Origin of the sequence: Aquabacterium sp. A7-Y (assembly GCF_026153205.1) — a bacterium.
Lineage (GTDB): Bacteria > Pseudomonadota > Gammaproteobacteria > Burkholderiales > Burkholderiaceae_C > Caldimonas.
This window is the reverse complement of sequence record NZ_JAPFBW010000016.1, coordinates 56,100-113,770: the sequence shown is the minus strand read 5'-3', so window position 1 is coordinate 113,770 and position 57,671 is coordinate 56,100. Positions and strand designations below refer to the sequence as shown.

The following is a 57,671-nucleotide window of genomic DNA, read 5'->3' as shown; positions in this document are numbered from 1 at the left end:
GAGGATCAGGTCGGCGAGCTCTGGGTGCGAGGCCCGACCGTGGCTGGCGGCTACTGGGGGCAGGAGCTCGCCACGCGGGCGACTTTCGCGGCCCGCGACAGCGAGGGGCGCGACAACTGGCTGCGCACCGGCGATCTGGGTTTTGTGCACGGCGGCCAGCTCTACCTCAGCAGCCGGCTGAAGGACCTGGTGATCCTGCGCGGGCGCAACTTCTATCCCCAGGACATTGAGCTCGAGATCGAGTCGCGCGTCGCCGGTGTGCGGCCGGGGCGGGTGGCGGTCTTCGCCGCCGAGCTGGCCGACAGCGAAACGATCGCTGTCGCCGCCGAAACCGCGCGACTGCGTCCCGGCGAGGGCGATCACGCCAGCGTCATCGAGTCGATCCGGCAAGCCGTCGCCGAGGCCTTCGGCGAGCCGGTCGGGGCCGTCGCGCTGCTCAAGCCCGGAACGCTGCCGAAGACCTCGAGCGGCAAGCTGCGGCGCTCGGCCTGCCGGGATGGCTGGCACACCCAGACGCTGGAGACGTTCGCGGTCTACCGTGCGGATCTCGGCGCCGCGGCGCATGCGCCCGCCGCACTCGGTACCGACACCGAACGACGTCTCGCCTCGCTGTGGGGCGAGCTGCTCGATCTCGACCAGGTGATGGTCCACGACAATTTTTTCGCGCTTGGCGGCCAGTCGCTTTTGATGACCCAGCTGGCCGCCCGCCTGCGAACCGACTTCGGCGTGGCGCTGCCGCTGGCTTCGTGTTTCACCGCGGCCACGCTGGGAGAGCTGGCCCGCCGCATCGACGAGGCGCCCCGCATTCCGGCAACGACCGGCCTGCAGGCGCGTCCCGGGGAGACGCAGGACCGGACACTGCCTTTGTCGTATGCGCAGCGCCGGCTGTGGTTCCTGCAGTCGCTCGAGCCCGACAGCGCCTTCTACCATGTGGCGGTCGGCCTGGCCTTCTCGGCCCCGGTCGATCCGGCCCGCCTGCAAGCCGCGCTCGACACGCTGGTGCGGCGCCACGAAGCGCTGCGCACGGTGCTGGTGGACGAGGCTGAAGGACCGCGCCAGAAGGTGCTGGCCGCCATGGCGGTGCCGCTGATGCAGCGCAAGGGTGGCGACGAGCGTGTCCGGCAGCAGCAGGTGAACGCGGTGCTGTCGGTGCCGTTCGACCTGGCGCGCGGGCCGCTGCTGCGTGCCCTGCTGCTCGACGCCGACGGCCACGAGCCAAAGCTCGTGCTCGCGATGCACCACATCGCGGTCGACGGCGCGGCCCTCAAGCCGCTGCTGGCCGAGCTGGCCCTCAGCTACGCGGGCGCCGAGCTGCCGCCCGTGCCGCTGCAATACGGCGACTTCGCCCTGTGGCAGCAGGCCGAGCTGGCGCCCCGCTTGCCCGCGCTGATCGAGGCCTGGCAGGCGCAACTGCTCGATGCCCCGGTGCTCACCACCCTGACGCCCGACCAGCCGCGCCCGCCGGAGCAGTCGCACCGCGGCGCCTGCCTGAGGCTGCAGCTGCCGGTGTCGCTCCTCGAGGCCCTGGAGCAGTGGGCCCGGGGCGAGCGCGCGACCCTCTTCATGGCGCTGTTCGCGGCTTATGCCGCGACGCTCGCCGAAGCCAGCGGCCAGACCGATCTGGTGATCGGCACCGACATTGCCAACCGGCACGAACCGGGCAGCGAAGGCATCGTCGGATTTTTCGTCAACCAGTTGCCGGTGCGCTGCCGGGTCCCCGCTGCTCCCGGCCCCGGCCCCTGGCTGACGGGAGTCCGCGACACGCTGCTGGCCGCCTACGCGCTGCAGGACCTGCCCTTCGACCAGCTGGTCGAAGCGGTGCGGCCGCCGCGCAGCCTGGCCCATGCGCCGGTGTTCCAGACCAAGTTCGTGTTCCAGGACGCCCCGCCGGTCCACCAGCTCGCGCCCGGGCTGTCGATGACCCCCTTCGACATTCCGCGCGAGACGGCCGAGCTCGATCTGCTGTTCGATCTGTCGCGCGAAGCGCGAGGCGTGGCGGTGCGCATCGAGTACGCCACCGACCTGTACCGGCCCGACACCGTGGCCCGCTTCGCGTCGCGTTTCGTCGCCCGCCTGGAAGCCTGGGCGGCGAAGACCGAGCTGCCGCAGCCCGCCCGCAAGGCCCTCGTGCGCCGTGCCGCACGGGCCGTCGATCCCACGGAGCAGACCCGATGAGCGACACCTCCCTGTCCCCCGAACGACGCCCGCGGATCGGTGCGGTACGCCGACAGGCGCTCGCGCCGAGCGCCGACACGCTGGTGCGTTTCACGCCGCCGGCCGAGGGCCGGTCGCTGCCGCTGCTGTGCGAGCCGGTCCTGCCCGGTGTCGACCTCGCGGCCTGGGCCGCGGGTCGCCGCGAGGAGGTCGAACGCCTGCTGCTGCAGCACGGCGCGCTGCTGTGGCGTGGTTTTGCGGTCGATGGCGTGGCGGGTTTCCACGACGCCGTCGGTGCCCTGTCCGAGGGCGCACTGCAATACCAGTTCCGCGCCTCGCCGCGCACGCAGGTCGACGACACCCGGCATGTCTACACCTCGACGGACTATCCGGCCGACGAGAGCATCTTTCCGCACAACGAACACTCCTACTCGCCGGTGTTCCCGCGCAAGATCTTTTTCTACTGCGACGTGGCCCCGGGGGAGGGCGGCGAAACGCCGATCGGCGACACCCGCACGGTGCTGCAGCGCGTTCCGCACGACATCCGCGAGCGTTTCACGCGCGAGCGCATTCTGTACGTGCGCAACTACGGCGACGGCTTCGGCCTGCCCTGGCAGACCGTGTTCCAGACCGACGACCGGGGGACGGTGGAGGCGTACTGCCGCCAGCAAGGCATTCGTGTCGAGTGGAAGAGCGGCGACCGCCTGCGCACGCGCCAGATCGGCCCGGCCGTCGTGCGTCACCCGCAGACCGGCGAAGCCGTGTGGTTCAACCACGGCACCTTCTTCCACGCGACCACGCTGCCGGCCAGCGCGCGGGACGCCCTGCTGGCCGAGTTCGGCCCCGAGGACCTGCCGCAGAACACCTTCTATGGCGATGGCACGCCGATCGAGCCCGAGGTGGTCGAGCTGCTGCGCAGCATCTACCTGGAGGCGATGGTCAGCTTCCCGTGGCAACGCGGCGACGTGCTGATGCTCGACAACATCCTGGCGCTGCATGGGCGCCACCCTTTCCGCGGCCCGCGCCGCATCTTGACTGCCATGGCCGAGCCGATGCGCGCCGCTGACCTCGCGCTCGCTGCAGCGCCGACGGAGCAGGCATGACCCAGACCGCAGGCTTTCGCCTTTCAGTCCAGCAACTCTCGGCGTGGCAGAGCCAGTCCGCCGACCTCTGCGGTGCACGCGGGGTGTTCGCGATGCCGCGGGGTGCCACCCCGGGCGATGTGCGCGCCGCACTGAGCGCCATCGCCGCCCGCCACGAAGTGCTGCGCACCCGTCTCGACAGCGTGGCCGGCGTGCCGCTGCAGTTCATCGAGGACCGCCCCGCGCTGCACTGGGAAGAGCGGGTCGGGCCGCTACCCGCTTCCCTCACATCGCAACGCCACCCGCGTGGCGCCGCACTGGCCGCCACCTGGTGGGTCGGCGAACGGGACTGCAGCCTGTGTTTGTCGGTCGACGGCCTGCACGGCGACGCCCGCACGCTGCAGCGGGTCGCCCAGGAACTGCTGGACCGGCTGAACGGCCGCCGCGCCGACGCGGAGGTGGTGCAGTACGCCGACTACGCCCAGTGGCAGCACGAGCTGGTCCAGGCCGAGCCTGCGGCGGCCGCCTTCTGGCAGGCGCGCCGGCCGCTGCCGCTCGGCCGCCTGCCCCTGGAGCAGCCGGCCTCGGGCGTCTTCGAGCCCCGCACGTTGAGGCTGCCGAGCTTCGCCGGGCTGCATGAAGCGCAAGCCTTTGCGGCCTGGGCCTTGCTGCTGGCACGCCATCTCGACCAGCCCACCCTGAACATCGGCATCGTGGATGCCGGGCGCAGCGACGAGTTGACCGACGCCTGCGGGCCCTATGCCCGCGTGCTGCCGCTCGCGCTGCCCTACGATGCCGAACAGCCCTGGGCGCCGTGGTGCCAGACGCTCGGGCAGGCGCGCATCGAGGCGCTCGCTCAGGCCGAGGGACTGCCGGTGTTCGAGGGCGAGATCGCGCTGCAGTACCGTGTGGCCGAGGCCACCGAGGAGGCCGGCCTGCTGGCCGTCGAGGCGCCGTTCCGGCTGCGCCTCGACCTTCACCTCGGCGCCGCGGGCGCGCAGCCCGCCCTCAGCTACGACGCGGCCCGCTTCGCCCCGGAGGCGGTCGAAGCCCTGGCCGCTCAGCTGTCGACGCTGCTGCTCAGTGTGCCGGCCGCCTCGGAGTCGCTCGGCCGCATCTCCTTGCTGCCCTCCAGCGCCAGCCACGCTTCAAAGGGCCCCAGCCCGGGCCTCGACGCCACGCACGACCTCACCCTGCATGCCCTGATCGAGCGCCAGGCCGCGCAGACCCCGGACCGCCCGGCGCTGGCCTGCGGGGACAAGATGCTCGACTACGCCGAGCTGAACCGGCGCGCCGACGCACTCGCCGCCCACCTGCTGGCCGCCGGTGCCGGGCCCGACCGCATCGTCGGTGTCTGCCTGCCGCGTTCGGTCGATCTCGTCGTCACCTTGCTCGGCGTGCTGAAGTCCGGTGCCGCCTACCTGCCGCTCGACCCGGGCTACCCGGTGGAACGGCTGGCCTACATGGCCAGCGACAGCGGCGCCTGCTGTGTCGTTGGCGACGCCGGCACGGCCGGGCGGCTGGCATGGCAGGTGCCGGTGGTGCGCATCGACACGCCGGCCGCACCCGCAGCAGCGCTGCAGGCCCGCAGGCCGCACCCCGACCAGCTCGCCTACCTGATCTACACCTCCGGCTCCACCGGGCGGCCCAAGGGCGTGGCCATCACCCACCGCAACGCCTGTCACTCCACACTGGCGCGCCACCACTGGTACGAACGCCCGGTGTCGGCCTACCTGATGCTGTCGTCGGTCGCTTTCGACAGCTCGGTGGCCGGCATCTTCTGGACCCTCACGCAGGGCGGTCTGCTGGTGCTGCCGGAGGACGAGGCGCACCGCGACGTCGGCGCCCTGGCGCGCCTGGTCGAGCAGCACCGCGTCTCGCACCTGCTCGCGCTGCCCTCCTTGCATGCGCAGCTGCTGGATGCCGAGCCCGGCCGGCTGAGCTCGCTGACCGACGTGATCGTCGCCGGCGAAGCCTGCCCGGCGTCGCTGGTGCAGGCCCACCATCGGGCCTTGCCGGGCGCCGCCTTGTTCAACGAATACGGGCCCACCGAAGTCAGCGTGTGGAGTGTCGCCCACCGCACCCGCGACGGCGAAGACCCGGTGCCCATCGGCACACCCATCCCCTTCGTCGAGGCCTGGGTGCTCGACGCGGCGTTGCAGCCGCTGCCGGCCGGCGTGCAGGGCGAGCTCTACCTGGCGGGGCCTGCCGTGGCGCGCGGCTACCTGGGGCGCGCCGGCCTGACGGCCGAGCGTTTCGTGCCGCATCCCTACGCCGAGGGGCAGCGCCTGTATCGCACCGGCGACCGGGTGCGCCAGAACGCCTTCGGCCAGATCGAGTTCCTGGGCCGGACCGACCAGCAGGTCAAGGTCCGCGGTTTTCGCATCGAGCTGGGCGAGATCGAGGCCCGGCTCGCCGAGCACCCCGCGGTGCGCGAGGCGGTGGCCATCGTTCGCGAGGACAGCCCCGGCGAACGGCGGGTGGTCGCCTATGTCGTGCCGGCCGGCGCCGCACCGCAGGCCGACAGCTTGCGCCAGCACCTGCTGCGTTCGCTGCCCGAGCACCTGCTGCCCAGCGCCTATGTGAGCCTGGCGGCCTTCCCGCAAACGCCCAACGGCAAGCTCGACCGGGCTGCGCTGCCGGCGCCGGAACGCGCCCAAGGGGCCGCTTTCGTGGCTCCGCGCAACGTGACCGAACAGCTGGTCGCGGCCATCTGGGCCGACCTGCTGAGCGTCGAAGGGATCGGCGTGCACGACAACTTCTTCGAGTTGGGCGGTCACTCCCTCGTGGCGACCCAGGTCGTGACGCGGCTGCGCCGCTGCTTCGGCATCGAGCTGCCGGTGCGCGAGCTGTTTGCCGCGCCGACGGTCGAAGGCCTGTCCCTCGCGGTGGAGCGCCAGCGCGGCCGCAGTGCGCCGTCCTTGCCGGCGCCGATCGAGCCGCTCGCCAGCCGCCAGGCGCTGCCCCTGTCCTTTGCTCAGCAGCGCCTGTGGTTCCTCGCGCAGCTCGACCCCGAGGACAGCGCCTACCACATCCCCGGTGTGCTGAAGATGGCCGGGCGCCTCGACGTCGAGGCCTGGGCCATCGCGTTCGAAGCGCTGCAGGCCCGCCACGAGGTGCTGCGCACCCGTTTTCCGGCCGGCGCCGACGGCCGGCCCCAGGCGGTCGTCGACCCGGCACCGACAGCGCGACTCGAAACGATCGACCTGTCTGGCGCGGCCGATCCCGAGGCCGAAGCCCAGACGCGCGCCCTGCGAATCGCGGCGATGCCCTTCCAGCTCGACCGAGGGCCGCTGCTGCGCGCCGTGCTGCTCCGGCTGGCGCCCGAGCAGCATCACCTGGTGCTGGTGATGCACCACATCGTCTCCGACGGCTGGTCCACCGAAAGGCTGCTGCAGGACTGGAGCGAGCTGTACCTGTCGACGCTGGACCCGCAGGTCAAGCCGCCATCGCCCCTGCCGCTGCAATACGCCGATTACGCCAGCTGGCAGCGCCGCCAGCTTTCCGAAGACGTGCTGGCAGGCGAACTGGCGCACTGGCGTGAGGTGCTCGGCGACGAGCAGCCCCTGCTGGCACTGCCGACCGACCGGCCCCGGCCCGCGGTGCTGTCCGGCCGCGGCGACCGTGTGCTGGTGCGGCTGCCGTGCTCGCTGGCCGACCGCGCGAAGGCGCATGCGCAACGCCGCAACGCCAGCCTGTTCATGCTGCTGGAAGCCGCCTTCGCGACGCTGCTGGCCCGCCATGCAGGGCAGGACGACATCCGCGTCGGCACCCCGGTCGCAGGGCGCGACCGCCTGGAGCTCGAGCCCCTGGTCGGCCTGTTCGTCAACACCGTCGTGCTGCGGCACCGCCTGACGCCGAGCACCGATCTGAACCAGCTGCTCGACGCCACCCGCGAGCGTGTGCTCGACGCCAGCCAGCACCAGCAGCTGCCGTTCGAGCGCCTGGTCGATGCCCTGGTGCCCGACCGCGACCTCAGCCACGCGCCCCTGTTCCAGGCCATGTTCGACATGCAGACCGAGCGTTATGCGGCCCTGTCCCGCCTGCCCGGCCTGGAGGTCGAGCTGCAGGCGGTGGAGCTGCCGACCAGCAAGTTCGACCTGTCGCTGAACTGCCGCGACAGCGGCGACGGCATCGAGTGCTGTTTCGAATACAGCACCGACCTGTTCGAACGCGCCAGCGTGGAACGCCTGGCCCAGCACTACCGGGTGCTGATCGAGGCCGCGTTGAGCGCCCCCGAACGCCCCCTGGCCGACCTGCCGCTGCTGGGCGCCGACACACAAGCCCTGCTGTGCCGGGCGCCCACCCGCGAGTTGCCGGTGGCGCAAGGTTTCGCCGCGCTGTTCGAGGCCGTGGTGCAAGGGCAGCCGCACGCCCTGGCGGTCTGCGACGGCCTCCACTCCCTGCGTTACGCCGAGCTGGCTCAGCGGGCGCGCCGCCTCGCCGCCGCGCTGCAGCACGCCGGAGCTCGGCAGGACCGGCTGGTCGCCATCCTGTTGCCGCGTTCGGTCGACTACCTCCTCGGCATCGTCGCGAGCCAGCTGGCCGGCGCCGCCTGGCTGCCGCTCGACACGAGCTTGCCGAGCGCGCGCCTGGCCCAGATGGTGTCGCTGGCGGCGCCCGCGGTGCTGGTGGCCGAGGCCGGCTGCCCGATCGCGGCGCAGCTGTGTGCCGCGCTGGAGCAGGCGCCGCACCGGGTGACGCCGGATGCCGAGGTCGAGCAGGCGCTGCTGCCGGTGGCGCCGCATCCGCAGCAGCTCGCCTACGTGATCTACACCTCCGGGTCCACCGGCACGCCGAAGGGCGCCATGGTGCCGGCCGGCGCGATGCTCAACCACCTGCTCGGCAAGATCGAGCAGCTGGCGCTGACGCCGGCCGACCGTATCGCGCAGACCGCGTCGCCGTGTTTCGACATCTCGGTGTGGCAGTTCCTCACCGCGCTGCTGTGCGGGGCGCGGGTGCAGATCGTGCCGGACGCCGTGGCACGGGATCCGGCCGCCTTGCTGCGCCTGGTCAACACCGAGGGGCTGACCGTGCTCGAGAGTGTTCCTTCGCTGATGCGCGGCATGCTGCTCGACAGCTCGGCCCCTGCTCAGCTGCCGGCGCTGCGCTGCCTGCTGCCCACCGGCGAAGCCTTGCCGCCCGAACTCGCCCGCCAATGGTTCGAGCGTTATCCCGGTGTGCCGCTGCTCAATGCCTACGGGCCGGCCGAGTGCGCCGACGACGTCGCGATGCACCGGCTCGACGTCGCGCCACCGGCCGGTCTCGCCCATCTGCCGATCGGCACCCCGACGGTCAACCTGAGGCTCTATGTCGTGAACGACGCGCTGCAGCTGCAGCCGCCGGGCACGACGGGTGAACTGGCGATCGGCGGCGCCGGCGTCGGGCGCGGCTACCTGGGGGATGCCGCACTGACCGCCGAGCGTTTCGTGCCCGATCCCTTCGGGCCGCCCGGCAGCCGCCTGTACCGTTCGGGCGACCTCGCGCGCCAGGCGGGTGACGGCGTGCTCAGTTTCGTCGGCCGGCGCGACCACCAGCTCAAGATCCGCGGCTATCGGGTCGAGCCCGGTGAAATCGAGGCACGCCTGCTGCAGCACGAGCAGGTCCGGGCGGCCGCCGTGCTGGCCGCGGGCGAGCCGCCGCGCCTGGTGGCCTACCTGGCCGGGCAGGCCCCCGATGGCGAGGCCGACCACCTGCGTCACTTCCTGGCGGAGCAACTGCCTGACTTCATGGTGCCGGCGGCTTTCGTCTGGCTGCCCGAACTGCCCCTGAACGCCAACGGCAAGCTCGACCGGGCGCGCCTGCCCGCGCCCGATTTCGCCCAGGCCAGCCGCCCACAGGCGGCACCGCGCAACGCCATCGAACAGACGCTGGCCCGCATCTGGGCCCAGGTGCTGGGCCTGCCCGAGGTCGGCATCACCGACAACTTCTTCGCGCTCGGCGGCGACTCCATCCTGAGCATCCAGGTGGTGACTCAGGCGCGTGAAGCCGGGCTCAAGTTGACGGCTCGGGCGATCTTCCAGCACCAGACCGTGGAGGCCCTGGCGGCGGCCGCCGAACCGGCCCGGCCCCTCGCGGAGCGGGCGGCGCCCACCGGCGAGGTGCCGCTGACGCCGGTCCAGCATGCCTTCTTCGAGCTGGCGCCGCCCAACCCGCACCATTGGAACCAGTCGGTGCTGCTGACGCCGAGCCATGCACTGGAGGCCGAGCGGGTGGCCGCCGCGCTGCAGGCGCTGGTCGCTCACCACGACGCGCTGCGCCTGCGCTTCCGGCGCGAAGAGGGCCTCTGGATGCAGCGTCACGCCGACGTCGAGGACGCGACGCTGCTCGTCACCCGCCAGGTGCAGGACGCCGCGGCCTGCCGGCAGACCTGCGACGAGGTGCAGGCCAGCCTGGACATCGAACACGGCCCGCTGCTGCGCGCCGCCCTGATCCAGCTGCCCGGCGGTGAGCAGCGCCTGCTGTTCGCCGTGCACCACCTGGTCATCGACGGCCTGTCGTGGCGCACGCTGCTTGCCGACTTCGCCACTGCGCTCAAGGCCTGGCCGCAGCCTGCGGCCCTGCCGCGCCGCGGCGCGTCCTTCCAGGACTGGGCGGTGCAGCTGCTGCAGCGCACCCGCAGCGGCGAGTTCGATGCCCAACTGCCGTTCTGGCGTCAACAGCAGGCACCCGCCCTGCCGGTCGAACAGCCGCAGGGCAGTCGGCTGGAACGAGACATCGAGACCGTGCACGTCGCGCTCGACCGCCCGGCCACCGAGCGTTTGCTGCAGAGCGGCCGGCAGCGTGCCACGCCGGATGATTTCCTGCTGACCGCGCTGGCCAGTGTGCTGTTGCGCTGGAGCGCGACCGATGCGCTCCTCGTCGAACAGGAAAGCCACGGGCGGCCCGACGACCTGGAGGTCGGCCGCACGGTCGGCTGGTTCACGTCCGCCTACCCGCTGCGGCTGGCGCCGGACCTGCAGGCGCCGCCCCTGGCGCAGTTGAAGCAGGTCAAGCAGGCCTTGCGCGACGTGCCGGAGCGCGGCGTCGGCTTCGGCGCGCTGCGTTACCTCAAACGCGCCTTGCCGGCGGTGCGGCCCTCGGTGGCGTTCAACTACCTGGGCCAGCTCGACGCCAGCGTCGATGGCCAGGGGTTCACCCGGCTGGAGACCGACAGCGGCCGGCTCTACGACCCCCGCACCCCACGGCATCAGGAGTTCGACCTCAACGCCTATGTGCTCGACGGCCGGCTCCAGCTCGACTGGGGCTACAGCTGCCAGCGTTATGCCCGCAGCACCGTCGAAACACTGGCGGCGCGTTTCATCGAGCAGCTCACCGAGCTGCTGCAACTCGCCGAGACCGACGCTGGCGAGCTGCTGACCCCGCAGGACTTTCCGGAGGCCGCGCTCGATGCGGCCTCGCTCGACCAATTGCTGGAAGGAATGGAGTGAGCTCCTTGACGCTGTCCACCTCGCCGTCCCCCCGGTCGCCTCGTCGCAAGGCCGACATCACCGGCATCTACCCGCTGACGACGCAGCAGCAGGGCCTGCTGTTTCATGCCCGGGAGCACGGCGAGTCGGGCGACGACCCGTACTTCAGCCTGGACGTGCTGGAGCTGCAGGGGGATCTCGAGCTGGCGGCGTTCGAGCAGGCCTGGCGCGACGTGCAGGCTCGCCACGCGATCTTGCGCAGCGACTTCCGCTGGGAGGAGGTGCGCACGCCGGTGCAGATCGTCTACCGCGAGCGGCCGCTGAACCTGACGGTGCTGGACTGGCGCAGCGAGCTGCCGGACGCGGCGGCCCTGGACGCGAAGCTGGCCGAGTTGCGCGCGGCGCAGCGTGCCCAGGGCTACGACTTCAAGCAGGCCGCCGACCTGCAGCTGACGCTGGTGCAGGCGGGCCCGCAACGCTGGCTGCTGCTCTGGGCCTACCACCACGTCGCACTGGACGGCTGGAGTTATGCGCTGGTGCTGCGCGACCTGCTGCTCTGCTATCGCGAGCGCCGCGAGGGCCGCGAGCCGGCCCTCGGGCCGGCGCGTCCCTTCAGCGACTACGTCGCCTGGCTGAAGCAGCAGGACGTCGCCGCCGCGGAGGACTTCTGGCGTGCCGAGCTGGCGGACTTCGACGGCCCCACGCCCGTGCCGCTGCCCCGCCCGGCCGAGGCGCCGGCATCGCGCTGGGCCGAGTTCGCGCTGCCGGTGGCCGATGCCGCCGCGCTGAATGCCTTCGTGCAGCGTGAACGCCTGACGCTCAACACCGTCTGCCAGGGCGCCTGGGCCTTGCTGCTGAGCCGCTACAGCGGGCAGCGCCAGGTCTGTTTCGGCGTCACCGTCTCGGGACGGTCGCCCGATCTGGTGCAGGCCGACGAGATCGCCGGCGTCTTCATCAACACCTTGCCGCTGCGGGTGCGCGCCGACGGCGGGGCGCGGGTGGGCGAGTGGCTGCGTGAACTGCAGGCCCGCAACGCCGGGCTGCGCCAGCATGAGCACCTGCCGCTGGCGCGGGTGCAGGCTTTGGCTGGCCGGGGCGGGCAGGCGCTGTTCGAGTCGCTGCTGGTGGTCGAGAACTTTCCGGTCGACGCCGCCCTCGGCAAGGGGCAAGGCGGTCTGCGCGCCCGGCCCTACAGCGCGGCGCGGGCCGAGGGCCAGGCGGTCGCCACCGGCGGGCGCAACAACTATCCCTTGACGCTGGTGTTCGTGCCGGGCGACACCCCGCACTTCGTGTTTGCCTACGACCGTTCGCGCCTGTGCGAGCAGGCGCTGGGCGCGCTCGCGCGCCAGCTGCTGAGGCTGCTGCAGACGATGCTCGCCGATGCCTCGGCACCGCTGGACAGCCTGGTGCTGCGGGCAGGCACACCGGTTCCGCCGGCCGACCTCCACACCGAGCCTGCCCCCGCTTACCTGTCGCTGCCGGAGCAGGTGAGTCGCTGGGCACAACGACAGCCCGACGCCCTGGCCCTGCACGGTGAAGACGCCGTCCTGAGCTACGGGGAACTCGAGGCACGCGCCACGCAACTCGCCCGCGGCCTGGTCGCCGAGGGCGTCGGCGTGGAAAGCCGTGTCGCGATCCTTGCGCCGCGCGGCGCGGCCTATGTCGTCGCACTGCTGGCCGTGTTCAAGGCGGGGGGCTGCTACGTGCCGCTGGATCCGGCCCAGCCGCCCGCACGACTGCGCGAGCTGGTCGAAGCCAGCGAGGCCCGGCTGCTGCTCGCGGTCGATGTCGAGCTGGGCCGGCAGATCGCCGGCACCCACCCGGTGCACGGCGTGGCTGCCTTGCAGGGGGGCGACGCCCCCTTGCCGCCGGCGCCACCGGCCGGACAGGCGGCCTATCTCATCTACACCTCGGGCTCCACCGGCACGCCCAAGGGCGCGCTGCTGACGCACGGCGGGCTGGCGCAGTACGCCGCCGGGCTGCAGACCCGTCTGAAGGCAGCGCCCGGCACCCGCTTTGCGATGGTCTCGACCATCGCCGCCGACCTCGGCCACACCGCCTTGTTCGGGGCCCTCGCCAGTGGCGGCTCGCTGCACCTGCTGCCCGGTCCCTTGGCCTTCGACGCCGACGGCTTCGCGGCCTGGATGGACGAGCACCGCATCGACGTCCTCAAGATCGTGCCCAGCCACCTGGCCGGCCTGCTCGCAGCCGCTGTGCCGGTGCTGCCGCGCCAGGTGCTGGTGCTCGGCGGCGAGGCGGCGGCGCCGTCGCTGCTGGGCCGGGTGCGCGAGCTGGCGCCGGCGCTGCGGGTCATGAACCACTATGGCCCGACCGAAACCACGGTCGGTGTGTTGAGCTTCGAGGCCGCGCCCGGGGCGGCCCCGGCCGAGCTGCCGCTGGGCCGGGCCTTGCCCGGCTGCCGGCTGCAGGTGCTCGACCTCGCCTTGCAGCCGGTGCCGCCGGGCGTGCCCGGCGAGCTCTACATCGGCGGCGCGAGCCTGGCGCGCGGCTACGTCGGCCGGGCCGACCTGACCGCCGATCGTTTCGTGCCCGATCCGCAGCAGCCCCGCGAACGCCTCTATCGCAGCGGCGACCGGGTCTGCCAGGCGGCGGACGGCTCGCTGCGTTTCCTTGGCCGCATCGACGAGCAGATCAAGATCCGCGGCTGGCGTGTCGAGCCGAACGAGTTGGCCGTCACGCTGCGCTCCCTGGCGGGCGTGCAGGACGCCGCGGTGGTGGTGCGGGACGGCCGCCTGCTGGCCTATGTGACGCCGCAGACGCTCGAGCCGGCGGCGCTGCTCGACGCCCTGTCGCAGCGCCTGCCCGAGGCGCTCCTGCCCGCCGCCCTGACGGCCTTGCCGGCCCTGCCGCTGACGCCCAACGGCAAGCTCGACCGGCGCGCTCTGCCGGAACCCGCAGCCCCCCAGACGGGCCCGGTCGTTCAGGCGCCGCGCACGCCGGCCGAAACGGTGCTGGTCGAGGTGTGGGCCAGCGTGCTGGGCCGGCCGGAGATCGGCATCCACGACAACTTCTTCGACCTCGGCGGCGACTCGATCCTCAATGTGCAGATCATCGCCGCGGCGCGCCGGCGCGGCCTCAAGCTCACGCCCAAGCAGGTGTTCGAGCACCCGACCATCGCGCAACTCGCGGCCGTCGCCCAGGCCCTCCAGCCCGCGTCGCAGGCCGCAAGCCCGGCCGCCACGGCGGAGCCGGCGCCCCTGACGCCCATCCAGCAGTGGTTCTTCTCGATCGAGCAGCCCGAGCCGCGCCACTGGAACCAGGCCGTGCGGCTCGACCTCACCCGCAGGCTGGTACCGGCCCTCGTCGAGCGCGCGCTGCAGCACCTGGTCGAGCGCCACGCCGCGCTGCGGCTGCGCTTCACCCCTGGCGCGCAAGGCTGGCGCCAGGCCCCGGCCGCGCGCGAGACGGCCTCCCTGCTGGAGCCGCTCGACCTGGCGGGCCTGCCGGGTGAGGAAGCCGAGCGGCGTTTCAGCGACGCCGAGGACCGGCTGCAGCGCGGCCTGTGTCACCTGTCGGGCCCCTTGCTGCGCGCCGTGCATGCGGATCTCGGGCCGGAGCAGCCGCAGCGGCTGCTGGTGGCGGCGCACCACCTGGGCATCGACAGCGTCTCCTGGCGTTTGCTGCTGTCCGAACTGCAGGTCGTCTACGAACAGCTCGAAGCCGGACAAGCACCGGCGCTGCCGCCGGTGCCCGCCGATTACCTCGGCTGGGCGCGTCGCCTGGCGACGCAGGCGAGTTCGCGCAACGCCGAGGTGGCGCACTGGCGCGCGGTCTTCGAGGGCCTGCCGCAGGCGCCGGAGGCGAGCGCCCCCAACACCTACGGCAGCGCGCGGTGTCACCGCATCGAGCTCTCCGCGGAGGCCACGGCCGACCTGCTCGGCCGGGTCCGTGGCGCCTGCCGCTGCAGCGTCGAGGAGCTGCTGCTGGCCGCGCTGGCCGGGTCCTTGTGCGAGTGGCAGGGCAGCGACGCGGTGGCGGTCGAGCTCGAAGGTCACGGCCGCGAGCCGCTGTTCGACGATCTCGATGTGTCGCACACGGTGGGCTGGTTCACCTGCCGCTACCCGGTGCGCCTTGCACCGGGGGCGGGCGGCCCTGTCAGGGCGCTCGCGACCGTCAAGGAGCAGTTGCGGCGTGTGCCCGGCAAGGGTCTCGGTTGGGGTCTGCTGCGCCACCCGGCGGCCGGCGCAGCGGGGCCGCTGGCCGATCTGCCGTCGGCCTGGATCTGCTTCAACTACCTGGGCCAGCTCGATGCCGGGCAGGGCGGGGCCTGGCTGAGACTCGCCGGGCAGCAGCCGTCCGGCACCCGCAGTCCCGCCAACCGTCGCAGCCACCTGCTCGACATCGATGCCGACGTGCACGGCGGGCGCCTGCGCTTGGCCTTCACCTGGTGCCCGGCGGTGCATGCGGCAGCCGAGATCGAAACGCTGGCCGCGCAGGTCGAGCAGCGGCTGATGGCCCTGGCGCGGCAGGACGCGCCGTGCGCGGCCGCCCCGAGCGACTTCCCGCTGGCCCGGCTGCCGGCGGCGCAGCTGCAGTCCGTGCTGACCCGCTGGCCGGCGGCTCAGGACGTCTATCCGCTCGCGCCGCTGCAGGCCGGCCTGCTGTTCCACGCCCTGGGCGCAGGCGGGCAGGGCGTCTACCTGAACCAGCTGCACTGCGAGTTCCGGACACCGCTCGACGCGGACGGCCTGCGGCAGGCCTGGCGCGACCTTGTCGCGACGCACGACATCCTGCGCACGGCCTTCGTCTGGGAGGGCCTGCAGGAGCCGCACCAGGTGGTGCTGCCCGCGGCCGAGCTGCCGCTGCGCGAGCTGGACTGGCGCGGCGACGACGAGCGGCCGGATCTGCAGGCCTTCCTGCAGCAGGACCTGGCAGAAGGGTTTGCGCTCGACCGCCCCCCGCTGATGCGGGTGACGCTGATCCACACCCACGCAGGCTCCCATCTCGTCTGGACCCGCCACCACCTGCTGCTCGACGGCTGGTCGAGCGCGCGGCTGCTGGCCGAGGTGTTCGAGCGCTACGAGGCCGGCCGGCAAGCCCGGGCTCCGGCGCTGCAAGCCTCGCTCGCCTACCGTGAACACATCGCCTGGCTGGCGCGACGCGACTGCGCCGCCAGCGAGCGCTTCTGGCAGGCGCAGCTGGCCGGGCTGGAGCGGCCGACCCTGTTGCAGCCGGCGGCCGGCCGGCCGCTCGGGCAGGGCGGCGGCATGGGCCGCAGCGGTCATGCGCTGGTGGCCCCGGCCAGCGAGGCCCTGGCGGCGCTCGCTCGGCGCCACCAGGTGACGCTCAACACGCTGGTGCAAGCGGCATGGGCTGCGGTGCTGTCGCGCCACTGCGCGAGCCGCGATGTCGTGTTCGGCATTACCGTGGCCGGCCGGCCGGTCGACCTGGCGGGGGCCGACACCATGCTGGGTCTGTTCATCAACACAGTGCCCTTGCGGGTGACGCTGCCCGCCGGGCTGGGGCTGGCGACCTGGTGGCAGCGGCTGCAGGCGACCAACCTCGACCTGCGCGAACACGAGCAGGCCCAGCTCGCGGACATCCAGCGGCAGTGCGGACTGGGGCCGCACATGCCCTTGTTCGACACGCTGCTGGTGTTCGAGAACTACCCGGTGGACGGCGCCACACGACAGCGCCTGGGCGAGACCCTGGGCCTGCAGGGCCTGCACGCGCGCGAGACGCTGAGCCTGCCGCTGACCCTGGTCGTCTACCCCGGCGAGAGCCTGCAGTTCGAATTCGCCTGGCGCGAGGACTGCTTCGATGCGCCCGCCGTCGCGGCCCTGGCGGAGCAGCTGATCGAGGTCTTGCACGCCTTCACGCGCGATGCCTCGGCGCCGCTCGGCGAGCTGTGCCTGATGAGCCCCGAGCAGCGCGACACCTCGCTGGCGCAAGTGCGGGCGGCCTGCCGGCCCTGCGCGGTGCACGACACCCTGGCGACCCGCTTCGAGCGTCAGGCCCGCGCCACACCGGACGCACCGGCGGTGCGCTTCGGCGGCACCACACTGAGCTACGCCGAGCTCAACCGGCGCGCCAACCGCCTGGCGCACACGCTGGTGGCACAAGGTGTCGGGCCCGAGCAGGCGGTGGCGCTGTGCCTGCAGCGTTCGTCCGAGCTGGTGGTGGCGATCCTCGCCGTCTTGAAGGCCGGCGCTTGTTATGTGCCGCTCGACCCGGCCGCGCCCGCGGAGCGCCAGCGTCAGATCATCGAGGACAGTGCAGCGCGCTGGCTGTTGCACGACGGCCCGGCCGGCTTGCCGGCGCTGCCGGCCGGCGTGCTCGCCCACGACCTGCGCAGCCTGCCTACGGCGATGGAGGAGCAGGACCTGCCGCCACGCGCGATGCCGCAGCAGCTGGCTTATGTCATCTACACCTCCGGCTCGACCGGGAGGCCGAAAGGCGTCGCGGTCACGCACACGAACGTGCTGCGCCTGTTCGACGTCACCCAGCCGCAGTTCGGTTTCGGGGCCCGGGACGTCTGGAGCCTGTTCCATTCCTGCGCCTTCGACTTCTCGGTCTGGGAACTGTGGGGCGCCTTGCTCTACGGCGGCCGACTGCTGGTGGTGCCGCTGGAGGTGGCGCGCGACCAGGAGGCCCTGGTCGCGCTGCTGCACCGGGAAGGCGTCAGCGTGCTGAACCAGACGCCGTCGGCCTTCTACCGGCTCAGCGAGACGCTGCTCGCCCCGGCGGCGCCGCGGCTGGCACTGCGGCTCGTGATCTTCGGCGGCGAGGCGCTCGAGATGCGGCGCCTGGCGCCCTGGTTCGACCGTTTCGGCGACCGCCAGCCGCAACTCGTCAACATGTACGGCATCACCGAGACCACCGTGCACGTGACGCTGCGCCCCTTGTGCGCCACCGACGTGGGCCGCGGCAGTGTCATCGGCCGCCCGCTCGACGACCTGCGCCTCCATGTGCTCGACGACGCCATGGTGCCGGTGCCCCCCGGCGTGGCGGGCGAGCTGTATGTGGGGGGCGCCGGGCTCGCCCGGGGCTACCTGGGCCGCCCGGACCTGAGTGCCGAACGTTTCCTGCCCGATCCCTACGCAGGCGAGCCGGGCGCCCGGCTGTACCGCAGCGGCGACCTGGCGCGCCGCGGTCTCGACGGCGAGATCGAGTACCTCGGCCGGGCCGACCAGCAGGTCAAGATTCGCGGCTTCCGCATCGAGCTCGGCGACATCGAGGCCGCGCTGCTTTGCCACCCCGGTGTGCGCGACGCGGCCGTGCTGGCACAGCCCGACGGGCAGGGCGTCGACCAGCTGGTCGCCTGGGTGGTGGGCGAGGTCGCCCACGATCACGAGGCCTTGCGCCGGCATGCCGCAGAGCGCCTGCCCGGCTACATGGTGCCGGCGCGTTTCGCCGCCGTGGCCTCGCTGCCGCTGACGGTCAACGGCAAGCTCGATCGCAAGGCGCTGCTCGCGACCGACGCGGCACCGGTGCCCCGTGCCCACACGGCACCGCGCAATGACATCGAGCGCGCCTTGGCCGCGGTCTGGTGCGAGTTGCTCCAGCTCGATCGCGTCGGCATCGAGGACGACTTTTTCGCGCTGGGCGGGCATTCGCTGCTTGCCACCCAGGCGGTCGCCCGCATGCGCGGGGTCACCGGCGCGGCCCTCGGCATCGCCGATCTTTATCAAGGACCGACCATCGCGCAGCTGGCTGCGCAGGTGGCGGCGATTAGCGCGGGCGAGCCCGCAGCCGATCCTCTCGCGGCGATGACACAGCTGCTCGACGAACTGGAACAGGAGACCCCTTGAAGCCGCACCCGACCGTCTCCCACGACCCTTCGGCGCTGCGGCAGATCGCCGAGCGTCTCGCGCAGCTGCCGCCCGCCAAACGCCAGGCCTTCCGGCAGGCGCTGCGCGAGCGCGGCCTCTCGCCCTGGCAACTGCCCATCGTGCGCCGCCCGGCCCAAGAGGCAGCGCCCCTGTCGTTCGCGCAGCAGCGGCTGTGGTTTCTGGACCAGCTGGAAGGCCCGAACCCGGTCTACAACATCTGCACCGCACTGCACCTGAGCGGCCAGCTCGATCGCCACGCCCTGCAGGCCGCCTTCGAGGCGCTGGTGCAGCGCCATGCCGCGCTGCGCACCGCGGTGGTGACGCGCGACGGCGTGGCGCAGCAGGACGTGCTGCCGACCGTGGCGCTGCCCTGGCAATGGGTCGACCTGAGCGGCTGCGACCCCGAGCAGCGCGAGGCGGAAGTGCAGCGCCTGGGCGCCGAGATGGCGGGCCTGCGCTTCGACCTGTCGCAAGCCCCGCTCTTGAAGGTGGCCCTGGCCCGCACCGGTGAGCACGAGCACCGGCTGTGGCTGACGCTGCACCACATCGTCGCCGACGGCTGGTCGATCGACGTGCTGGTGGCCGAGCTGAGCGCGCTGTACCGAGAGCGTGTCGGGGGCGCGCCGGCGGCGCTGCCGGCCCTGCCCGTCGACCCTGCCGACCATGCGGCGTGGCAGCGCGAGGCGCTCGACGCCGAGGCGCTGGCCGCGCAGCTGGCCTACTGGAAGGAGCAGCTCGGCGACGACCATCCGCTGTTGGCCCTGCCCGCCGATCGGCCCCGCCCCGCACAGCAGAGCTACCGTGGCGCGGAGCTGACGCGCCCGCTGCCGCCCGCGCTGTCGGACGCCGTGCAAGCCCTGGCGCGCCGCCGCGGCAAGACGCTGTTTTGCGTGCTGCTGGCCGCCTTCCAGACCCTGCTGTGGCGCTACACCGGCCAGCGCGAGATCCGCGTCGGCACCCCGGTCGCGAACCGCGAAAGAGACGAGACGCAAGGGCTGGTCGGCCTGTTCGCCAACACGCTGGTGTTGCCGGCGCAGCTCCACGGCCAGCTCCGCTTCGAGGACCTGGTGGACGATCAGGCCCGGCGGGTGGTGACGGCCCAGGCCCACCAGGACCTGCCTTTCGAACAACTCGTCGATGCGCTGCAGCTGACACGCGAGCTCTCGCATGCGCCGCTGTTCCAGGCCATGCTGTTGGTGCACACGCGGCGCGGCGGCTTCGAGATGCCCGGGCTCGCCGTCAGCCCGGCCACCACGCCGCGCGACACCGCCAAGTTCGACCTGACGCTCGAGATCACCGACACCGGGCAGGGCCTGGAGGCCTGTTTCGTCTACGCGCGCGACCTGTTCGACGCGAGCACGGTGGAGCGTCTGGCCGGGCACTTCGAGCGCCTGCTGCAGGGCATCGTCGAGACACCCCAGGCCCGGCTCGATCAACTGCCGATGCTGGGCGACGACGAGCTGCGCCAGCTGCTCGCCACCGGCCGTCCGGCGCCGCAAGCGCTGCCCGGCGACGTCGGGGTGCACCGGTTGTTCGAGCGGCAGGTGCTGGCCACGCCCGAGGCCCCTGCCTTGTTTTTTGGCGAGCGGGTGCTGAGCTACCGCGAACTGAACCGGCGCGCCAACGCACTGGCCCATCGGCTGCACCGGCTGGGCGTCGGGCCCGACACGGTGGTCGGGGTCTGCCTGCCGAGGTCGATCGAGATGGTGGTCGCCCTGTTCGGCGTGATGAAGGCCGGCGGCGCCTACCTGCCGCTGGACCCGGACTACCCGGCCGAGCGCCTGGACTACATGTGCCAGGACGCGCGGCTGGCGCTGCTGCTGACGACGTCGGACACGGCCTGGAGACCGCAGGCGGTGCAGGTACTGGTGCTCGACACCGAGCCGGGGCTGGCGACGGCCGGCCTCGACCAGCCGCCGCGGGTCGATCTGGCGCCCGCCCACCTGGCCTATCTGATCTACACCTCCGGCTCCACCGGGCGCCCCAAGGGCGCGGGGGTGCCGCACCAGGGGCTGCTGAACCGGCTGGCCTGGATGCAGGCCGAGTACCGGCTCGACCGGCGCGACCGGGTGCTGCAGAAGACCCCGTTCAGCTTCGACGTGTCGGTCTGGGAGTTTTTCTGGCCGCTGATGACCGGCGCCGCGCTGGTGGTGGCGCAGCCGGGCGAACACCGCGACAGCGAGCGCCTGGCGGCGCTGATCCGCCAGCGGGGCGTGACGACACTGCACTTCGTGCCCTCGATGTTGAACGCCTTCCTGGACGACCCCGGCGCCGCGGCTTGCGACTCCATCGTGCGGGTGATCTGCAGCGGCGAGGCCTTGCCGTTCGAGCTGCAGCAGCGCTTTTTCGCCACCCTGCCGTCGGCCGAGCTGCACAACCTCTACGGGCCGACCGAGGCGTCGATCGACGTGAGCCACTGGGCCTGCCGGCGCGACAGCCGCGACACCGCGGTGCCGATCGGGCGGCCGATCTGGAACACCGCGCTGCACGTGCTCGACGCGGCGCTCAACCCGGTGCCGGTCGGTGTGGCCGGTGAGCTCTACCTCGGCGGCATCGGCTTGGCGCGCGGTTATCTTGGCAAGCCGGCGCTGACGGCCGAGCGTTTCATTCCGGACCCCTTCAGCGACACGCCGGGGGCGCGGCTCTACAAGACCGGCGACCTCGCGCGGCTGCGGCCCGACGGAGCCGTCGACTACCTGGGTCGCATCGATCACCAGGTCAAGATCCGCGGCTTCCGCATCGAGCTGGGCGAGATCGAGGCCCGACTGCTGGCGCATGCCGGCGTGGCACAAGCCGTGGTGGTCGCCCGCGAGGACCGGCCCGGCGACAAGCGCTTGGTGGCGTACTGGGTGGCCGCGGCGGCGGACCCGGCGGACGAGCCGGCGCTGCGCGCTTTCCTGGGCGAGGCGCTGCCCGAGCACATGCTGCCGTCGGCCTTCGTCCGGCTCGACGCCATGCCGCTGTCGCCCAACGGCAAGCTCGACCGGCGTGCCCTGCCGGCGCCCGACTTCGAGGCCGGCGTCGAACACGTGGCCCCCCGCAGCGTGGCCGAAAGCGTGCTGGCCTCGGTGTGGCAGGAGGTGCTGGGGCTGCCGCGCGTGGGGGTGCAGGACAACTTCTTCCGCATCGGCGGCGACTCCATCCTCAGCCTGCAAGTCGTCGCGAAGGCACGCCAGCGGGGCTGGAAGCTGTCCCCGAAACAGCTGTTCGAGCACCAGACCGTGGCCGAGGCCGCTGCCGTGGCGCAGCCGCTCGCCGCTTCGGCGGCACCCGCCGAGGGTCTCGAAGATCCCCAGGGCCTGCTGCCGCTGACCCCCATCCAGCACTGGTTCTTCGAGAGCGGCTTGCGGACTCCCTCGCACTGGAACCAGGCGGTGCTGTTGCAGCTGCGCCGCCCCATCGAGCCCGAGGTGCTGCAGCGGGGCCTGCAGCTGCTGGTCGAGCGTCATGCCGCGTTGCGCACGCGGTTTGTCCGCGACGCCGCCGGGGCCTGGCATCAGCAGGTGGCCGAAGGCGACAGCGCCGACTTCTTCGAGCGGGTCGACGTGAGCGAGGTACCGTCCGAGCGGCTCGCGTCGACCCTCGAAGCCCACGGCACGGCCCTGCAAGCGCGGCTGGATATCGAGCGCGGTCCCTTGCTGCGCGCCGCCTGGTTCGCTTGCGGCAGCGCCGAGGCGCCGCGCCTGCTGGTGGCGATCCACCACCTGGCCGTGGACGGCGTGTCGTGGCGGGTGCTGCTCGACGAGCTGCAAACCGTTTGCGCACAGCTGGCCCAGGGCGAGCCGCCGACGCTGCCCCCGGTGGGCAGCTCCTACGCGCTCTGGGCGCGCCGCCTGCAGGGCGACGCCGCCTCGCCCCGCACCCGCGACGAGCTGGCGTACTGGTCACAGCTCGGCGATGCCGGCGCCTTGCCGCAACGCGGCGACCTGGCTGACGCCACGGTCGGCGAGGCGCGCCGCGTGCGCGCGACGCTGGACGCCACGCGCACGGCGGCGCTGCTGTCCGACGTGCCGGCCCGGCTGCGCGCCGGCATCGAGGAGGTGATGCTGACCGCGCTGGCCTTGACCTTGTGCGCCTGGAGCGGCCATGCTGCGGTGCTGGTCGAGCTGGAGGGCCACGGACGCGAAGACCTGTTCGACGAGCTCGACCTCTCGCGCACGGTGGGCTGGTTCACCAGCCGTTTTCCGGTGCGCCTCGCGCCGGGCGGCAGCGGCGGCCTGGCCGCACTCAAGCAGGTGAAGGAGCAGCTGCGCGGGCGGCCGCGCAAGGGGGTGGGCTACGGCGTGCTGCGCCACCTGGGCGACCCGGCGACGCGCGAGCGCCTCGCCGGGCTCGCGCAGCCGCAGGTCTGCTTCAACTATCTGGGCCGCTTCGACCGGGTCTTCCACGAGACCTCGCCGTTCACGCTGGCAGCGGAGTCCCCCGGCGCCACCCGCCATCCGGGCGAGCGGCGCACCCATGCACTGGACATCGACGGCCAGGTGCTCGACGGCGTGCTGAGCCTGGAGTGGACCTACAGCCCCTCGCTGCACGACGCGCGCGAGATCGAAGGCCTGGCGGCGGACTTCGTGCAGCGCCTCGCGGCCCTCGTGGATGCGTTGCAGGCCAGCGAAGCCGGCGTCACGCCGAGCGACTTCCCGCTGGCCCGCCTGTCGCAAGCCGAGCTCGATGCGCTGCCCGTGGCCTGGCGCGACGTCGTCGACGTCTACCCGCTGGCGCCGATGCAGCACGGCCTGCTGCTGCACACGCTGCTCAACCCCGGCGCGGGCATGTACCTGATGCAGGACCGCTATCGGCTCTCGGGCGAGCTGGACCCGGGCGCCTTCCAGCGTGCCTGGCAGCGGGTGGTGCAGCGCCATGCGGCGCTGCGCACCGCGTTCTTCTGGCGCAACGAGGACCGCCCCTTGCAACTGGTGTACCGGGAAGCGCCGCCCGTGGTGAGCTGCCTCGACTGGAGCGGGCTGCCCGAGTCCGTGCAGCGCGAGCAGCTCGACACGCTGCTGGCCGACGAACTGCGTCAGGGTTTTGACCTCGGCGAGCCGCGGCTGATCCGTTTCCGGCTGATCCGCCTCGGCGGCGACCGGTGGTACTTCACGCAGAGCTACCACCACATCGTGCTGGATGCCTGGTGCTTCTCCTTGCTGATGGTGGACTTTTTCGCCCACTACCAGGCCGAGTGCGAGGGCCGCGAGGCGCAGCTGCCGCAGCCGCGTGCGTATGCCGACTTCATCGCCTGGCTCGAGGCGCAAGACCCGTCTGCGGCACGCGACTACTGGCGCCGCACCCTGGAGGGTGTGGACGAGCTGACCCCGCTGATGATCGACAAGGCCACCGAGCGCCGCGAGCACGGCGGTGTCGAGGACCGGCAGGTACAGCTCGACGAGGCCGAGACCGCCGCGCTGCAGTCCGAAGCCCAGCGCCACCGGCTCACCGTCAACACCTACACCCAGGGTGCGTGGGCCTTGTTGCTGGCCTGGTACGCCGGCCGCCGCGAGGTGGTGTTCGGCACCACGGTGGCCGGGCGGCCGACCGAGCTGGAGGGGATCGAATCCAGCGTCGGCCTCTTCATCAACACCTTGCCCTTGCGCCTGCCGGTGCCGGCGGGGCAGCGCGTGACCGACTGGCTGCACGAGGTCTTGCGCCGCAATGTCGAGATGCGCCACCACGAACACCTGCCGCTGCCCGAAGTGCAGGCCTTGAGCCCGCTGGGGCGCGGCAAGTCGCTGTTCGACAGCCTGTTCGTGTTCGAGAACGCGCCGGTCGACCGCTCGCTCGACGAATGGAAGCTGCGCTGGCGCGTGGACGAGAAGACCGCCCGTACCCACACCAACTACCCGCTCACGGTGGTGGTGATTCCGGGCGAACGGCTGACCCTGCAACTCACCTATGACCGGCAGTTGTTCGAGCGCGAGGCGGTCGATCGCATGCTGGCCCATTTCAAGGGCTTGCTGCTGACGCTGCTGCGCCATCCCGGGTCTCGCCTCGCCGAGCTGCCTCGGCTGGGCGAGGCCGAGCGGCTGCAGCTGGCCGGGTGGAACGACAGCGGCGACGGCGATGGCATCCCCGAGCACTACGGCGAACTGTTCGAACGCCAGGCCGCCGCGACGCCGGACGCCATCGCGGCCCGCTGCGGGGACGCGGCCGTCGACTATGCCGAGCTGAACCGCCGGGCCAACCGGATCGCGCACCGCCTGATCGCGATGGGCATCGGGCCGGACGACGTGGTGGCGCTGTACGACCGCCGCGGCATCGACCTGCTGGCCTGCATCGTCGCGGTGTTCAAGGCGGGGGCAGCCTACCTGCCGCTCGATCCGGACCACCCGCCCGCACGCCTGGCGCAGGTGCTGCGCCTGAGCCGGGCGGCGGCGGTCTGGAGCGGTGCGGGCGACACGGCGCGGCTGGACACCGCGTTGCGGGACCTCGGTGCGGAAGCGCCGCCGCGCGTCGTGATGCCCGGCGGCGGGCCGGCGGACGAGAGCCATCCCGTGCCGCGCGGCCGGGGCGACAACCTGGCCTACATCATCTACACCTCCGGCTCAACCGGCGTGCCCAAGGGCGCCATGGTGCACCGCCGCGGCATGCTCAACACCCTGCTGCAGAAGCATGTGCAGCTGGGGCTGACGCGCGACGACGTGGTGGCGCAGACCGCCTCGGCCTGTTTCGACATCTCGGTGTGGCAGTTCCTCAGCGGCCTGCTGTGCGGCGCGACCGTCGAGATCGTGCCGGACGACGTGGTGCAGGACCCGGCTGCCTTGAGGGCGCGCCTGGTGCAGCGCCGGGTCACCGTGCTCGAATGCGTGCCGGCGATGCTGCGCGCGCTGTTGGCCGAGCCGGACGATCCCGGCCTGCCGCTGGCCCTGCGGTGGCTGCTGCCGACCGGAGAAGCCCTGCCGCCCGAGCTGGCGCGGCACTGGCTGCAGCGTTTCCCGCAGGTGCCCTTGCTCAACGTCTACGGCCCGGCGGAATGCGCCGACGATGTGGCGCTGCACGCCTTGCACGAGGTGCAGGAGGCGAGCGGCGCGCAGCTGCCCATCGGCCGGCCGGTGCGCCACCTGCGGCTGCACGTGGTCAACCGCGACCTCGAGCCGCTGCCGCCCGGCGTGCCGGGCGAGCTCTGCATCGCGGGCGTCGGGGTGGGCCGGGGCTATCTGCACGATCCGGTCCGCACCGCGACGGCCTTCGTGCCCAACCCCTTTGCCGAGGTCCCGGGCGAACGCCTCTACCGCAGCGGCGACCTGGTGCGCCAGCGGCCCGACGGGGTCTGTGAATACCTGGGGCGGCTGGACCACCAGGTCAAGCTGCGCGGCTTCCGCATCGAGCTCGGCGAGATCGAAGCCCGGCTGCGCGCCGTGGCCGGCGTCGAGCAGGCCGTGGCCCTGGTCCGCGAGGACCGCCCGGGCGACCAGCGCCTGGTGGCCTACGTGGTGCCCGGCACGCTGGAGCCGGCGGAGCTGAAGGCGGCGCTGACCGAGAGCCTGCCGGCCTACATGGTGCCGGCGGCCATCGTCGCCCTGGACCGCCTGCCGCACAACGCCAACGGCAAGATCGACCGTCGTTCGCTGCCGGCACCGGAGTGGCACGGCGAGGCGCTCGAAGACGAGCGCCCGGCCACCGCCTTGCAGCAACGCCTGGCGTCGATCTGGGCCGAGGTGTTGGGCCTGCCCGAGGTCGGCGTGACGCGCGACTTCTTCGCCCTGGGCGGCCATTCGCTGCTGGCCACGCAGCTGGTGTCGCGGGTGCGGCGCCAGCTCGGGGTCGAGCTGCCCTTGCGCGCGGTCTTCGATGCGCCCACCGTGGCGGCCTTGGCCGAGACCATCGAACGCTGCGACACACCCGACGAGGCCGCACCGCTGGTAGCGGCTGCGGGCCGCGGCGACACGGTGCCGCTGTCCTTCGGCCAGCAGCGCTTGTGGTTCCTGGCCCAGCTGGAGGAGGGCGCCAGCGCGGTTTACAACATGCCCGTGGTGCTCAAGCTGCAGGGGGCGCTCGACGTGCCGGCCATGGAGGCCGCGCTGTACGCCATCCAGGCGCGTCATGAGGTGCTGCGCAGCGTGATCGTCGAGCACGAGGGGCAGGCGCAGCAGCGGGTGCTGGCGCCCCAGCCGGTGTCGCTGGCGGTCGACAGCCTGAGCGATCTGCCGCCGGCCGACCGTGAGGCGGCCGCCCGCGAGCGCGCCGCTGCCGAGGCGGCCCGGCCGTTCGTGCTGGACCAGGAGCTGCCGTGGCGTGCCCGGCTGCTGCGCCTCGACAAGGAAGTGCACTGGCTGCTGCTGACGCTGCACCACATCGCCGGCGACGGCTGGTCGCTCGGGCTGTGGATGCAGGAGCTGGCGGCGGGCTACGCGGCGGCCTGCGCGGGCCGGCCGCCGGTGGCCGAGCCGCTGCCGCTGCAGTACGCCGACTACGCCTTGTGGCAACGGCAGTGGCTGGCCGGCCCGGTGCGCCAGCGCCAGCTGGACTACTGGCGCGAGGCGCTGGGCGACCCGAACGTGGTGCTGGAGCTGCCGAGCGACCGCAGCCGCCCGCCGCTGGCCAGCCACCGCGGGGCCAGCCTCGACTTCGAGCTGGAGCCGGCCCTGGTCGCCAGGCTGCGGCAGGTCGGCCAGCGCCATGGCACCACCTTGTTCGCCAGCCTGCTGGCCGGGTTTGCCGTGCTGTTGCACCGCTACAGCGGGCAGCGCGACCTGCGCATCGGCACGCCGGTGGCGAACCGGCACCGGCTCGAAACCGAAGGTTTGATCGGACTGTTCGTCAACACGCTGGTGATGCGTTGCCGTGTCGAGCCCGAGCTCGACTTCGGCAGCTTGCTGCGGCAGGTCCGGGAAACCACCCTGGGGGCCCAGGCCCACCAGGACCTGCCGTTCGAGCAGCTGGTGGAGGCCTTGCTGCCCGAGCGCGACCTGAGCCGCTCGCCGCTGTTCCAGGTGATGTTCATTCTGAATCCTGCACCCGCCGCACAACAGACCTTGCCGGGCTTGACCGTGGAAGCCCTGGCGGCCGAGCACCGCACCGCGAAGTTCGACCTCAGCCTGATTGCCAACGAGCGCGAGGACGGCGGCGTGTCGGCCAGCTTCGAGTACAGCACCGACCTGTTCGACCCGGGCACGGTGGAGCGGCTGGCGCGCCACCTGCGGACGCTGCTGCAGGTCGCCGCCACGTCGGCGGCGCCGGTGGCCGACTGGCCGCTGCTCGATGCCCGCGAACGCCGGCAGCTGCTGCACGACTGGAACGGCGTGGAGGATCTGCGCACGCCGCTGTGTGTCGCCGCGGCCTTCGAAGCCCAGGCGCGCCAGCGGCCGACGGCCCCGGCGCTGATCTGCGGCGACGAGGTGCTCAGTTATGCCGAGCTCGACCGCCGCGCCGAAACGCTCGCGCAACAGCTGCGCAGCGCCGGCGTCGGTGCCGACACCTTGGTCGGCATCTGCCTGCAGCGCTCGGCCTGGTTGCCGGTGGCCTTGCTCGCCGTGCTGAAGGCCGGTGGCGCCTACCTGCCGCTCGACCCGGCCTATCCTGCCGAGCGGCTGGCGTGGATGCTGCAGGACGCGAAGCCGGCCCTGCTGCTGACGCACACCGCGCTGCGAGCGGTGCTGCCGCCGACCGAGGCGGCGCTGCTGTGCCTCGACGCGCCGCAGCCGCTGCCGCAGGCGGTGGGGGGCCGCGTAGCCTTGCCCGACCACCTGGCCTACACCATCTACACCTCGGGCTCCACTGGCCGCCCGAAGGGTGTGCAGGTGACGCGCGCGGGGCTGGGCAATCTGCTGCGCTCCATGCAGCGGCAGCTCGACTTCGGCGCCGACGAGACCCTGCTGGCGGTGACCTCGCTGTCCTTCGACATCGCCGCGCTGGAGCTGTACCTGCCGCTGGTTTACGGTGGCACGGTGCTGCTGGCCGACACCGCGCAGGCCGCCGACGCCGGTGAGCTGATGCGTCTGCTGCGCGAGCACCCGGTGACGACGATGCAGGCCACGCCCGCCACCTGGCGCCTGCTGCTCGATGCCGGCTGGCAGGGCGCGCCCCAGGGGCTGCGCCTGCTGTGCGGGGGCGAAGCGATGCCCGCCGACCTGGCCGGGGCGCTGGTGAGCCGCTGCGACGCGCTGTGGAACGTCTACGGTCCCACCGAAACCACCGTCTGGTCGACCCTGCAAGGGGTCGGCGAGACCACCGCCGGCATGCCGCCGATCGGCCGGCCGCTGGACAACACCGAGCTCTGCATCCTCGACGCTCGCATGGAGCCGGTGCCGCTCGGCGCGGTGGGTGAGCTGTACATCGGCGGCATCGGCCTGGCGCGGGGTTACCACGGGCGCGGCGACCTGAGCGCCGAGCGTTTCGTGCCGCACCCCTTCGTCGAGGGGCGCCGCCTCTACCGCACCGGCGACCTGGCGCGCTGGCGCGCCGACGGCACGGTGCTGTGCCTGGGCCGTGCCGACCGGCAGGTCAAGCTGCGCGGCTTCCGCATCGAGCTGGACGAGATCGAGTCGGCCCTGTCCAGCCTGCCCGGCGTGCGGCAGGCGGCGGTGACGGTGGTCGGCGAGGCCGACAAGCAGCTGGTGGCTTATGTGGTGCCCGAGGCCCCCCAGTCGGTCGACGCCGCCGGGCTGCGGCTGGCCTTGTCGTCGCGTCTGCCGGGCTACATGGTGCCGGGGCGATGGGTGCTGCTCGATGCCTTGCCGCTGACGCCCAACGGCAAGGTCGATCGCAAGGCCCTGCCGGTCCCGCTCGGGGCAGGGGCCGGCGCCGGCACCTATGTGGCGCCGGGCACGCCGATGGAAGCGCTGATCGCCAGCACCTGGGAGGAACACCTGGGGGTCGAGGCGGTCGGCACGGGCGACAACTTCTTCGAGCTCGGCGGGCATTCGCTGCTGGCCGTGCGCGTGATGCAGCGGCTGCGGCAGCTGCTCGAGCGCGAGGTGCCGCTGACGCTGCTGTTCCAGGCCCCGACGGTTGCGGCACTGGCCGCCGCGCTGCAGCGGCAGGGGCCGGCGACGCCAGGTGGCTCACCGTTGATCGCCCTGCGTCGCGAGGGCGAGCTGCCGCCGCTGTTCTGCGTGCATCCGGCCGGCGGCCACGTGGCGGCCTACCTGCCGCTCGTGAAGGCGCTCGGGCCGCAACAGCCGGTCTACGGTCTGCAGTCGCGCGCCTTGTTCGACCCGTCCTGGCGCGACCCCTCGATCGCCGCGATGGCACGCGACTACGTCGCCGCGATCCGCCAGGTGCAGGCCCACGGCCCGTACCGCCTGCTCGGGTGGTCGATGGGCGGCATGATTGCCCAGGCGATGGCCGCTGAGCTGGAACGCGAGGGCGAGACCGTGGCCTTCGTCGCCCTGCTCGACACGACGCTCTACACCGACGTCACGCTGGCCGAGCGGCACGACCTGGCCGACGAGTACCTCGACCAGTTCGAGGGCCTGCTGCGGGGTGGCCTGGCGGCCGACACGCGAGCGGCCTTGTATCGCGAGCTGATCGCGCTCGAGCCGGCCGACCAGCTGGCTCACCTGGCGCGATGGGCCGAGGCCGGGCAGCGCCTCGAGATCGACCGCCTGGACGAAATCCGACTTCAGGTGCAGGTCCGCGACAGCGCCAACCGTTTGATGCGTGAGAATCGCGTCCAACCGGTCCATGCGCCCTTGTACCTCTGGTGCGCGCAGCAGACGCTGGACCGTCACGCCGCCGTCAATGCCGACTGGGCCGCCCATACCCGCGGGGGCCTGCATCGCTTTTCAGTCCCGGGCGACCACTGGGAGGTGGTCGCGTCGTCCGCCGTGCACCGAGGCCTGGCGGCACTGCTGCGGGGCGAGCCGGTCCCGGCCTGAACCCGCCACGATTCAACACCCTGCTCATGCCAATGAAAACACAACACAGCCTCCAGCTTTCTCTCGTGACACTCGCGTGCCTGGCCTTCTTCCAGAGCCACGCAGGCGCCCAGACCGCGGCGACGCCGCCCGCAGCCGCGACCCCGGACGCCCAAGCCTTGCCGGGCGTGAAGGTTGTCGGCGACCGTGACATCGGCCTGCGCGCCGAGCGCGCCTCCTCGACCACCAAGGGCAGCACCCCGCTGATGCAGACGCCGATGTCGGTGCAGGTGGTGCCGCAGGCGCTGGTCGAGGACCGCCAGGCCAATACGCTGCGCGAAGCCCTGGAGACCGTGAGCGGCGTCTTCGCAGGCAGCACCTCGGTGCACGAGGACATCATCGTGCGCGGCTTCCCGGTCTACGACTCCTACCGCAACGGCGTCAAGACGCGGCGCTTCGGGCCGACCGAGCTGGCCAACGCCGAACGCGTGGAGGTGCTCAAGGGCCCGTCTTCGACGCAATTCGGGCGGGGCGACATCAGTGGCATGTTCAACGTGGTGACCAAAAAGCCGCAGGCCGACACCTATGTCTCGCTGCAGCAGCAGATCGGCAGCGAGGACTTCCTGCAGACCCACCTCGACGCCACCGGCGCGCTGAACCCCGACAAGACGCTGCTGTACCGCTTCAACGCGGTGTACGAGGATGCCGGCTCGTTCCGCGACTTCATCGACACCAAACGCTACTTCATCGCGCCCACCTTGAGCTGGCGGCCGAACGCCGATGTGCAGTTCAATCTGGAACTGGAACACGCGAACCACGACAGCCCGATCGACCGCGGCATCGTGGCGGTGGGCGAGCGTCCGGCCGACGTGCCGCGCAGCCGCAACCTGGGCGAGTCCTTCACCGGCCACGAGAACCGCTCGACCCTGCTGTCGCTCGACGGGTCGCAGAAGCTGGACGCCACCTGGACCCTGCGGCAGAACCTGATGCTGGAGCATGCCCGGGGCGAGGGGCTGGAGTACCAGCACGAGCTGGTCGACGGCGAACGCACGATCGGCCGCATCCCGCGCCGCATCCAGCAGCGCGACGTCGATACGCAGTTCGTCTCGCTGGAGCTCGCCGGCACACCGCAGTGGGGCGGCCTGGGGCACGACTTTGTCGTCGGCGTGGACCATGCGCGCAGCAAGGGGCGCTTCGACTTCTGGGAAGGCGAGCTCGATCCGACGATCCCGGGCTTCCTGCTCGACATCCACCAGCCGGCCTATACCGGGATCGTGCCCGAGACGCCCGTCCATGGCCTCGACGTCACCAACCGCAGCAGGGCCTGGGGTGTCTACGCGCAGGACCAGATCCGCCTCACGCCGGAATGGCAGCTTTTGCTGGGCGGCCGCTACGACAACGCCAGGCAGACGTCCGATGACCACCTGGCGGGCAGCGTCTCTAAGGCGCACGACAAACGCTTCAGCCCGCGGGTCGGCATCGTCTTCTCGCCGGCCGCGTGGTGGTCGCTTTACGGCAGCTACACGGAGTCGCTGAGCGACGCGAACGCCGGCACCCTGGCGTCGGGTGCGGCGCTCGATCCCATCGTCGGCAAGCAGTACGAGATCGGCTTCAAGGCCGAGACGCTCGACAAGCGACTGTTCACCACCGTGGCGCTCTACCAGCTGACCAAGCAGAACATCGTGGTGCCGGACGCGCAGAACCCCGGCTACGCGGTGCAGCTGGGCGAAGCGCGCAGCCGCGGGCTCGAATGGGACATGGGCGGCCGCGTGACGCCGCACCTCAACCTCACTGCCTCCTATGCCTACACCCAGACCGAGGTCACCCGCGATGCGGCGGGGCCCGAATCGACCGAGGGCAACCGCCTTTATGGGGTGCCGCGCCATGCGGTGAAGCTGTTTGCGCGCTGGGACCAGCAGGCGGGGGGAAGCGCCGGGCTGAGCCTGGGCGCCGGCATGGTCGCCCTGAGTGAGCAGGAGGTCGACGCGCAGAACAGCGCGCGGATTCCGGGCTACGCACGCTTCGACCTGATGGCCGCCTACAAGTGGCGAAACAGCGGCTTGCGCTGGACGGCGCAGCTGAACCTCCTGAACGCCGACGACAAGACCTACTACCTGCCCAGCGGCAGCCGCCACGAAATCGCCTTCGGGCGGCCGCGCACCGTGCTGGCGTCGCTGCGAGCGGAGTACTGATGGGCGGCGTCGTCTCCTTGCTGCGGGCGTCGCGCTGGAAGCTTGCGGCGGCCGGGCTGGCCGGGGCCGCCAGCGGCCTCGGCATCGCTGCGCTGATCGCCCTGATCAACACCGCTCTGGCCTTGCCGCGGGCCGAACAGGCGCAACTTCTGCCCGGCTTCGTCGCGCTGTGCCTGGGCGTGTTCGTCGCCCGCACCGCGAGCGAGGCGGCGCTGGTGCGGCTCAGCCAGCAACTGATCGCGGCACTGCGCAGCCAGCTGTCGCGCCAGATCCTGGCGTCGCCGCTGCGTGAACTGGAACGACATGGCGCGCACCGCCTGCTGGCGGCCTTGACCGAGGACGTGCAGAAGATCGCCGCGCTGCTGACCCGTCTGCCCACCTTCTGCATCAACCTGGCGGTGGCGCTGGGCTGTTTCGCCTACCTGGGCTGGTTGTCGTGGCCCTTGATGCTGGGGGCGCTGGCCTGCATCGGCCTCGGCATCGGCGTGTTCCTGGTGGCGCAGCTGCGGGCCCAGGGGGCGCTGGAGCGTTCGCGCCAGGCCGGCGACGAGCTGTACAAGCACTTCACCACCGTCACCCAGGGCAGCAAGGAGCTGCAGATGCACCGGGGTCGGCGCCTGGCCTTCCTGAGCCGCTGGCTGGACCGTGCAGCGGCACGGCTGCAGCGCAACTTCGTGAGAGGCATGACCACTTACGCGGTGGCCGAGAGCCTCGGTTTGCTGATGTTTTTCGTTTTCATCGGCCTGCTGCTGTTCCTGCCGGCCGATTACACGACACAAGACCCGGCCGTGCTCAGCGGTTACGCGCTCACCTTTCTCTACCTGATCACCCCGGTGGAGGTGCTGGTCAACCTGGCGCCGGACTTCGGGCAGTTCCGGGTGGCGATGAAACAGCTGGCGCACTTGCAGCTGGCGCTCGCGCCGAGCCAGGACGAAGCCGCCGGGCGGGACCTGTGGGGACCCTTGAGCTCGATCGAGCTGAGCGGGGTGACCCACGGCTACCGCAGCGAACACGAGGACGGGCATTTCACGCTGGGCCCGCTCGAGCTGGACCTGGTGCCTGGCGAAATCGTGTTCATCACCGGCGGCAACGGCAGTGGCAAGACGACACTCGCCAAGCTGCTGGTGGGGCTGTACGCGCCGGACAGCGGTGAGGTCAAGGTCAATGGGGCCCGGGTGTCGAGCGGGCCCGAGCGCGAGGCCTACCGGCAGCTGTTCTCGTGCGTGTTCGCCGACTTCTACCTGTTCGAGGAATTGCTGGGGCTGGCCGATCCTCACCTGGAGTCGCGCGCACGCGAGCTGCTGAAGCAACTCCGGCTCGATCACAAGGTGTCGCTGGAAGGGGGGCGGTTCTCGACGGTGGCGCTCTCGCAGGGCCAGCGCAAGCGGCTCGCGCTGCTGGCGGCGGTGCTCGAAGACCGCCCCGTGTGCCTGTTCGACGAATGGGCGGCGGACCAGGACCCGGTGTTCAAACGCGTGTTCTACGAACACATCCTGCCCGACCTCAAGGCGCAGGGAAGGGCGGTGGTGGCGATCACGCACGACGACGCCTACTTCCACCTGGCCGACCGGCACGTCAAGCTGGAGTCGGGGCGCATCGTGTCGATCGGCACGCCGTCCCGTGCCAGTGCCAAAGTCGAGTTGAAGGGACTGAAGGCAGCCGGCGCGGCAGATGTGGCCTGCCGGGAGGCGCAGGCGTGAGCTTCGCCGGGAGGCAAGGGGCCGGTCAGGAGCCGGCGCTGTCTGCAGGAGCGTCGGTCTTCCAGGTCCGCGGCGCAGCGGGTGCCGTGCCCTGGGACACCTCCGCCGCGCGCAGCTTGTGGCCCTGCACGGTGACGCGCTGACCGACTGCGGGCGCCTGCTTCTGCGTGACGGTGCGCAAGCTGCCGTCGTCCATGCGGACCCTGACCTTGTACACCGTGACGCTGCGCGCGCGCTTCTCGATCTCATGGCCGGCAAAGCCGCCGCCCACGGCGCCGACCACGGTCATGGCTTTGCGTCCGTTGCCCTTGCCGACCTGATTGCCGAGCAGACCGCCGACCACACCACCGGTCACGGCACCGAGGCCCGTGCCTTCGCCCTTGTGCTGCACGGCCTGGACCGACTCGATCACGCCGCAGTTGCGACAGACGTCGGCCACCGGCGGTTGATCGCGCGTCTCGATATAGCGCTTGTTGCCGCCCGCGTCCTCAGCCCGTGCCTGTTTGGGCGCCGTCGCATCGTTTTTGGCCGGCGCCGGCGGCGGGTCGGCCACGGCTTGTTCCGCTTGAGGAGACGGCGTCCTGCGCTCGAGCACCAAGGCGGAGGCCAGGCCGGCGATGGTGAGCAGTGCCACCCCACCGGCCACCCATACGGCGCGCGGCAAGGCTTTCAGGCCTTGCGGGTGGGCAGACATCGAGGGCCCGGCGTCGAGAGCTGGGGGGGTGTTCATGGAGGGAGGTCCTTTCCTGGTTGTCGGGGTCGTCGCTGCGCTGCGGACGACCCCCGCGCATTCAACGCGCGAACGGCCTGCCGGACGTCGACGAAGGGCGACGACATGTCACTGAGTGTCAGTCTCCCGGCCTTGCACTCACGCCGAGCAACCAAGATTGCGACTGCTGACGTTCGACCTCGAAACGAAAAAAAGGGGTTCCCTCCGGTCCCTGGCTTTCGCTGCTTTGCCTGGATGGCGCAGGGATGGACGATGAGATCGTGAGCAGGCGGACGTGGCAGAAAGTCCCTCCGATCCCACAATTCGAAGACAATTCGAGAACCTTTTCTTCGGTCTGTGCCGCAAGCCTTATGTTCCACCGCCCCGTCGCGTTCTGGTTGGGAACGCTGCTGATCACTGCTGGTGTGCTTTCACACGTCCCGATGTTTCTCATGGGGCGGTACACGGGGTGGCAGATGGTCGGCATGGAAATGACGGTCGAAATGTGGATCGGCATGGCGCTGATCCCGCTCGGGCTGCTCCTGGCCTGGCGGGGACTGTTGTCTCCTGTGAAGGCGGTGCCCGGAGGTGGCGGAGAGGTGCCGCATTTTCATATTGCCGACGGCGTGTCGCTCAATCGCGAGCACTGGAAGCTCGTGGTCGTCCTGGTCATCACGCTGGCCATCGACGTGATGAAACCCGCAACGCTCGGTTTCGTGATGCCCGGAATGGGCCGTGAGTACGAGATTGTTCGCTCCCAGGCCAGTCTGCTGGCCTTGTTCGCGCTCACCGGGACCACCGTGGGTTCCGTGGTCTGGGGCCGCATTGCCGACCGGGTGGGCCGGCGGGCGGCCATCCTGCTGTCGGCGCTGATGTTCATCGGAACCGCCATCTGCGGCGCCATGCCCGCGTTCGAATGGAACCTGGTGATGTGTTTCCTGATGGGCGCGTCCGCCGGCGGGCTGCTGCCCATCACCTTCACCCTGATGGCGGAGACAGTCCCGGCGCGGCACAGGGGCTGGCTGCTGGTGGCGCTGGGCGGCATCGGCACCTCCGCGGGCTACCTGCTGGCCTCCGGTGCCGCGGCTTTGCTGGAACCCCTGTTCAGCTGGCGTGTGCTGTGGCTGCTGGGCCTTCCGACCGGTGCGGTGATCATCTTCCTCAACCGGTACATCCCGGAGTCGCCGCGTTTCCTCTCGGCGATGGGCCGCAACGCGGCCGCCGTGGCGGTGCTGGCCCGTTTCGCCGGTCACCGGCGCGGCGTCGAGAAAGACGACGAAACACATCCGCCGGCGGAACCGATCGACGAGAGCCATCCGGTGGCGACGGTGCGCCAGCTGCTGCAGGGCCGGCATGCACGCATCACCCTCGCACTGCTCGCCTGCGGCACGGGATGGGGCCTGGTCAACTTCGGGTTCCTGCTCTGGCTACCCTCGAACCTGAAGGAACTGGGGGTGGACCCGGCCGCAGCCAGCGCTCTGCTCGCCAAGTCGGCCGTCTACGGACTGCCCGCCATCGCAGTCGTCATCTGGCTCTATGACCGCTGGAGCAGTTTCAAGACGCTGATCGTCTTCGCGGCCCTGTCCACACTCACCCTGCTGGGCTTCGCCGCCTTGGGCTTTTGGCAGGTGAAATCGCCCTGGATCACCACGACCGCCACCGCCCTGTTGCTCGTCAGCGTGAGCGGTGTCATCGCGATGCTCATCCCTTACGCTGCCGAGATCTATCCGGTGCATCTGCGCGGCACGGGGTCCGGTGTCATCGCGGCCAGTTCGAAGTTCGGCGGCATTCTCGGCGCCGGGCTTGCGGTGGTCGGCTTCTTCGACCACCTCGCACTGTCGGCGGCCCTTCTGGCCGTGCCGATGGCCGTTGCCGCGGTCATGTTGTGGATGGGCGGCATCGAGACGCGCGGCATCAAGCTGGAAGAGATCCAGCGAACGCTGGCTTCACCTGGCCGGGCCGCCGCGAAAGGCCACCGGGCGGCGTAGCCGCCGTCCATGAGGTGGAAGCTGCCCGGTTCCAGTCGACCTCGGTATCGGCACCCGTCACACCTGGCTTGCGATAGGGGGCGGGGTCGGGGACTGCGTTTCAGGTCAAGCAGGCACTTGACCGAGTTGCAAGGCCATTGCACGGGCCCGCTATGGCGCATGGAAAATGCACGCCATACCGATCATTCCCTTCCGTCTGCAGGAGGTGTACCGATGCCCTTGGCATATCAGTTCAGGCCGGGGAAGGGCCTCGCGTCGCTCGAGGTCACGACGCTGCCGTCTCGCGCGCTGCGGCCGCACGAAGTGCGGGTCGCGGTGCGCGCGGTATCGCTCAACTACCGGGACATCCTCATCTACCGTGGCGAGTATCCGGCGCCCTCAGACCGGGCGGTGATTCCGTGCTCCGACGGCGCGGGCACGGTGGTTGAGGCAGGCTCCGAAGCCGGCCGGTCGCTGGCGGTCGGAGACGAGGTGGTCGGCTCCTTTTTTCCTCACTGGCGCGACGGCGCACCGAGCCGCGAGGGTATCGCGGTGAGTGCCGGTTGCAACGTCGACGGCTGGCTCGCCGAGGAGGTGGTGGTGGACAGCCGCTTTCTGGTGCGCCTTCCCCGCGGGATGGCCCACGCCACGGCAGCGTGCGCTCCATGCGCCGGGGTCACCGCGTGGGTTGCGATGTTCGAGTCCGCACAGCTGAAGCCCGGCGCCTGGATGCTGGTGCAGGGCACCGGCGGCGTGGCGATGTGGGCTGCCCGGTTGGCCGAGGCGCGTGGCATCAAGACCGTTGTGATCGGCTCCGACCCGACCAAGGCCGCCCTGATGCAGCCCGCGGGCCGGACCTTCGTCAACTACCTGGACCGCCCGACCTGGTCCGAGGATGTGCTCCAGCTGACACAAGGGCACGGTGCGGACCTGGTGCTGGAACTCGGTGGCAAGTCGACCATCCGGGAGTCGCTCCGCGCCCTCGCCTTCGGCGGCCATGTGGCCGTCATCGGCGGTCTGGGCGGGTGGACCTACGACTCGATGGAGTACCTGCAGCTGATCACCAAGATGGCCACCGCCCACGGGATCTATGTGGGCAGCGCAAGATCCTTGGCGGATCTGCTGGCATTCGTCGACGAGCACCACGTCGAGCCTCACATCTCCGCGCGCTTCAGCTTCCGGGACGCGCCGGCAGCTTTCGAAGCGCTGGAGGCCGGACGACACGTGGGCAAGCTGGTGATCGAGTTGGCTTGAGCGCTGTCGGACGCCGGGTGATGCGGTCCGCGTCATGCAGCGAGCTTGACTCCGGATGTTTTCACGACCTCACTCCAGCGCGCGATTTCGCCGTGGACAAATTGGCCGAAGGCCGCACCGTAGAGACGCGGCGTGTCGGTTCCCAGATCGCTCCATGCTTTTCTGAGCTCCGCCGTGCCGAGCGCTTTGTCGAGTGCCGTCTGCATGTGCTCGACGATCTCCGCGGGGGTGCCTCGTGTCGTCCACAGGCCGTACCAGGTCGAGACCTGGTAGCCGGGGAAACCCGCCTCCGCGGACGTCGGCACGTCAGGGAAGCCGGGCGCCCGTTGGGGCGCCGCGACCGCAAGCGCCCGGATGCGACCGCTCTTGATGTGGGCCGCCGACGATCCCAATCCATCGAACATGAGATCCAGCTGGCCGCCGATCAGGTCCTGCAGCGCCGGACCGGCGCCGCGGTAGGGGATGTGGGTGATGAAGGTGTGCGTCTGTTGCTTGAACAACTCGCCGGCCAGATGATGGCTGGTGCCGGTGCCGGCGGAGCCGTAGTTGAGTTGGCCCGGGCGCTTGCGCACATACTCGACCAGGCCCTTGAGATCGGTGACAGGCACCCGCGTCGGGTTGACGACCACGACCTGCGGGACGTTGGACACCAGGCCCACCGGCACAAAGTCGGTCTCGATGTTGTAGGCGAGCTTCGGGTAAACGCTCGGCGCGATCGCATGGTGCACGGCCCCCAGCAAGAAGGTATAGCCGTCCGGCGCGGCTTTGGAGGCCACGCTCGCTCCCAGGGTGCCACCCGCGCCACCGTGGTTCACGATCATCACCTGCCTGCCGAGCTGCCGCGTCAACATCGCGCTCAGCGGCCGAGCGAAGGCGTCGGTGCCGCCGCCGCTCGGGAAGGGCACGACGATGGTCACCGGTCGGGCGGGCCATTCGGCGGCCAGCGCGTTCAAGCCGGGAAATGCCAAGGCCGGAGTACATGACGCGGCTTTCAGGATCTGCCGACGCGACAGACCGCGAGACCGGTTCGGAAGCTTGGAAACGTCCATGGTCATACCGTTAGGGGTCAAAGGTGGAAGGGATCGAGCGCCCTGCCGCGCTACCTGCGGAACTGGCCACTGGCCGACACGATCGAGAGGTCGGTCCATTCGAGGCCGGTGTGGTCGGTGGCCGAGTACTTCACCTCATAGCCGGGCCACCCCACGTCGAAGCGCTTGCCGCTTTGCAATGCGGCCACGAGGTCTTGCGGGGTGGGCGCCGGTGCGGCGCGCAGCGCTGCGACCAGCACCTTCGCGGCGGCCAGGCCCTCCAGCATGGCAGGTGACACCTTCACCTCCTTGAGGCTGTTCGAACGGCTCAGCAGCTGTGCCGTCTCGGCCACCAGCGGAATGTCCATGCGTCGCTCCGGCGGAAAGACCTGTGCGACGATGACGCCAGCAGCCAAAGGGCCCAATTGGGCGACGAATCCGCCCGAGGCGTTGTTGCTCAAGGTGATCACATAGCCCCGCCCGCCGGCCTTTCGAAACCCGCGTATCAGCGCGATCGTCGGTTCGTTGGTCGCAATGATGAGCAAGGCTTGCGCATCTGCCTTGACCGCAACGTCAATGATCCGGCTGAAGTCCGTGGCTTTGCGGTCGAACTTCTCGATGTAGGCCGGCTGCACTCCCGTCTTTGCCAGACCGGCGCTCACCCCGGCGAGTGCATCGACACCAAACGCATCGTCGACATAAACGAGCCCGAAACGTTTGAGGCCCATGCCGACCACCTGCTCGACGGCCTTGGCCGCCTCGCTTTGATAGGACGCCCGGACGTTGAATACATAGGGCTGAAGGGGGTGGTGCAAGCTCATGGCACCGGTGGAGGGGCCGATCAGCGGTATCTTGTATTTGGTGAGCACCGGCAACATGGCCGCCGTGGTCGCCGTTCCGCGGGACAGAAACATGCCGATCGCCTGATGCTCCTCGATCAGCTTGATGGTGTTGGCCGCCGATCGAGCGGGGTCGTAAGCGTCGTCCAGCGTGACCAGTTGGATGGGGCGGCCCTTGATCCCGCCCTTTGCATTGACGGCGTCGAAGTAGAGCTTGGCCACCAAGGTCATTTCGCGGACCGAGGCGGCGGGGCCCCCCGTCAGCGCGGTGGTCTGACCGATGACGATGGGCGCTGGTGTCTGACCCTTCGCCGCGAAGCTGGCCAGCAGCCCTCCGAAAAGCAGGACGAACAACCGCGCTGCAATTTGCCTTTGCATTGATGCATCTCCCTGAAGTAATGCCGGGTGTCGGCTGCGGCGGTTGGAGGCTTTTGGAGCGGATGGATTTGCCGAAGCGGCCGTCACGCCCGGACGCGACGGCGGCGCTGTGCGGTCGGCTGCCGAGGGCGACGACCGAGCGTCAAGAGCGCGTATCGACCAAGCTCGTGGAACCCAGAGAGAGGCTGGGCCAGCAGGTTCGGCCAGATGGCAGCGGATGAGCGCATCGGCCGGGCTGCCTTCGGCGCTCCGTGATGTCACGACCGATCGAGGGCCTGACGGCTTACCCTCCCGGTGCGCAAAGAAACGTCCCCCTGGTGTCCTCGACCGACCGCATGTTTCGATGTTTGGAAATGTGTGAGTTCGAGCGGAGGGTAAGCCACGGAAGGAAGGCTGTAATCTGAAAGAATTAACAGTCGCAAGGGGCGGCTACGCTCCGTCCGGAGCGGGGGGAAACTCCCATTCCAAGGGGTGCAGAGGACCACGAATTGCCCAGTTCCTGTCATCTCCGCCGAGGCGTCGGCGGTACGACGGCAAGCAAGCAGTGCGCCGCATGATCGAATGGCGCCGCTCGATCCTCGAGCGGACGGCATTGGCGCCTCAGCAGGCGGCATGGCTGCCGGGGTCCAGTTGTTCGAGCACATGCGACGGACGACGGACACCTGGTGGTCGATGCGGTGAACCGACCCCGCGGCAGGCCGGTCGCCATCGACCTTTTCTTTCGCACTCTGGCCGCCGCCCACCAGGAACGGGCTTCTGCCGTGGTGTTGTCGGGAACAGGCAGCGATGGGGCCGAGGGGCAGGTCGAAGGCTTCGCGAAAATCGCCCGGGATCTGACCGAGCGCGGACTGCTCGAGAAACAGCGCGAAGAGGTGCTGCCGACGGAACTGCTCGACCTGTCGCGGCTGAACACCGGCAAGATGGCCTTGAACCGAACCGCCGTTCAGTGGCGTCCCATCGTCGAGAGGATCGTCAGCGCTCTGCGCGGGGAGGCCGATGCGAAACCGCTCACCCTGAACATCGAGGCAGGCGACCCCACGGTCTAACGTTCATTGTCACCCTGCCCCTGTTCGAAGGCCGTCTTGCCGGTGCCGCCGGCGATGACACGTCGCCTGTGCACATCCTGCAGGACCGGCGGGTGTTGCTGGGTCGGCGACGAGCCAGAGACCAAACCTCTGTCGCTGGAGGAGCTGGGCGATGTTCTGCTGCGGTTCACGAAACAGGTGGAATAGCCGTGGCGCCCGAGGGAGCACGAGGGGAGTGAGTTCAGGCCGGCGCTGAGTTGCGAGCGGTTCAAGGGGAAAACTGCATGTCTGCGAGGATCACAGCAGGTTCGCGCAAAAGTCCGGTGATCGCCGTGTCCCTCCATGTGCGATAAGAACTGTATGCACCTGCCGCGCCTCTGCTTGCGTCACCGCGTCCAGCCCGAGTTGCGCAACCGGTCGGACAAGGTGCGGCCGAACTGCAGGACCTGCATCTCAGGTTCGCCAAACCACTCCTAGACCACTGCGAGTCGAATTGGGTCGCCGCAACATGCCAGGACCGAGCCTCAGCAGGGCTCGCAGAACGAGAGCGCATGACGTCAGCCCGAAGTCGAACCTCGAACGGCGCGAGCTTTGGAGCAGGTCGGACGGCCCCGTCCACCGAGAACCGGAGGAGACCATGCCTTCCCCTGAGCGCGACGACACGTCATACGAGGACACGGAACAGGCGCTGCGTGACAGTGAGGGGCGCTTCCGGCGCTACTTCGAACTCGGCCTGATCGGTATGGCGATCAGCTCCCCGACCAAGGGCTGCCTGGAGGTCAACGACAGGATCTGCGAGATCTTCGGCTACGAACGCGATGAGCTGTTGCGGATGAGCTGGACGGAACTGATCCACGCTGATGACGTCGCGGCCGCCGTGGAGCGGTTCAACCGCGTCATGGCCGGCGAGATCGACGGCTATTCGTTGGACGAGCGCTGGATCCGCAAGGACGGCCGGGTCATCCATGGCACCGTCTCGGTGAAGTGCCTTCGCCACGCCGACGGATCGGTCAACTACTTTGTCGCGCGGCTGGAAGACATCACCGAGCGCAAGCGGGCGGAAGACGGCTTGCGCCCAGCTGGTGAGGCGCTCGAGCAAGGGGTCCTGAAGCGGGCCGAGGAACTCATGGCGATCAACCGGGTGCTGAGGGCGGAAATCGCCGAGAGAGAACGGGCCGAAACCTTGCTGCGGGAGGCCAACGCCAAGATCGAGACGATCCTCGACAGCATCACCGGCCAGTTTTTCGCGATGGACGCACAGTGGCGGTTCACCTACCTGAACCGGCCGGCACGGGAGCAGATGAAACGCCTGGGCAAGGACCCGGTGCGTCTGATCGGCTGCACGCTGTGGCAGGAGTTCGATGCAGTGCGCAACGAGGACTCGCTGCGCCGCGTGATGCGCGAAAGGGTCCCTCTCACCGAGGAGTTGTACGACCCGCCTTTGCAGGAGTGGATGGAGAACCATGTCTACCCGGGGGCCGACGGCGGCATCCTGGTGTTTCAGAAGTACATCACCGACCGCAAAAAGGCCGAGCGGGCCCTGTGCCGCAGCCAGTTCTACCTCGCGGAGGCGCAGCGCATCAGCCACACCGGCAGCGGCGTGTGGAATGTCCGGACGGGGGAGGTTTTCTGGTCGGAGGAGACCTACCGCATCTATGGCTTCGACCCGGCGACCACGCAACCCTCGACCGAGCTTTTCCTTCGTATTCTTCACCCCGAGGACTTGCCGCTGGTGCAGGAGGTTTTCGAGCAGGCGGTCGAGGAGAAAGGCCGCTATGCACTCGATTTCCGCATCGTTCGCCCGGACGCATCGGTGCGCGACATCCACAGCGAGGGCCACGCCATTCTGGACGACAGCGGCGACGTGGCGGAAGTCCTCGGCACCGTGATGGACGTGACGGAGCGAAAACAAGCCGAGCAAGCCTTGCGCAAGGCACAGGCCGACCTCGCTCACATGACCCGTCTCACCATGCTGGGCGAGCTGACCACCTCGCTGGCCCACGAACTGAACCAGCCGCTGGGTGCCGTTGTGCTCTGGGGGGCGACCTGTCTCCGCTGGCTCGAACGCGAGGTGCCGAAGCTCGACGAGGCATGCGATGCGGCGCGGCAAGTGGTGAAGGCCGGACTGCGGGCGGGCGAGGTGATCCAGCGGGTCCGGGCGCTGATGGCCCAAACCGTGCCGCAAAGGGACCGCCTGGACATCAGCGAACTGATCGACGAAGTCCTCGCGCTGCTCGAGGGTGAGACGCTGCGCCGCGGCATCACGGTGCGGCGCAGCCTCTGCCCCGATCTTCCACCCGTGCTGGGCGATCGGACGCAGTTGCAGCAGGTGCTGTTGAACCTGATCTCCAATGCCATGGATGCCATGGCGGAGGTGGAGGGCCGTTCGCGAGAGCTGGTGCTCAGGGCGGAATGTCATGGCCCCGACGAAGTCCTGGTCGCCGTTCAGGACAGCGGCGTCGGGCTGGCTCCCGAGGTGCAGGAGCGCATTTTCGAAGCTTTCTTCACCACCAAGGCAAGGGGCCGGGGACTGGGCCTGGGGCTGGCGATCAGCCGCAGCATCGTCGAGCAGCACGGCGGGCACCTGCGCGCCATGCCAAATCGTGGACGCGGAGCGACGCTGCTGTTCACCTTGCCGGTACGCGGCCCTGTGCCTTGAGCCTCGAGCCCGTAAGCGGCGCCCGTTGCCGCTCCGCGGCCGCCGCGCCAACAGTCCGTCCCCGACCTTGTGCTTGAAGACGCCACGGAGAACCGTGATTGGGTACCGGACTATCAAGCTTTCCAATGTGGTGTGCTGCGCTGTGGAACGGCAAAGCCATGGATGGAGCCGGGTTCAGACGGATATGTCGATGTGAACTTCGGCGCGCCTCTTGCCTTGCTTTTCATCCTCACACGTCCTGCTTGATGGGCGCGTGATCGGAGTGCCTGGTGTCATGAGGCACTTTCGAGGCGAATCATTGTCACCACAGAGGTGTCGGAACATCCTTCAGTCGCTCGCCGAGTGCGAGACGTGCAGCGCCTCCGTCATCCCGAACAGGATTCCGGCCACGCCGTCACGCCATTCAAACCAGCGGTGCCGCCATGCCCTCGCCAGGGCAGAGCCAAGAACTGACATGGAGACGCACGTGCACGACAACAACCCGACCTGAACGCCTCTTCCTGAGAACCCGCGTCCGGTCTCCGTGCCGGTGTTCTCTCTGCCCCGTTGCGCCAAGCACCTTGTGCAATGCGCCACCGAGCTGAACGCTTCGATGCAGGCGACCTGCACTTTCCATCTCACTGGTGTATGGCACACAGGTGGGATGTCGGTCGCCCGCTGATTCGCTCAATGCTCGATTCCGCTTCTGAATAGCAGGAGTTTCGACCATGAAAATCGGCTTGAAGCCTACGGGCCAAGCGAGCTTCGGACCTTGGCTGAGCCTGGGCCTGATCGCCGTGTGCGCCACTGTGCTGAGCGGCGCCCCCGCCCGCGTCAGCGCCGCTTCCCAACCCGCGGTGGGAGAGTTCACGACCTTCGAGAGCGGCCCGGTCCGGCTGATGGCGCTGTCCAGCGACGGGCGACGCCTGTATGTCGCCAATACCCCGGACAATCGCGTCGAGGTTTTCGACGTGTCCGGCGCCAAGCCCGTGCCTCTAGAGTCCATCCCGGTGGGCTTGGAGCCCGTCGCGGTGGGGCTGCTGAACGATCGCCAGCTCTGGGTGGTCAACCACCTGTCCGACAGCGTCAGTGTGGTCGACCTGTCGGCGTCCCCGGCACGGGTCGTCAACACCCTGCTGGTCGGCGACGAGCCACGCGACATCGTCTTTGCCGGGCCTGGCAACCGGTGGGCCTTCATCACCGCGGCGCACCGCGGCCAGAACGTGAAGTTCGATCCCCAGCTGTCGACCCCGGGCGTCGGCCGCGCGGACGTCTGGGTGTTCAACACCGGAGCCCCCGGAACCGCGCTCGGCGGCACACCCGTCAGCGTCCTCAACATGTTCGGCGACACACTGCGCGCGCTGGCACGCAACGCGGACGGAACGAGGGTCTACGCGGCGGTCTTCAACTCCGGCAACAAAACCACCGTGCTGGAAGGCAGCCCGCTCGGCGGCGAGCTGGACAAGGCCGGGCCCTCGAGTGCCGCCGACGGGTCCCACCAGCCCAACACCGGATTGATCGTGCAGAAGAACGCCAAGGGCGATTGGGTCGACAGTGGTGACCCGAAGAGCAATACGCCGCCCAAGATCTGGAATGACCGTGTGAAGCTGAACTTGCCGGACAACGACGTTTTCGTGATCGATGCCGGCAGCCACGAGCCTCGCGTCGTCGACAAGCTCAGCGGCGTGGGAACCACCCTGTTCAATCTCGCTGTGAACCCGAGATCGGGCAAGGTCTACGTGAGCCACCAGGAAGCCTTGAACCTCATGCGCTTCGAAGGGCCCGGCACACGGTCCAGTACCGTTCGTGGGCACTTCGCGGAGAGCCGCATCAGCGTCATCGATGGCAGCACCGTGTTGCCGCGCCATTTGAACAAGCACATCACCAGCTATTCACAAGCGGTGGGGACGGCGGCCGAAAAGGCGGCGGCTCTGGCAACGCCGCTGGAGATGGCAATCAGTCCCGATGGCGAAACCCTTTACCTCGTCGCCATGGGGTCCAACAAGCTGGCCAGGTTCTCGACCGCGCAGATCGAGGCCGACAGCTTCACGCCCTCGCCGTCCAGCCACGTGACTGTGACTGGCGGCGCCCCGACCGGGGTGGTGCTGGACGCGTCGCGCGGCCGCGCCTATGTGACGACGCGCTACGACAACGGTGTCTCGGTGGTCGACACGAACGCTTTGCGCGAGACGGCGCACGTCAGGATGTTCAACCCCGAGCCGCACGACGTGGTCACCGGGCGTCGTTTCCTGTACGACGCGGCGTTGACGTCCAGCCGGGGGGACTCGTCTTGCGCAGGCTGCCACGTTTTTGGCGACATGGATCATCTGGCCTGGGATCTCGGCAATCCGGACGCCGTCAAGGTCGGCAGCCCCAACGCCTACAGTCCCCGCGTTCCCGAGATCCTGCGCAAGCCCACCTTCCATCCGATGAAGGGGCCGATGACCACGCAAAGCCTGCGCGGTCTGGCCGGCAACGGGCCGATGCACTGGCGCGGTGACCGCACCGGGGCATCCAGCGGGGCGACGCTGGAGGAGCGGGCCTTCAAGGACTTCAACGTCGCATTCACGAGCCTGCTGGGCCACCATGACCTGCTCAGCGATGCCGAGATGACATCGTTCGCCCGCTTTGCACTGAAGTTGACCTATCCCCCCAGCCCGGTGCTCAACCTGGACAACAGTCTGACGCCGGTGCAGGCGAAGGGTGAGGCCGTGTACAACACGGTCGTGTCCGCCGGCATCTCCACCTGCAACAATTGCCATGTGCTGGACCCTGCCAAGGGCCGCTTCGGGACCAGTGGCCTCATGACCATCGAAGGGCCGCGCGTGGACGAGGACTTCAAGATCCCGCATTTGCGCAACATGTACGAGAAGGTCGGCATGTTCAGCCGCAACCATCCCCGCGCGCGTGCGACCGGCGACCAGATCCGCGGCTTCGGCTATGAGAACGCGGGGGCGCAGGGGTCGGTGTCGAGTTTCCTGGACACGCTCGTGTTCATTCAACTCACTGCCAGGCAGAGAAGCGAGGTGGAGCAGTTCGTGCTGGCCTTCCCCTCCGATCTGAATCCTGTCGTGGGTCAGCAGCTGACGGTGACACCCGCCAATGGCGCGCAGGCCGACGTCCAGTCGCGCCTCCAGTTGCTCGTCCAGAGAGCCCAGGTGACGACCCCTCGCCCGGAATGTGAGCTGGTGGCAAAAGGCGTGATCGCCCAGCGTATGCGGGGCTGGGTGATGGCAAAGGGACAGGGCGCCAACCCGAACTTCGTGTCCGACAAGAAGGGCGAGAGCGGCATCTCCCTGGAAGCTTTGCTCGCGCAGGGGCGGCGCGCCTCGACACCGCTGACCTTTACCTGTGTGCCGCCCGGCAACGGCACGCGCATCGGGATAGACCGCGATACCAATGGCGTGCTCGACGGCGACGTGGCACCCGGTTGAGCCCCGCCATCGGTACACAGTGACGGGCTGAAGCCCGCGCCGCCCCCCCGGGGCGGGGCGGCGGTCGGTTCGGTCTGGACTTTTTGCCGGGACTCTCAAGGTGGTCACTGCCTCTCGCCCTTGGCGCGATACGCTGGAGTTGCTGTCGTCCATGCGGTTTGCCATCGCGCTGCTGGTCGTGATCTGCATCGCCTCGGTCGTCGGCACCCTGGTGCAACAGGGGCAGCCCGCTCAGGTCTATGTCGATCAGTTCGGGCCGTTCTGGTCCCGCGTGTTCGGAGGGCTGGGTTTCTATTCGGTCTACAGCGCCTGGTGGTTCCTGCTGATCCTGGCCATCCTGGTGGTGTCGACCAGTCTTTGCGTCGCGCGCCATCTGCCCCAGGTTCTGGTGGCGTTGCGGGCGCTCAAGGAACAGGTCCGCGAGCAAAGCCTGGCCGCCCATCACCACAAGGCCGACGCACTCCTGGGGGAGGACGCCCGGAAGGCGCTCGAGCGGGTGGTCCGGGTGCTGCGCAGTGCCGGATGGCAGTTCAAGCTGGATGTGCGTGGGCACGGCGCCATGCTGGGAGCCAAGAAGGGGTCGACCCGCAAGATCGGCTACCTGCTGACGCACAGCGCCATCGTGATGGTCTGCCTGGGCGGCCTGGTCGACAGCGACCTCGTCGTGCGCCTCCAGATGTGGGCCCGCGGTCTCGTGCTCACGCAAGGCGGACCCGGGGCGCTGGCTCCTGCACATCGCATGAGCATCGGCAACCCGGCTTTCCGCGCCCAGCTCCGCGTGACCGAAGGCGGACGCTCCAACCTGGCGGTCATCCGGCTGCAGCAAGGCATGTTGATCCAGCCGCTACCCTTCGACGTGGCGCTGAAGAAGTTCAAGGTCGAGTACTACAGCACGGGCATGCCCAAGCTGTTTGCCAGCGACATCGTGATCCACGACCCGGAGACAGGCGCCGAAGTGCCGGCCAGGGTGGAGGTGAACCACCCCTTCGTCTACCGTGGCGTTGCCATTTACCAGTCCAGCTTCGCGGATGGAGGCTCCAGGCTCAAGCTGCGCGCCTGGCCCCTCGACGCCGCCATGGGGCTGCCTGCCGATGGCAAGGGGTGGGAACTCCGCGGTACGGTCGACAGCGCCTTGAACCTGCCGGCAGCCTTTGCCCACGACGGCTTGCCCGTGAAGCTCGAGTTGACCGAACTGCGGGTGATCAATGTGCGGAACCTCGGTGGCGCAGGGCCGCAGACGGGCTCCGACATGGAGGCGGAGGGCGGCTGGTTGTCCACTGGCGGCCTGATCGAGCGGCACCTGGGGGCCGGCCATAAAGGCCACAGCGACCGGCGTTGGAGGAATGTGGGCCCGTCCGTGACCTACAGGCTGCGCGACGCCGCGGGCCAGGCCCGGGAGTTCGAGAACTACATGCTGCCGGTGGAGACCGACGGCCAGCGTCTGTTTGTTTTCGGTCAGCGCAGCCACCCCGGCGAGCCTTTTCGCTATTTGCGAATTCCGGCCGACGAGCAAGGCAGCGTGGAGGGCTGGATGCGGCTGCGCTGGGCCCTGTCGGACGGCGACCTGCGTGCGGAGGCGGCGCGACGCTACGTGGCGGCGTCCGGTGCGTCGACCGTGCCGGCCTCGGCGCCACAAGTGACAGGCGCCTTGGCCCTGTTTGCGGGAGCGGCAGCCACCGGCGGCTTTCAGGCTTTGTCCGAGTTCCTGGAGGCCCAGGTGCCGCCAGCCGAACGTGCACAGGCTGCCGAGACGCTGTTGCGCCTTGTCGATGGCGCACTGTTCGAGTTGAACAAGCTGGCACGTGAACGGGCCGGCCTCCCGCCGCTCGGGCAGGACCGTGCCGCACGGGACTTCATGACGCAGGCCACACTGGCGCTGTCAGACGCCTCGGCCTACGGCGCTCCGGCCATCTTCACCCTGGACGAGTTCGAACACCTCCAGGCCAGCGTGTTTCAAGTGACCCGGGCTCCCGGCACCCGCGCCGTTTATGTGGGATGCGCCTTCCTGGTCCTCGGGGTGTTCGCGATGTTGTACATCCGAGAACGACGACTCTGGGTTTGGTTGCAGCCTGTGCAGGGCAGCGACGACGGGTCTGTCACCTATGTGTGTTGTGCCCTGTCGGCGCCGCGGCGGACGCTGGATCTGGACCGGGAGTTCGACGAACTGGCGACAGCGATACTGGCGGCCCCGCCGTCATTCACCGGGCTGTCCTTGCCGCGACCCGGTTTCGCAACCCAGCGCTCGGCTCAGTAGAGCCGCGCCTTGACTTGCAGCGCGAACGCCCCGTCCACCCGATTGCCGAGGCTGGGGATGTAGACCAGGTTGGCGCCGATGCGGCGGTGCTCGAGGGCGAGCATCGGCACGAGCGTCGGGAAATAGCCACCGTCGCGCACGCTGCGATAGCCGTTCACCACCCCCAGGCTGGCACCGGCGCGCAGCCGGGTGCGCTCGCCGAGATCAAGGCTCAGAGGTGCCCAGCCGGCCTGCACGTAGTTGCTCGCGCCGTTCACGGAGTTCGTATAGTGCCCGGCATTCAACTGCCAGCGCCGCGACACGTGCCACTCGACGCCGATGCCGGTATTGGCGCTGCGATAGCGGTCGGCATGGCGCGTGTGGTGCGACACGAAGCCGCTCGTCACCCACAGCTGCGGACCGCTGTCGGCTTCGGCTGAGGCTGGGGCTGCGGGTTCGCGGGAGACGCCGTTGTCGGCTGCCGACAGCGCCGGGGTGGGCAACAGGGACAGGACGACGGCACACGCGGAGGCGAAGGTGGGTTTCATCGGCTTCCTTCGAGAGAAGGCGGCAGAGACATGACAACCCACCGGAGGCGCTGCCGTTCGCCGCATCCGACATCGGCTGCGGGCCCCGGCTCCCAGGGCCGGCGCTCGAAGCGACCTGTCCCTGGAATCGGCGTGGTGGGCCTTGACTTGACCCGTCGCGTGCACGTGCACGCGTGCGGCGCGACTTGCGTCACGCGCCCGGAGTGCGGGCGGACTTCCGGCGCCTCCCGCAGGGCGCCCGGCTCAGCCCTTGGGCGACCCTGCCGGCATGCACATTGCTACCGGCGAGTTGACCGCCGTACCAGGCTCGCCACCACGCTGCTGAAGGCGTGGCGCCGGACCGCGAGGGGGCGGAAGTGTCCGCGCCGCCACCTCGATGAGGACTTGGCGTCAGAATAAGCCTACCGGCGGCTCGCCGGGCACAGATCGCCCGCCGGTAGGGCGCCCCGGTGCCCCCGAGCTTGCGAGTCGCCATGGCCCGAGGGGCGATCGCATGGCTGTAGTGAAACGAGAACTTCCCGCGCAGAAACTCGCCGCGATCTTGCTGATCGCTCTCGGCACCCTCGTTGGGCTGCGATGGATCTTCGACATCCAATGGATCGGCCGTATCCCGACGACCCGGGAGATGGGGCTGGTCACGCCGATGATGCTGGTCGCTTGCGGCAGCTGCCTCTGTCTGCTGCCGCGGCCCGCGGTCCGACCCGGTCCGTCGGAGCTGCTGATCGGCGTCGCGATCGCGCTGCTGCTGCTGTTCCCGTCCGCGATGCTGATCGAGCACTTCAGCGGTCTGAACCTGGGCGTCGACTTCGCGCGCGCAGGAGCCTTGCCCACCGAAGGAACGCCGTATCCCGGCCGCATGTCGCCCAACGCCTGCCTGGCCTTCCTCGCCGCGGGACTGGCCTTCCTGGTGCACCTGCGTCGTCCCGAGCGCGCCTCGGGCAGGGTGTTCAGCTTCTTGTTGTGGACCGTGTTGGCCCTCGGAGCCTCGGGCCTGCTCGGGCACCTGCTCGGCCTGCAGTCGCTCTACCGCCTGGCGGCCGCCAACCGCCTGCTGCCCATCACCGCGGCGGCCCTGTGTGTCGTCGGCGCGGGCTTGTGGCTGCTCCGGGAGCGGTCGTCGCCGGCCGACGGATCCCGGCTGCACGGACTCGACCGCCGCATCGACCGCCGCACCTTCGTCGCCCTCGTGCTGCTGGTGGTCGGCGCCGGCGTGAGTGGCTTCGCGGTGGTGCGCGACACCTTCGAACGGTCCGCCTCCCAGAGCCTGCTGACCATGGCGACGGCCAATGCCACCTCGCTGGCCAATACCTTGCAGACCAGCCTGTGGTTTCCTCGCACCATCGTGACACGGCCGGCTGTGCAGGACACCTTGTCCCAGCTCCATCGTCGTCCCGAGGATCCGCCCCTGCGAGAGTTCCTGAGCCAGGTCGCGGAGAGCTTCCTGACGGCCGGCATCGGCGGCGTGCGCTTCTACACCGCCAGTGGTCTGCTGGTGGGGTCTGCCGGCGTCATGGTCCAACCCCGCGACCCGGTGTTCAACGATCTCCAGGGGCCGGGTCGGTCCGCTCGCCTGCTGTGGCAGAACGGCTACATCCTGCACACCGAGACCCCCGTCCGCGATGTCTCGGGGCGAGGGGTCGGCCGCGTGGTCACGCAACAACGGATGGTGCTGTTCGACGAGCTGCTTGCGGCGATGCGAGGCAGCACCGCCACCTCGGATGCCCTGATCTGCAGCCGCGACGGGAACGAGGCGGTCTGTGCGCCGACCCGCTTCTACGCCACGGCGCTCCACCTGCCCATGTTCGACATCTCCGGCAAGCCGCGCCTCCCCATCCACCAAGCCCTTCTCGGGATGACAGGCGTGGCCGTGACGGACGACCTGCGGGGACGCGGGGTGGTCGCGGCCTACACGCCGATCAAGGACTTCGGCCTGGGGCTGGTCCTCAAGACCGATGTCGAGACCCTGTTCAGCCCGCTCAAGCAGAGCATCGTGCTGCTGGCGGCGGTGCTGCTCGGACTCATCAGCCTGGGAACCTACGCGCTGCGCAGCCAGGTCCGGCCGCTGTTGCAGCAGATCGTGGCCGAGCAGCGCCGCACCAGCGTCATCCTCGAGAACGCCAACGACGCGTTTGTCGCACTGGGCGTCGACGGGCGGGTGACGGACTGGAATCCGGAAGCGGTCCGGCTGTTTGGCTGGACCGCCGAGGAAGCGGTCGGGCGCAACATCGCGGACCTGATCATCCCGCCGGCGCAACGCGCTGCACACAACGAGGGCTTCCGGCGTTTCATGACCACCGGCACCGGCCCCGTGCTGACCCGGGCGCTGGAAGTCTCGGGGCTGCACAAGGACGGCCGCGAGCTGTCGGTCGAGCTGTCCGTCGCGTCTTTCGTGCAGGACGGCGGCTACGTCGCGCATGCTTTCGTGCGGGACATCAGCGAGCGCCTGGCGGCGCAGCGGCGCCAGGCCGAGAGCGAGAAGCACCTGCGCGACCTGGCCGACAACGTGCCGGTGCTGATCTCGTACAACGATCAACAGGAACGGATACGGTTCGTCAACGCCACCTATCGGGCCTGGACCGGTATCGACCCGGCCGCGGTGCTCGGGCGGCCGGTGCGCGAGATCGTCGGTGAGAAGCTGTACGCGCAGTTTGGCCACCACCTCCGCGCCGCCTTGCGTGGCGAGCGGACGGAGTTCGAAGTGGTGACCCGGGCCCGCGGGGAGCTGCGGACGCTCCACACCGCCTACGTGCCGGACATCAATGCCGAGGGCGAGGTGGTGGGCGTGTATGCGCTGAGCACCGATGTGACGGAGACCAAGCAGATCGAGGCGCAGTTGCAAGCGCTGGCCCGGCTCGACACCCTCACCGGACTGCCCAACCGGCGCGCTTTCGACGAGCGCCTGCAGGAGGCGCTTGCCCGCAGCCGCCGTGGCCGCCGGCCGATGGCCTTGATGTTCCTGGACGTCGACCACTTCAAGGACATCAACGACACGCTCGGGCACGGCGTCGGCGACGCGGTTCTCCAGGAGTTCGCGTCCCGGGTGCGGCGATGCGTGCGCGCCACGGACACCGTCGCCCGGCTGGCCGGCGACGAGTTTGTCGTCATCCTCGAGGATCTCAATGCCGGTTCGGAAGCGGGGCCGGTGGCGCGCAAGATCGGCGCGGTGCTCGAGGTGCCCTTCCTCATCGACAAGCACCGCTTGACAGTGACCTCGAGCATCGGCGTGGCGGTGGTCGAGGGGGATGACGTGTCGCCGGCCGATCTCATCGGCAAGGCGGACGAGGCGCTTTACGCGGCCAAGCGGGCCGGACGCAACACCTACGAGGTGTCGTCGCTCACCGGCGATTTGCTGAAATGAGGACGCGGGCGACGGGCCGGGCCGTGCTCGCTTCGCGCGGCGCCTACCCCCTTCGCCTGGCCGTGCACGGGACGGGGCTGGCTGTCTAGAGTGGGGTGTCCCGGTCCTCGCGAGGAAAGCACGTCATGAAGGTCGCGCCGCAGTCCCTGCCCAAGGCATCGATCAGCGCCGGCACGCCGCGGCCGGCGGCCGGCGCCGTGGTGCAAGCCGGCCCTCCGGGGCCCGTTGCGGGTGGCGGGATGGGCGCGTTGCCGGCGCGGCCGGTGTCCACGCGGATCCTGATCCGTGAACAAGCGGAGAAGGACCGGGTGGCGCGGGACTCGACGGCTCCCCGCGCCCAGGTGTACGGTCCGCAGGAAGCGCTGCCGGCCACCCCCCTGCGCGCCATCGACAGCGGCCGCAGCCCGGTGCAGCAGAGCGCGCTGCAGGCAGAGATCGCCAAGGCCAAGTGTTTCGAAGCCGGAGCCAGCCTGTCGGTGCTCGACCACCCGGGCAAGATGGGGCGTGTTTTCGACCAGTACGCCGTCAAGCTCGACACCATGCTGAACGCCTTGTTTGCGCCCGGCTCGGAAATCGGTCGCCTGCCGGTGCAATTCCAGGGCCGCGAACGCACGCTGGCGGAGGTGTTCACGCAGACCCTGCTGATGCCGCTGTCGCCCAAGTCGGACCAGATCGGCCGCTGCACCGACCCGGCCCTGCGCGATGCCTTGCAGACCGGCAGCCTGTCCGAAGCACAGTTCATGCAAGGCCAGGGCCTGCAGTGGCTGCATGCAAAACTGAGGACGGCGTCGGTCGAGGGCGCTGACCACAAAAAAGCTGAGGGCCACAGCTTCGAGAACCTGCTGACCAAGATCCGGACCACCAGTGCCTTCGGCACGACGGTCTGGCAGTTGATGAGCACGCCCGAACTGCGCGCCGCCAATGCGGACGCGCTGGCTGCCTTGCTGACGCCGGCGAACCAGGCGCTCGCGCCCAAGCCGTCCAAGCTCGATCCGGAAGGCCGGCCGGTCGGTCCGGAAGCGCGCCCCGGCGACGAGTTGAACAAGCGCTTCTCCGAATTCCAGGCCAGGACACGCAACGCGACCTTCGACGACCCGATCGCGCGGGCCCGCCGGGAGCGCGTGCCGCTGGTCGGCGGCCAGCCTCTGCAGGACTGGCAGTACGAGAGCGCCGCCAAGTACGGCCTGGGTTTCGGCCAGGTGATCCAGCCGGCCGGCGTGAGCGATGCCGGGCAGCGGGCCGCCCTCGAGGCCGAGTTGCGCGCGCATGGCGGCGTGAATGGCGTGCCCCGGCAAGGCCAGCCCATCCTGGATGGACACCGTCCGACCACGCTGTCGGAAGCCGAGCTGGTCGCGCTGCCCGAGCCGTTCCGGCAAGCCGAATTGCCCGAGCTGCTGCAGTCGCACCGGCTGCAGCACGGCACCGGCGTGAATCGCTGGGAGCCGTACGGCAGCTTCGCGGAGGGCAGCGCCGGCATGGGCTTCCCGTCGGCCGGGGCGCAGTCGGGCGGCACCTGCGACATCCTGCTGGCGCTCCACTGCATGAGCGCCGAGCCGCTGTACGGCCGCCAGAAGGAGGTGCTGGCGGCCACCGTCGGCATCGCGGCCTTCATGAACTTCGGCGCCTATCACACCTTCGCCGAAACCCTGCCGATCGGCCAGGCCGTGGCTTCGAACCAGAAGGCCTACGTGCCGAACATCGGCCCCCGCCAGGAAAACCTGTACAGCGATTTCTCGGACATGGTGCGCCGCCATGTGGGAGACGACGCGCACCGTGCCGTGCAGCGTTTCAAGCAGGCCTACGACGCTGCCTCGAACCTGGCGCCGGTGCGGCAGCCGGAGGTGGCCGCCGACCTCTACCTGACACAGGCCCAGTACGACCACTTTGCCGCCCGGGGTGAGCTGCGCTGAGGTGTTGCCGCCGGGCCGGCTGCCCGGGGCCCTGCCAGCGCAGGCGGAGTCAGTCGGGCAGGTCCCGGCGCCGCTCGACAACCCGGGACACCAGCCCATAGAGGACCGCCTCGTCGGCCGACATCCAGTGGTCGCGCTCGATGTCGATCATCACCTTGTCCAGCGGCTGCCCGGTTTCGCGGGCGATGACGCGGGCAATACGTTCGCGTGCCTTGACGATCTCACGTGCCTGGATCGCGATGTCGCTGGCCGAGCCGCCGGCGCCGCCGCTCGGTTGGTGGATCAGGAAGCGGGTGTGCGGCAGGCAGAAGCGGCGCTCGCGCGGCACCGACAGGTAGAGGTGGGCGGCCGCGCTGCCGACCCAGCCTGTACCGACCATGTTGACCGGCGCGTCGATGAAGCGAACGACGTCGTGGATCGTGTCGCCGGATTCGAGATGCCCGCCCGGCGATGACACCAGCAGCTGTATCGGCGCGCTGGACTCGGCATCGAGCGCGATCAGCCGGCGCGCCACGTCGGCGGCCGAAACGTCGGTGATGGCGCCGAAAACGAGCACAGTGCGCGACTTGAAGGCTTTCTCCTCCAGGAAGGTGCTGCGCGGATCGGCGGCGGGCGGGAGAGGTGAGGGCGACGGCGTTTCCATCGGGGCGGGCTCCATGAAGTGGAAGGAGTGGGTCAGACGAACGAGGGCGGACCTTCGTGACAGCGGCGTGCGCGGCGGCCGCTTTCATGGCAATCTCCCGGCATGGACGACTGCTTCGAACGCCAGTTCTCAGGCCCCCACCGGCGCCGCCTGACCGAGTTCGCCCGCGGGCTGCTCGGCAACCAGGCCGACGCCGAGGACGTGGTGCAGGACGCCTACCTGCGTGCCCGCGACAGCTTGACGCAGGAGCTTCGCTCGGCCGAGGCCTGGCTGCTGACGGTGGTCCGCCACCTCGCCATCGACCGCCTGCGCCGCAGGCGTCTGGAAGGTGAGGCGCAGCTGCGCTGGCGGCTCTCGGGCGAACTTGCCGAGGTGCACTGTGCGCCCAGCGCCGAGCAGCTGGCCGGGCTGGCGATGGACAGCGCAGCGGCCTTGCGCCTGCTGCTGCAACAGCTCAGCCCGACCGAGGTGGCTGCGCTGCTGCTGCGCGAAGTGTTCGAGGTCGACTATGCCGAAATCGCGCGCAATGCCGGTCGCAGCGAGTCGGCCTGCCGCCAGCTGGTGCACCGGGCGCTGCAGCGGATTCGGCCGGCGCCGGCCCGCATGCGGCCGGCCGTCCGCCCGGTCGACGACACCGCGGATGGCCCCGCCGACGTGATGTTCAGCCTGTGCTGGCGCGCGCTTCAGGTCCGCAGTCCGGCGCCCTTGCTGGCCTTGCTGGCGCAGCACCGGGTGGGGGCGGGCGGCGTGGCCGCCGCGGCGGTACCGATGCGGGCCGAGCGGCCGGCCGAGGCAGCGGCCTGCGGGTTCGGCCTGGTGCAGATCGACGGCCGCTTCGCCATCGCGCTGATGCTCGACGGCAAGGTGCTCTGCACCCTGCCGGTCGGCCCCTGCGGGGAGTCCTCCACCACCCCCTGCGGTGACACCGAGGCGTGCACCTTCTGAGCGGGCTGGCGCTGCCGCTGCCGTGAGATTCGGGTGGCATGCCGTGATCGTGTCTCGATATAAATGCGGTGGACAAGCACGCATTCCTGCTATGTCTTCGCAAGTGCCCCCACTAGAGTCGAGGTAGGCAGGCTCCCCGGCGCATCCAACGGCGGACACCTCGCGGCGCTCGGGGGCCCGAGATCCGGAGATCCGCTCGACCCGCAGCGAAGCGCTGCGCAGGGAGCCACATGGCACCAGTCCGGAGTCCCTCTCGTTCATCGCGTCGCACGGCGCTTCGCATTGCCTTGCTCTACATGGGCGCAGGCGCACTCTGGATCCTTGTCACGGATGCAGCCGTGCGGTCCGACGGAGGGCCGCCCTGGGACACCGCACAGACGCTGAAGGGGCTCGCCTACGTGGCGGTGACCGGCGCAGCCCTGTATCTGCTGATCTACCGGGCTTGTGTCGCCGAGGAGCGCCGAACGCGCGAGCTGTTTCTCGGCAATCCGAGCCCGATGTGGGCCTTCGACCGGCAATCCCTGCGTTTCCTGGCCGTCAACGAGGCGGCTTGCCGCTCCTACGGCTACAGCCCCGAGGAGTTCGCGCAGATGACGGTGGCCGACATCCTGCCCCAGGGCGGAGTGGCAGGTCTGGGCGACGA

22 protein-coding genes and 1 pseudogene (2 of these 23 cut by a window edge) are annotated in these 57,671 nt (G+C 70.1%); 18 read left to right on the top strand and 5 right to left on the bottom strand.

Annotated elements, in window-relative coordinates; translation table 11 throughout:
• The 8 genes and pseudogenes from OOT46_RS16105 to OOT46_RS16075 all read left to right on the top strand — a co-directional run.
• On the top strand, positions 1-2,175 hold the 3' portion of the coding sequence (locus OOT46_RS16105; protein ID WP_265404639.1) for a condensation domain-containing protein. It extends 1,164 nt beyond the left edge of the window; only the last 2,175 of its 3,339 coding nucleotides appear in the window; its start codon lies off the left edge, out of view; it ends in the stop codon at positions 2,173-2,175.
• Positions 2,172-3,257 (top strand): TauD/TfdA family dioxygenase, encoded by a 1,086-nt coding sequence (locus tag OOT46_RS16100; RefSeq protein ID WP_265404638.1) that lies wholly within the window; start codon positions 2,172-2,174, stop codon positions 3,255-3,257. The genes OOT46_RS16105 and OOT46_RS16100 overlap by 4 nt, the downstream gene beginning before the upstream one ends.
• Complete coding sequence (locus OOT46_RS16095; protein ID WP_265404637.1) at positions 3,254-10,666, top strand: non-ribosomal peptide synthetase; 7,413 nt, start codon at positions 3,254-3,256, stop codon at positions 10,664-10,666. The genes OOT46_RS16100 and OOT46_RS16095 overlap by 4 nt, the downstream gene beginning before the upstream one ends.
• Before the next feature lie 5 nt (positions 10,667-10,671).
• A complete protein-coding gene (locus OOT46_RS16090; protein WP_265404636.1) occupies positions 10,672-18,417 on the top strand; it encodes a non-ribosomal peptide synthetase in 7,746 nt (2,581 codons plus the stop codon).
• A gap of 140 nt (positions 18,418-18,557) precedes the next feature.
• A pseudogene (locus OOT46_RS30955) lies at positions 18,558-21,677 on the top strand (amino acid adenylation domain-containing protein); the annotation flags it as partial.
• Positions 21,660-30,248: an amino acid adenylation domain-containing protein gene (locus tag OOT46_RS16085; RefSeq protein WP_416136204.1), complete on the top strand. Its 8,589-nt coding sequence runs from the start codon at positions 21,660-21,662 to the stop codon at positions 30,246-30,248. The pseudogene OOT46_RS30955 and the gene OOT46_RS16085, both read left to right, overlap by 18 nt.
• A 32-nt stretch (positions 30,249-30,280) precedes the next feature.
• On the top strand, positions 30,281-32,419 hold the full coding sequence (locus OOT46_RS16080) for a TonB-dependent siderophore receptor (protein ID WP_265404634.1): 2,139 nt from the start codon (positions 30,281-30,283) through the stop codon (positions 32,417-32,419).
• Positions 32,419-34,119, top strand: coding sequence for a cyclic peptide export ABC transporter (locus OOT46_RS16075; protein ID WP_265404633.1), 1,701 nt, complete (start codon positions 32,419-32,421; stop codon positions 34,117-34,119). Before OOT46_RS16080 ends, OOT46_RS16075 begins: the two co-directional genes overlap by 1 nt.
• 25 nt (positions 34,120-34,144) lie before the next feature.
• On the opposite strand, the gene OOT46_RS16070 is transcribed toward OOT46_RS16075, so the two are convergent.
• Positions 34,145-34,849 carry a glycine zipper 2TM domain-containing protein gene (locus tag OOT46_RS16070; RefSeq protein ID WP_265404632.1) on the bottom strand — a complete coding sequence of 235 codons (705 nt, stop codon included), beginning with the start codon at positions 34,847-34,849 and terminating at the stop codon, positions 34,145-34,147.
• Between the two features lie 245 nt (positions 34,850-35,094).
• Between OOT46_RS16070 and OOT46_RS16065 the strand changes: the two genes are divergently transcribed.
• Positions 35,095-36,816, top strand: coding sequence for an MFS transporter (locus OOT46_RS16065; protein ID WP_265404631.1), 1,722 nt, complete (start codon positions 35,095-35,097; stop codon positions 36,814-36,816).
• A 219-nt stretch (positions 36,817-37,035) separates the two neighbouring features.
• Positions 37,036-38,049, top strand: coding sequence for a zinc-dependent alcohol dehydrogenase family protein (locus tag OOT46_RS16060; protein WP_265404630.1), 1,014 nt, complete (start codon positions 37,036-37,038; stop codon positions 38,047-38,049).
• A 32-nt stretch (positions 38,050-38,081) separates the two neighbouring features.
• Here the strand turns inward: OOT46_RS16060 and OOT46_RS16055 are convergent, their stop codons facing one another.
• Both OOT46_RS16055 and OOT46_RS16050 read right to left on the bottom strand, forming a co-directional pair.
• Complete coding sequence (locus tag OOT46_RS16055) at positions 38,082-39,098, bottom strand: Bug family tripartite tricarboxylate transporter substrate binding protein (RefSeq protein ID WP_416136203.1); 1,017 nt, start codon at positions 39,096-39,098, stop codon at positions 38,082-38,084.
• 50 nt (positions 39,099-39,148) lie between these two features.
• The gene (locus OOT46_RS16050) at positions 39,149-40,294 is read right to left on the bottom strand and encodes an ABC transporter substrate-binding protein (protein ID WP_265404628.1); all 1,146 of its coding nucleotides are present in this window, start codon (positions 40,292-40,294) and stop codon (positions 39,149-39,151) included.
• 662 nt (positions 40,295-40,956) lie between these two features.
• Here OOT46_RS16050 and OOT46_RS16045 point away from each other — a divergent pair.
• The 4 genes from OOT46_RS16045 (at position 40,957) to OOT46_RS16030 (ending at position 49,645) form a co-directional block, all read left to right on the top strand.
• Positions 40,957-41,340: a chemotaxis protein CheB gene (locus OOT46_RS16045; protein ID WP_265404667.1), complete on the top strand. Its 384-nt coding sequence runs from the start codon at positions 40,957-40,959 to the stop codon at positions 41,338-41,340.
• A gap of 616 nt (positions 41,341-41,956) precedes the next feature.
• Positions 41,957-43,978: a PAS domain S-box protein gene (locus OOT46_RS16040; RefSeq protein ID WP_265404627.1), complete on the top strand. Its 2,022-nt coding sequence runs from the start codon at positions 41,957-41,959 to the stop codon at positions 43,976-43,978.
• Positions 43,979-44,856: 878 nt separating this feature from the next.
• Positions 44,857-47,391, top strand: a complete 2,535-nt coding sequence (locus tag OOT46_RS16035; protein ID WP_265404626.1) for a YncE family protein — start codon at positions 44,857-44,859, stop codon at positions 47,389-47,391.
• A gap of 100 nt (positions 47,392-47,491) precedes the next feature.
• Positions 47,492-49,645, top strand: a complete 2,154-nt coding sequence (locus tag OOT46_RS16030; RefSeq protein WP_322114261.1) for a cytochrome c biogenesis protein ResB — start codon at positions 47,492-47,494, stop codon at positions 49,643-49,645.
• Here the strand turns inward: OOT46_RS16030 and OOT46_RS16025 are convergent.
• Entirely contained in the window at positions 49,639-50,172 is a 534-nt protein-coding gene (locus tag OOT46_RS16025) for a hypothetical protein (protein WP_265404625.1), read from the bottom strand. The two genes, OOT46_RS16030 and OOT46_RS16025, sit on opposite strands and share 7 nt — an antisense overlap.
• A 502-nt stretch (positions 50,173-50,674) precedes the next feature.
• Between OOT46_RS16025 and OOT46_RS16020 the strand changes: the two genes are divergently transcribed.
• Entirely contained in the window at positions 50,675-53,530 is a 2,856-nt protein-coding gene (locus tag OOT46_RS16020) for a diguanylate cyclase domain-containing protein (protein WP_265404624.1), read from the top strand.
• Between the two features lie 125 nt (positions 53,531-53,655).
• On the top strand, positions 53,656-55,440 hold the full coding sequence (locus OOT46_RS16015) for a hypothetical protein (protein WP_265404623.1): 1,785 nt from the start codon (positions 53,656-53,658) through the stop codon (positions 55,438-55,440).
• Between the two features lie 49 nt (positions 55,441-55,489).
• Here OOT46_RS16015 and OOT46_RS16010 read toward each other — a convergent pair whose 3' ends face one another.
• Entirely contained in the window at positions 55,490-56,083 is a 594-nt protein-coding gene (locus tag OOT46_RS16010; protein WP_265404622.1) for an ATP-dependent Clp protease proteolytic subunit, read from the bottom strand.
• Between the two features lie 102 nt (positions 56,084-56,185).
• Here OOT46_RS16010 and OOT46_RS16005 point away from each other — a divergent pair, with 102 nt between their 5' ends.
• Positions 56,186-57,028 carry a sigma-70 family RNA polymerase sigma factor gene (locus OOT46_RS16005; RefSeq protein ID WP_265404621.1) on the top strand — a complete coding sequence of 281 codons (843 nt, stop codon included), beginning with the start codon at positions 56,186-56,188 and terminating at the stop codon, positions 57,026-57,028.
• A gap of 338 nt (positions 57,029-57,366) precedes the next feature.
• On the top strand, positions 57,367-57,671 hold the 5' end (the start) of the coding sequence (locus OOT46_RS16000) for a sensor histidine kinase (RefSeq protein ID WP_265404620.1). It continues 1,297 nt past the right edge of the window; only the first 305 of its 1,602 coding nucleotides appear in the window; the start codon lies at positions 57,367-57,369; its stop codon lies off the right edge, out of view.

Coding starts and splice junctions, on each gene's coding strand:
- OOT46_RS16100 (WP_265404638.1), top strand. CDS start 2,172: ATGAGCGACACCTCCCTGTCCCCCGAACGACGCCCGCGGATCGGTGCG.
- OOT46_RS16095 (WP_265404637.1), top strand. CDS start 3,254: ATGACCCAGACCGCAGGCTTTCGCCTTTCAGTCCAGCAACTCTCGGCG.
- OOT46_RS16080 (WP_265404634.1), top strand. CDS start 30,281: ATGAAAACACAACACAGCCTCCAGCTTTCTCTCGTGACACTCGCGTGC.
- OOT46_RS16075 (WP_265404633.1), top strand. CDS start 32,419: ATGGGCGGCGTCGTCTCCTTGCTGCGGGCGTCGCGCTGGAAGCTTGCG.
- OOT46_RS16070 (WP_265404632.1), bottom strand. CDS start 34,849: ATGAACACCCCCCCAGCTCTCGACGCCGGGCCCTCGATGTCTGCCCAC.
- OOT46_RS16065 (WP_265404631.1), top strand. CDS start 35,095: ATGGACGATGAGATCGTGAGCAGGCGGACGTGGCAGAAAGTCCCTCCG.
- OOT46_RS16055 (WP_416136203.1), bottom strand. CDS start 39,098: ATGGACGTTTCCAAGCTTCCGAACCGGTCTCGCGGTCTGTCGCGTCGG.
- OOT46_RS16050 (WP_265404628.1), bottom strand. CDS start 40,294: ATGCAAAGGCAAATTGCAGCGCGGTTGTTCGTCCTGCTTTTCGGAGGG.
- OOT46_RS16040 (WP_265404627.1), top strand. CDS start 41,957: ATGCCTTCCCCTGAGCGCGACGACACGTCATACGAGGACACGGAACAG.
- OOT46_RS16035 (WP_265404626.1), top strand. CDS start 44,857: ATGGCGCTGTCCAGCGACGGGCGACGCCTGTATGTCGCCAATACCCCG.
- OOT46_RS16025 (WP_265404625.1), bottom strand. CDS start 50,172: ATGAAACCCACCTTCGCCTCCGCGTGTGCCGTCGTCCTGTCCCTGTTG.
- OOT46_RS16015 (WP_265404623.1), top strand. CDS start 53,656: ATGAAGGTCGCGCCGCAGTCCCTGCCCAAGGCATCGATCAGCGCCGGC.
- OOT46_RS16010 (WP_265404622.1), bottom strand. CDS start 56,083: ATGGAAACGCCGTCGCCCTCACCTCTCCCGCCCGCCGCCGATCCGCGC.
- OOT46_RS16005 (WP_265404621.1), top strand. CDS start 56,186: ATGGACGACTGCTTCGAACGCCAGTTCTCAGGCCCCCACCGGCGCCGC.